The sequence below is a fragment of the Streptococcus caledonicus genome (assembly GCF_042656225.1).
GTDB lineage: Bacteria > Bacillota > Bacilli > Lactobacillales > Streptococcaceae > Streptococcus > Streptococcus caledonicus.
The window spans coordinates 1-55,548 of sequence record NZ_JBHSOJ010000033.1 but is presented as its reverse complement, the minus strand read 5'-3'; the positions used below and the strand labels follow the sequence as shown (position 1 = coordinate 55,548).

The following is a 55,548-nucleotide window of genomic DNA, read 5'->3' as shown; positions in this document are numbered from 1 at the left end:
TGTTTCTTTTGCCCAGTCACACCAAGATTTGATTGATCAATCAGACATAATCATTTTAGGAATTAAACCTCAGCTCTTTGAGGCTGTCTTGTCACCACTAACCTTTAAACAACCTGTCATCTCAATGGCAGCTGGTATCACACTAGATCGTTTGGGACAATTAACAAATCCAGAGCTTCCCCTCATTCGTATCATGCCTAATATCAATGCTCAGTTACTTGCAAGTACCACAGCCATCTCTACTAATGACAAAGTAACCCCAGATTTACTTGATTTAACTAAGGAAATCTGCAATAGTTTTGGAACTACCTTTGAGATTGCAGAGAAAGATTTTGATACCTTTACAGCCTTAGCAGGGTCTAGCCCTGCCTACATCGCCTTATTTATTGAAGCTTTGGCGAAAGCAGGAGTTAAAAACGGTTTCCCAAAATCGTTAGCTCTGAACATCGTTGCTCAAACAGTTCAATCAACAGCTCAGACTATCTGGTCTGGCCCAGACAGTCCTCATGAGTTGATTGACAAGATTTGTAGCCCAGGCGGAACAACAATCGCTGGGCTGATGGAATTAGAACGTTTGGGTCTGACCCATGCTACCAGCTCTGCTATTGACAAAACCATCGAAAAAGCAAAAAACTTGTAGAACATTGACGTCTACAAGTTTTTTTATTACTAGAAACGAGACGGATTCACCATACCGTTAGCGATTATAGTTAAACTATTTAATCTGCAACAACAGAATCAAAAATCCTATGCTATTGTGTAAAAAATGTAACAGCATACTATATTCTAGCCGTTTGCTGAAATAAGCGACTGCTGATAGTACAAGCCCCATCCCAATATATTGAACCGCTGTGCCGACAGTATTAGGTACGTGAGCAAGTCCAAACAAAATCGCTCCAACGATATAACCTAACCAACGCCAGTTTGTTGAAAACATGCGAGGAATAAGTCCTCGACAAATCGTTTCTTCCATGATTGGAGCACCCAGTACAATCATTGTGAACATCAAAATAGCAGGAAGTTGAGTTATCAACTCTTCAATTGCTGCTTGGTTAGTCGCTAGAATCTCATCCCCCATTGCTAAGGAAATGATAACTCCAATCATACTAACAGCATATATCGCTACTTCCCCTCCAAAGAGAAATAGAGCAAGTTTTTTCCAGTTTAAGTTTTCTTTAGGCTTAATTAAATTTAATTTAAGTGCCAAGAAAAATACGCCAACAATAGCAAGAAAATAAATTACTAAACTCATTGTCAACTGTAGCCCTGTTAAAGGAGCATTTCCATTATCTTTCAAAAAAAGTAGAGCTGGTAGCTGAACTAACTGACTGGTACCATAAGTCATAATCGCTAGCAGACCATATACAAGTCCCCTGAGTACATGTTTTTTCATTATCATTTTCCTTTTTCTTGAATTGTTGATATAGTACAACTTTATCGTTGTTTTGTCAATTTATTTTTTGAGATGCTTCTTCTTGGCAAAATAGAAAACAAGCACAACTGACACCACTAACCATAATATTAAGAACCAAAAACTTTTATCTGATAGAGGGTACTCTGCTCCTTGTAAATTCCATTTCGTATAAGCACCCATGTGTGTATAGGTAATCCATTTTCCCATATCTTCATTCATCATAGCCATCATTGGTAAAAGCATCGTTGCCATCATTACAGGCATTGCTGAAATAGTAGCTCTTGCCTGTGTATCACAGACTAAAGCTACTGCTAGATAGAGCAAAATAGTTACCAGAGAGGTTAAAATAGAAACTGCTAGATAGTTTACCCAATTTGACAAGTCAATGTTTAATGCAAAAGGCAGAGCTACTAGATAAACGACAACAGTCGCAAACGGAATAAAGAGACTAGCTATCACATATTCCCAAACTTTAACACCTGATAATATCAGGGTACGCTGATTATTTTTTTCAGCTTCCTCTGCTATTAAAGTTGGTAAAACATATCCAATCATCGCTGAAATCATAGGTAATACCATCCCAAAAATCATATCATGACTGTTTGGCATATCCTTAAACATAAAAGAATAAAGAGCGATAAAGCCTGCAGGCATTAGTAGCATGACTGCTGTTTGTTTATTAGCAAGGAGAATTTCTTTACGGCTCCAAATAAGAGCTGATAGGCATTTAAACATTTAAGGCACCTCCTGTCAATGTGATGAAGACATCTTCTAAAGTTGGTTCACATGAGTGAATTGTTTCAATCGTTGATGTTTCTAAAGTAGATAAAGTATCATAAGTAACTTCCTTTGTACTGCCATCTTGATAAGCAACGACAACTTTTTTGTCAGTATAATATTTCTTAATAAGGTTTGATGGGGTACCTGTTTCTACTAGTTTTCCTTGGTGAAGGAGTGCTAAATGGTCACAAAGTAGCGTTGCTTCATGCATGTCATGAGTTGTTAAAAAGATAGTTGTTCCTTTCGCTTTTAAATCCAACAACAACTCGTGAATAACACGTGAGGTTGAGGGATCAAGTCCGCTAGTTGGTTCGTCTAGGAAAAGGACCTTAGGTTGATTGATGAGCGCACGCGCTAATAGCATGCGTTGCTTCATCCCTGTTGACAATTTCTCAGCTGGCTTATCCTTGGCTTCATAAATTCCTACTGCTTTAAGCAAACCGTCGACACCTTTATTGCTCACGCCGAAAAGTTTAGCGTAAACCTGCATATTTTTATAAAGCGTCAGCTTTTCATAGAAGCCACTGGTGTCACTGACAATGCCAATTGTTGCCAAGTCTTCTGATGTCAAATCCTGCGCAGCTTTTCCAAAAACCTCTGCCGAACCTTCTGTCGCTAGTAATTGTCCAGTTAAGATATTGATGGTCGTGGTCTTTCCTGACCCTGATGGCCCAAGAAAACCAAAAATCTGACCTTCCCCAATCTCAAACGAAATCTTATCCAAAGCCACCTGCGAGCCAAAATGTTTTGTTAAGTTTGATACTTTAATCACCATGTTTATTTCCCCTTCATCTCTCTTATTGATGTATCCAGTATACGGTAGATAACTCCTTTTTGATTATCTTTGTCCTGAAATGTCATTTTTTCACCCTGAATGACCAGATTAGATCATCACTATTACAGTAATTTGTCTAAACCAGCCTTAATCACTGTTTGTCCTAACAAAGTGGTAAATAATAGAACAACTAGCAATACGTGATAGTCTAATGTTATCTGCCAAAAAGCAAATAGCACCAGAAGGCCCATGACAAATAACACTAACAAAGCATAGGTTAGTTGCGCTGCTAAATTTCTAATATGACGACTTCTCTCATCATAATAGAAAATGTAATAGCGATTAAAGGATTTCTCGTTTCTGGCTAAGAAAAATACTCGTAAACTGACTGTTAAGACTCCAATAGCTAAACCTATCAAAAATCCTAGTGTGTAAGAGCTTAATGATAAGTAAAAAAGTGATAGGAATATAAGTAAGCTAAGTACCATTCCAATTTTTGCTTTTATAGTCAATTCTTTTTTAAAATGCTCTTTGGACTGTTGTTTTCCAAAGTTTTGTAAGATATCATTTAATAGTTTTAACATGATTAACTCTTTCCTAATTTGTTTGACGTAACTGTTTCATGGCTACTTGTCCCATGAAATAAACAAGACCCGCTACTATCATCATTCCAATACGCTGAATGAAGGTATAGCCACTTATAGCATAGCTTGCCCCAAAAACAATTCCCATCATTATAATAATTTCTTTAAGTAATTTTTTCATGATTATGCCTTCTCTTTTTATCTATTTGTTTTCCAAGACAAATAATAGTCATTGCTACTATCGTTCCCAGTAATAACACTTTTCCAATCCCTAGAATACTCTCACCTGAAGAATACAAACTCAAAATTATTATTCCAACAGGTAACCACTCTTCACTCTTTTTCATCATCGCTTCCTCCTAATCTTCAAATATAAAAACGTCTTCGATTGTTTTACCAAAAAATTTGGCTATTTTATAGGCCAGCTCTAGTGAAGCATTATAGCGCCCTTTTTCAAGGGAGATGATTGTTTGTCTGGTAACTTCCAACTCATCTGCCAACTCTGCCTGACTGAGCTTTTGTGCTTTTCTTAGCTCTTGAATTTTAGTTTCCATAATAATCACACCTTAAGGTTCTAAGCATACCAATCCCTCGTTTACACCTAAATGTTCCTTTCTTTTTATTTATCAAAGTTGACGCGAATAATAATATTTAATCGCATGAAATAATCCAGACATAACTAAGCCAACTCCAAGTATAGCTAGTGCAATAATCCTCTTTGTCCTGCAGTTAGTTCATCATATACATAACCAAAAACAGTTCGAGAAAGAAAGATTCCGCCAACCATTAAAACTTGCATCATTTTCGATAAGCTAAATGCTCAACCTGAGTATTACGTTCATCATTCTTTTTAATAAGGTATCTCTTACGATAGGCTTTATCTCATAGTAAACGAGTATTTTTATAACCATCTACCAGCACTAATAAAACTGTCATTACCATAAATAAAATCCAGTCATTGCTTTGAATAGCTTGCCACAGAAAAAATCCTAATAAAACTGGTATTGCAAATAGAGTTTGCTTAGCATCTGATAGAATCTTTTTTTCTGTTAGTTTTTTCATCTTGATTATCTCCTTTTTGTCAAGTTCGCTTTACAAAAAAAGTATAGCTTGCTTTACATAAAATGTCAAGCGTGTTTTACAAAAAATGTAAAAAGTTTTGATATTTTATACTCTGCTATTTTTCCACACAAGAAAAAAACCACCGAAGTAGTTTTTAAGTTAGTCTTTTATTAGAGCATTAACCAAGCTAGTTACAAGGAATAGAATAATAAAAATCATGGTAATAGTCGCACTGGCTGGTGTTTCCCAATAATACGATAGAAATATCCCTGACACCATGCCGATAAAACCAACGATAATGCCCATAACGATGACTGATCGGAAATTATTTCCTAATCGCATGGCAATGGAAGCTGGAAGCACCATGATTGTCGAAACTAGAAGCGCTCCTGCTGCTGGAATGGTAAGCGAAATCGCAACCCCTGTTACCACGTTAAAAAGCGTAGACATAAGGCGAACAGGCAAGCCATCCACAAAGGCTGTGTCCTCGTCAAAGGTTAAGACATACATGGGACGGATAAAGAAAGCCGTCAGCAAGAGTACGATTCCAGCAATCACAAAGAGGGCAATCACCTGTTCTTGACTAATTGTGATAATAGAACCAAAAAGATACTGCTCAAGGCTAACTCCTGAGGAAGAGTCTGATTTACTCATTAAAATCAAGGACAAAGCCAAGCCCATTGACATCAAAATGGCAGTTGAAATCTCCATATAATGGCGGTAGACTGTTCGTAAATACTCTAAAATAACTGCTGCTATCGAGACCACAAGAATGGTGGTCCAAGTCGGGTTAACACCGCTAATCACTCCTAGTGCTACACCTGTCAAAGAAACGTGACTGAGGGTGTCAGACATCAAACTTTGCCGACGCAAAATTAAAAAGGTTCCTAAAATCGGTGCAAAAATAGAAATAGCAACCACTGCCCATAGAGCTCGTTGCATAAAGTCATAGGCTAAAATATCAGTGAGCATGTATTCCTCCTTCCTCATCTGCTTCATGTACATTAAAACAACGCCAAGGGAGGTCATGATTTCTCACCAAATGGATATTTCGGTCAGTATAATCTTTAACTTCTTCTGGATCATGAGTAATCATAAGGACCGATTTTCCATGCTTATGAGCTGAGTGGTGCATCAGTTCATAAAAAGTCTGGGCCGTTCCAGAATCCATACCTGTTGTTGGCTCATCAAGTACGAAAATATCTGGATCGCTGGCGAACATGCGCGCAATGACAACACGTTGTTTCTGACCACCAGACAGGGCTCCCAACCGTTTATGACGATTTTCCCACATGCCAACAGCCTCAAGACTGGCCTTAATGTGCTCTTCATCATGTTTGGTCAGATGCCGAAACCAACCTTGTCTTGGATAGCGCCCTGAACGTACAAATTCATAAACCGTACTTGGAAAGCCTGCATTAAAACTAGCAATCTGTTGTGGTAAATAGGCAATACGAAGTTTTTTCCCATCTTTATTGACCTTAGAAATCGTCACTTGCCCCTTCTTAGGTTTTAAAACGCCTAACGTAGCCTTGATTAAGGTCGACTTTGCAGCCCCATTTTCACCTGTTAGAGTCACAAATTCACCACTATCTAAATAATAGCCGACTTCATTTAGAACAGGCTCTCCATCGTATTGAAACGACAGATTTTCAACGGTAATATAGCGCATCTAGTCCTCCAATCTCTTAGAAAATATCGTAATAAAACGACTAATAATCAATTGCTCTTCCTCAGAAAAATCCTCTAAAAGACCATTATAAACTGAAATTGTCTTGTCATGGTGGTGGCTATGCTCTTCCGCAATCGGAGTGGCATCAGCGGTCAATGTCAAATGTAGACTACGCCCATCTTCTTCTTTTTTAGTTGTTTCCAGCATTCCTTTTCCGACTAGACTTTTAACGGCCTTAGTCACCGCTGCTTGGCTAACATTGAGCCTCTTAGCCAGATCAGAACTTGTCAAATTTTCTTGAGATAACAGCATAAGGATATGTTCTTGCGTATTGGTCAATTTTACATGACTTTCACAAGAACCAATGAGTAATTCATGTTGATTTTCTGCTTTTAAGAGAATGCGATTGATTAGGGCATCTAATTGGTGTGCTAATTCTGTCATCTTAAACCTCCAAGGTGAAATCATATTTTTAGATTCTTTTTCATTGGCAAAGCCTTATCGCTTCATTAACTGGTTAATTATACCACAATAAAAAGACAGGAGCAAGATTTACCCCTGCAAAATGCGAACTTTGTAGACTTCTTTACAAAATCCTTTCATGCTATTAACAATGCGGTCAGCACGCTTTTCTGTTGGACAAAGGGCAAAAACGGTGGGCCCAGAACCTGTCATCAGTGTGACATCAGCGCCACATTTAAGCATGCGATCCTTGATTTTTTGGATAAAAGGCTTACGCGCTATGGTCACATCTTCCAAAGAATTCCCCATATAGCTTATCATACCTTCATAGTCTTTAGCCAGCAGCGCTTTTTTCAATGACGAAATATCAACCCTCGAAATGGTTTCTAAATCAACTTTAGGAAAGACTGTTCGTGTTGAAATGCCGAAATGAGGCTTGACAAGAACAACCCAAGAAGAAAGTGAAGTTTCAAGGCGTTCCACAATCTCTCCCTTACCTGTCACCAAAGAGCAACCCGCTTCAAGACAATAAGGAACATCACTTCCAATTTGAAAACCTATCTCAATCATCTCTTCCTTACTCATCTCAAGATGCCATAGTTTATTTAGACCTCGAATAGTTGCTGCAGCATCGCTAGACCCCCCTCCAAGACCGGCACAGATTGGAATTGATTTTTGAAGCGTAATGTCAACTCCTTTTGTAATGCTATATTTTTCTTTTAAAAGCAGAGCTGCTTTATAAACATCATTTTTTTCATCAAGGGGCATTTTATGATTATCAGAGCTCATCTTAATCTCATCACTCTCAAGCAATTTTAAAGTGATGTAATCATTTAGGTCAACGCTCACCATAATCATGGATAGTTCATGATAACCATCTGGATGTTTCCCAGCAATGTCCAATCCAAGATTAATCTTGGCTGGTGCTTTTTCAATAACTTCCATCTTCGTCCCCTTTCAAATGATTTTTAATCATTATACCATAAAATAAAAGACAAAAAGAGGGATTTGCTCCCTCATCATTTAGAACTTATCTTCACATTTTTTTGACTATCGGCCTTATGTGTAGAGATACTAAAAATGTCAACTTGTGAATACAGTTTCTGAGACTTCATTCCATTCTATATCAATGTCTAATCCAAAATGATCGGAAAGAATCGGGGTCGCTTTACCGTCAAAAATAACTTTTGAGGAAACAACATTTAACGTTTTACTGACAAAGGCATGGTCAACTTTTAGAGCTTGCTGATTACCTTCCCAACCATCAATATTTGCTAAAATCGTATAATTGCCTAAAACATGGCTTGCTACCTGATGACTATCAACTACATTTAAGGAACTATTGACAATCATGCTATACCCTTCTTGGTCTGTAGGGTTGTTAAAGTCTCCCATAAGAACGATTGGGTAAGAATGTGATTGTAAATGGTCTTCAAGAATTTGCCATTCTCCTTCAAAACCTTTACCAAACCACGATAAATGAAGGCTTGCTACCGTAAGTGCTCTACCAGTGACCTCTGTCGTCGCCAAAAGAATTCTCCTTGTATGGTAATCCGTATCATCGTCAACATCCGAAACCAAAAGTTCCTGAACTTCAATTGGCGTTTTACTAAGTAAGGCAACCCCCTCATGATAACGGTCATAACCAATATGATTATAAGCCCAAGACCAGTAGTAACGTTTCCCTTTTTGTGCCAATTTTCCCGTCAAAAGGTAAGCATAATGATCCTCATGTAAAACTGGCGCAGAAGGCAAGGCTTGATAATCCGCTGGCGCTACTACACGTGAAGTCGTCATCAACTGGTTAATTTCTTGAAGACAGACAATGTCATAATCTTCCTGTAAAATATGCTCCACCAATTGTTCCAATTTCTTTTCTGGATGATCTTCCATCCAAGAATGGGTGTTTAAGGTTAATAATTTCATGAGTTCTCCTTTAGTCGTTATCAACTCTACTGTATTTGTTAATAATGGAAAAAGCTGAGCAGGTAATCACTCAGCTATTTCATAATCACGTTTATTTTTCAGTTGTCGGAATGGTCACACCTGAATCTAGAATATCTTGAATATCAGATTTTAAAATATCAGCTTTTGGTCCGTAAACCGCTTGGACACCATTATCCTTCAAGAAGAGACCTAGGGCACCAACTTTTTTCCAAGCTTCTTCATCCGCAACCTGAGACGCATCTTGAACAGTAACACGAAGACGTGTCATACATGCATCAACGTCGACAATGTTGCCACGACCACCAAGAAGATTGATGATTTGCACACTTTGTGAATTTTTATTAACTGTAGCTGATTCTTCATCTTGTGAAGCCTCTTCGTTTTCATAGTTACCAAGACGACCTGCAGTTGCAAGTTTCATTTTACGAATCATGATATCGGAAATGAAATACATTACCACTGCAAAAAGAAGTGATACCCAAACAAAGTTAATCAAGTCACCACCCAAACCCGCTTTAATCGCCATTGGTGTACGTGTTAAAAGTTCAATGTTACCAAATGAGTGAACACGAAGGTTCACAAGGTCGGCAAATGCAAACGCGGCACCTTGAACAAAGGCATAAACAACGTAAAGTGGCATAGCAACGAACATGAACATGAATTCAAGTGGTTCAGTAACACCAGTCAAGAATACAGCTGCCGCTGCTGAGATAAACATCATTTTATATTGTTTTTTCTTATCGGCATCAACGTTTTTGTACATAGCAAGAGCCACACCCATAAGTGTACCAGTCGCACCAATCATTTGACCAACTTTAAAGCGAGCTGGAGTAAATGCTGTAAACAAATCACTATAAGCAACCGTATCACCAGCGTCTTTAAAATTAATAAGATCTGTTACCCAAGCCAACCAGAGTGGGTCTTGTCCAAATACCTGAGTACCGTTAGCAGCACCGCTTAAAACATCATAGGTACCACCAAGAGCTGTGTAGTTCATTGGAATGGTCAACATGTGATGTAAGCCAAATGGTAAAAGAAGACGTTCTAAGGTACCATAAACAAACGGGGCAAAGAATGGTGCAGATTCCTTGGAAGTCGCAATCCACATACCAAAACCATTGATTCCTGATTGGATAACAGGCCAGATAAAGGCAAGAGCGATAGCTGTTAATACTGAGCGCCAAATAACAATAAATGGTACGAAACGTTTACCGTTAAAGAAAGAGAGCACATCAGGTAGCTTACGGTAGTTGTAGTATTTATTAAAAGCTGTCGCACCCACAAAACCTGAAATGATACCGACAAAGACACCCGTGTTAAGTGCTGGCGCTTCAAGAACACTGGTAAAATAGTTAGCTACTGCCATTTTAGTCCCAAGGAAGCTCGTCACAACTGCTTCTGAATCAGATAACATAGCACTAGAAATGCCATAAATCGCCCCAGTAATACGGTTAATCAAGACAAAGGCAAGACCAGCAGCAAATGCACCTCCAGCACGTTCTTTAGCCCAGCTTCCACCAATGGCTAAAGCAAAGAGCAAGTGAAGGTTACCGATAATTGCCCAACCAATCTGTGCAACAACATTACCAACTGTTGCTAAAACAGCATTACCTGGTGCAATAAGGGGAATTGAGTTCCCGATACTGACCATCAAGCCAGCAGCAGGCATAACAGCGATAACAACCATTAAACACTTACCGAACTTTTGCCAAAATTCAAAACCGAATTTTTCTTTTAAGTTTTTCATAAGTCCTCCTATGCTAACGTTTGCATTACGGTGCAAACGTTTGCGTTGTTTTGATAAGCTTATTATAGCACACTTTTTTATTTTGTAAAGCGTTTTCTAAAAATATTTCACAGAAGTTAAGCTCATCAACTCTTAATTCTTTCCTTACTTAAAACTGACAAAAAAAGCCTAATTAGAAGATTTAATTAGACTTTTGAAGAGTTGCGTTCTATGATTTCGTGTGCGACAATGAGGTGGTCTTTGCTTTCGTTTGGACTGACCAACTGCTTAGCTGCAAGTTCTCCTAATTGGTATGGAAAAATATCCACTGAGGTTAGAGAGGGACTAGCGAGCTCTGTCATCATTGAATTATTGAAACTTATCATAGCATAGTCACTCGGTGATTTGTCAATGCGGAATAAAAAGCGTTGTAAGCGAAGAGCCAACATATCATCAATGCTAACAAATCCTGTAACGGTTTCTTTGGCTAAATAGTGTGACAACTGTTCTTGATTAGTGTCATCTTCTTGCCTTGGAAGATGGAGTAATTTAGGTGACAGCCCTGCTTCTTCCATCGCTAATTGATAGCCTTCAAAACGGTTTGCTTGTACTAGCTCTGCCATATCTGTATAGGTATAAACGAGGTCTTTATAGCCTTTTTCAATCAGAAAACGGGTCGCATCTTCTCCTGCTCTGCGATTGTCATTATCCACGAAGGTGATCCATGAAGGAACCTTGCTATAGGGTTGACCGACAACGACACAGGGGATTTTCTCTTTTTGAACCGCTTCAAAAACAGGGTCATCTTTTTTAGCGTATAGGAAAATGAGACGGCGGATGTTTCCACTACGGATGAGCGTTTCAACATTTTTAAGTAATTCTGCTTCACTACGCCCTGTTGCTAGACTAACCATGAAATTATAATCTGTACAGACACTACTAATACCTTGAATAATTTGCATGAAAAAAGGGTTGTTACCAAGCGATTCTTGATTTTCGCGCACTGGCAAGACAATTCCTACCATATTAGAATCACGTTTTACGAGATTTTGAGCTGAGTAGTTTGGAGAGTAGTTTAACTCCTCCATTGCTTTTCTAACTTTTACCTTGGTAGCTTCACTAATCATGTTGTTATTATGGAGTACACGTGAGGCCGTAGAGGCAGAAACTCCTGCTAGCTTTGCGACGTCTTTGATAGTTGCCATATCATCATTTCTTTCTTTCATATTCATTCCTAATAGCCTTAGGATAGCATTTTCTAAAAAACTGTCAACTTAAAAACTTAAAGTACGGTGCTATCTTAAAAAGTATAGATAATAAAAGTCAAAAAACATCTCACACTAAATGATTTTCAGCGATATTTTTGGTAAAATAGCTGTGCGATTTCCCATTTTCTATGTTAGACTAGAAAATAAGAACCAATGAAAGGCATCCAGATGATTAACGTTGAAGAGATTCTCTCACGCATGAATCCTAATCAAAAAGTCAACTACGATAAAGTCATGCAACAAATGGTCAAAAAATGGCAGGCAGAAAACACCCGACCAAGTGTCCTCATGCATGTTTGCTGCGCGCCATGTAGTACTTATACTTTAGAGTACATCACCCAATTTTGTGATGTGACGATTTATTTTGCCAATTCCAACATTCATCCCAAAATCGAATACGAACGCCGAAGCTATGTCACACAAAAATTTGTCAATGATTTTAATAGCAATGCTGGTCAACAGGTGCAATTTTTAGCTGCCCCTTATGAACCAAACGAATTTTTCCGAAAAGTTCACGGTCTTGAGGATGAGCCAGAAGGCGGTGACCGTTGTAAGGTCTGCTACGATTACCGCTTAGACAAAACTGCAGCCAAGGCTGTCGAGCTAGGTTTTGACTACTTTGGCAGTGCGCTGACCATCAGTCCACATAAAAACTCCCAGACCATCAATGCCGTCGGTCTGGAAGTGCAAAAAATCTACGACACCCAGTATTTGCCAAGTGATTTCAAGAAAAACCAAGGCTACAAACGATCCGTGGAAATGTGTGCTGAATATGACATCTACCGCCAATGCTACTGCGGCTGTGTCTTTGGTGCCCAAGCCCAAGGCATTGACCTCATACAAGTCAAAAAAGATGGCAAAGCCTTCATGACAGGTAAAGACCTTGAACGTGACTACTCCCATATCCGATTTGTCGTGAGCGGGAAGGAAATTTGATAAGATATAAAACAAGATAATTCAAGTTACTTCAATGTCACACTATACACCTCTCTAATATTTTTGTCGGGAGGACGATTGCCCATTTCACCATCCATGAGAAAGCAAGACTATGACACCTATTATTGTTTACCCCAAACGCTACCTAACCTTTCTCTACCTCATCGGCTCACTTAGTTTTATATTAGCAGCGACTACCATTTGGGTGATGAATCCCTCTGAAATACCTATATTACTGCGCTCGATCACACTACCATCAGGAGTGTTCTTTACAGTGTGCCGTTATTTTTTTCAAACGCCTTATTTTCCCAAGACCCTTATTAATTGTTAACGATGATGGCATTTTAGACCAATCAGCAGCCATTAGAGTTACCCAAACTATTCCTTGGAAAGATATCAAGGATATCCAGTTAACCTATTACTTTACCCAAACCTTTATCTCAGCCTATCTCTTCAATGAAGAAAAGTATCTGAACCGCATAAATAGCTGGGCAAAGAAAGCATACCTGACAAACCGTAAGTTAGGATTTCCATTAGTCAACATCATCCTAAACACTAGCAATCAAAAAACTGAAAACATTCTGGCTACCATTGAACAAAACTATGGCGAACGGTATTAAAAATTATGAAAGACAGGTCACTCGGCCTGCCTTTGTTTCTTATTTCGCCATCTCCAAGGCATAACTCACTGCCGACAAAGCATAGAGTGGCGCGGTTTCTGTTCGCATGATGCGAGGACCTAAACCAACTTTGATACCACCAGCTTGTTCAAAGGCTTCGATTTCTTTTGGTGAGATACCACCTTCTGGACCGAAGATAAAGAGAAGTTTGTCCCCTTCTTTCACCGCCTTTAATTCACGCGCCAAGGCTGATAATTCACCTGCTTTAGCCGTTTCTTCGTAGGCAATGAAAGTTTTGTCAAAAGCTGATAGCTGTGCTAAAAAATCTGCCTTTTTCTCAAACAAAGTGACGTTTGGGACACGATTGCGTTTACTCTGCTCTGCGGCGCCGAGGGCAATTTTCGCCAGCTTTTCTTCTTTCTTAGCTAATTTTTTGCCATCCCACTTGACCACAGACCAGTCGGCAGGATAAGCCCAGATAGCACTAACACCTAGTTCTGTTGCTTTTTGTGTGACCAAATCTAGCTTGTCTCCCTTTGGAAAGCCTGAGGCGATGGTCACTTGGACTGGCATTTCCACATTGTCAGCTAACTCTTTTACCAATTCAAATTGATGGGCGGCGCTGTCTGACACTTTCGCCAAGTGCTTCACGCCATCTTCAAAGACCAAAACCACCTCATCACCGTCAGTCAAACGCATGACGTGAAACATGTGCTTGATAGTATCCTTATCAGCGATGGTTACTAGCTTCTCTGCTTTGCCATTTACAAAATACTGCTGCATCTAGCCTCCAATCACGCCCGACATATCGTCGGTTTTCTTAAAGACCACACAGTTCCACTCGCCCTGAATCATATGCGTTTCGAGGAAAAAGCCTGCGCTGTAAGCCGCTTCGAGGACCATATCCAGTTTTTCGGCAATAATTCCAGACATGATGAGATAGCCCTCATCCTTGACCAAACGGTACGCATCATCGGTCAAATGAATCAGAATATCCGCCAAAATGTTGGCAACGATGACATCAGCTTCTTGCGTCACACCTTTCAGAAGATCTCCTGCTGCCACATGGATATTCTCCATCCCTGGGTTCATGTCAATATTCTCCTGAGCCACGCGCACCGCCACATCATCAAGGTCATAGGCGAAAATCTCCTTGGCGCCAAGAAGCGAGCTGGCAATGGAAAGAACGCCTGAACCCGTTCCCACATCAATCACCGTCTCCCCACCACGAAGCACCTGCGAAAGAGCAAAAAGGCTCATCTTGGTTGTTGGGTGAGTCCCCGTACCAAATGCCATTCCGGGATCTAGCTTAATAATTTTCTCTCCATCTGTCGCCTCATAGTCCGTCCAAGACGGCACAATGGTCAAGTCACGCGTGATACGAGCAGGCTCATAGTATTTCTTCCAATTCTCTGCCCAATCTTCCTCAGCCAAATCCTGACTGTCAATGCGGACAGCCCCTGTCGCCACACCGTAATCAGGCAACTCCGCAAGACCAGCCTCAATCTCAGCCTTGACCGCCTCCAAATCCATAGTATCAGGATAGTAAGCCGTCACCGCAATCATCTCAGATTGCTCCACCTCAGGATACAGCTCGCCAAAACGATCCTCTTGACCAATATAATCCGCCGAGTCACTAATCGCAACCCCCTGACTCCCTGTCTCAATCAATAAATTTGAAACAGCTTCCTCTGCCTCACGATGGACAGTAATGGTTAATTCTTTCCAGTTGTTCATCATTAAAATACCAAGCCCGTAAAACACAACGTCAAAATAGGAAAGACTCCGACGATGCTTGCATCTAGGAGAACTTTATCTTTTTGACACAGTGTTTAGGGCGGGTTCAGTTAGATAAACTAACTAAACCATTTCCTTTCTGTTCGTTTTATTTAAAACAAATTACTACATTCTATGTTTTCCAAAGCGTTTTTGAAATGCGGCACTAATAAATTCAATTCATCAAAACCTAACCAGGTGCAGCTATCATGTTCTTCAGATAACGTTAAAGATGATAAGTTTTCTACTTCTACCAAGTATATAAGTCCCGCTACTTGAAAGTCACCTGTCTTCTTCATATAATTCCATGTGGTCAAAATTTTTTTAGGAGCAACAACTAAATTGGTTTCTTCTTTCATCTCACGAATTAGCGTTTCTTCAATTGTTTCACCAAATTCCATTCGACCACCTGGTATTTCCAATAATGGAGAGGCTTGTTTTGTTTTATGTACTGCCAAAAACTTTCCTTCATCATTTAGTACTAGCGCTTTTATTCCAAAAAATAATTGAGTCATTTTTCTCTCCTTACTTAGCTCCCCTTTACCTAAACACCTCAACCCAATTGCGCTTTTGATACAGCACTCGCAATACAGCGATTGCTTTGTCATTGACGATGTAAAAGACGAGATAGTTCCCAGCAAGTGTCATCCGTAGCGTATGGTCCTTAGAAAATTGTCTCCCTATTCGTTCTGTCACATCAATACCAAGGTCTGGCACTTCTAAAAACTGCTCCATTGCTAAACGAATGTTGGTCATGGTGGTTTCGGCAGCCTGAGGTGCTAAAAAACGCTTCAAAATATAGTGGTAAATCTCATCTAAATCAGCCTCTGCTTCGGGCATAATCCGCAACTCACGAACCATATTTTGAAAATACCTCATCAACAGACTTCCCTTTGCCATCAAGGTAGCTGGTATAGCCCTTTTGAATTTCAGAGAACAGTTCATCTACAATGCAATCTTTTTTTGACTTTTCATTGTCTAATAGCATAGCAGGGACACGCTCTTGTTCAACGACAGTCTGTAACAGATTATTAAACAAGGTCGTCATATCTAAGTTTTCATAACCAACAATTTCTTTTGCACGTTGCAATAAATCTGCATCCGTCCGAAAACTAAACTGAGAATTCTTTTGAATCGTAGCCATTCTTTCTCCTTTGTATATTTTGTATATACATTTTAACACATTCGCCACTATTCAGCAATTTAAAGCCCTATGAGACTCACCTTCATAGAACTACGAATTCTTTATTTTTTGCCTCTAATACTCATCCAAAATCAAAATTAGCATTTTAGAACCTCTAATACTTTTGATGGACTACCGAACGAAGTGAAGCTAAAATGTTTCTTTCGCTATAGTGGTATTCATATCGAGAGTTTACTATCGATATGAACGGATTTTTGGGAGAACTACAGAAATTGAAAGTCAATTTCGTAGTAGTTCCCCCGCAAGGATGATTAGGTTGGACGCTGTCGAGGAGTCGACAAGTACAGCCAATCATCTACTGCGAAAAACAGGCTCAAAAAGTAGCAATGAAACTCCGTAGGAGGTTGCTTGCGTCCGTACCTTTTTAGAAAGAAGCAAAAAAAGTAATTTTTGATTTTTGTTAAGTATAAGGACATCATAAAATCAAATGTCAACAACCAAAATAAAAGCATAAAATCAGCTATTTTATTACTAATACTGATTCTATGCTTTTTATGTTCTATTTAGGTTATCAAGCAATGTTTCAGAGAAAAGCGACCGTCTTTAATTTCTCTGTTCTAAATAATCCTTCAATCGTGCTTTGAGACTATCATAAACTTGATCATCGTTTAAAAATCCTTCAATCGGCATCATCTTCCAGCCCTGTCCCTCATCTCCAAAGACAATTTGATTAATGTCTGCTTGGCTAATCATTCCGACCATAAAGACAGAGTCTTTTGTTGGATCAATCATACCTGGATATTGTTTAACCCAGCGAATGCTTTCTTTAGAAAGCGTAATCCCTAACTCTTCATACGTCTCACGTTGGACACATTCAAAGGGCGTTTCATTATCCTCACGACCGCCTCCAGCTAGATCCCAAGTATTTGGATAGGGGATGGTTGGAATATCATCACGCAAAATACTGAGAATATTGTCCCCATTTAGTAGGGCAATTTTCGCTCCCGAAAAGGGAAATCTTTCATCTAATAGATCCATGTTTTCCTTCCATTATTCTTGACAATAGCTGAGCGGTACTGCTAAATACGGTCATAATAGTATTTTTGAGCTTCTTAAGCTTTCCCGCTTCTGTCCATGTTCCAGAAATCAGTCACAGCACCTTTAGCTGCTGATGACACGGTATGAGCATACTTACCGAGAACCCCACGGCTATAAAGTGGTGGGATAACAGTCGTTTTCTTACGCTCTGCTATTTCGTCATCAGAAACATGCATGGTGATTTCTTTGGTATCTTGGTCAACGGTAACAAGGTCTCCTGTACGCAAATAGGCAATCGGACCGCCATCCTGCGCCTCTGGGGCAATGTGTCCGACAACGAGACCGTAAGTACCACCTGAGAAACGACCATCCGTCAGAAGGGCAACCTTATCGCCTTGACCTTTACCAACAATCATAGATGATAGTGACAGCATTTCAGGCATACCTGGGCCACCTTTTGGACCAACGTAACGCACAACTACCACATCACCGTCAACAATCTCATCGGTAAGAACCGCTTCAATAGCAGCTTCCTCCGAGTCAAAGACCTTAGCTGGACCCGTGTGGTTACGAACCTTAACCCCTGATACCTTAGCCACAGCTCCATCTGGTGCCAAGTTTCCTTTAAGGATGATCAATGGGCCATCGGCACGTTTTGGATTCTCAAGTGGCATGATAACTTTTTGACCAGGTGTCAAGTCATCAAAGGCTTCCAAGTTCTCTGCGACTGTTTTACCAGTACATGTGATGCGGTCGCCATGCAAGAAACCATGTTTCAACAAGTATTTCATGACGGCTGGCACGCCTCCAACCTCATAGAGGTCTTGGAAAACGTATTGACCAGATGGTTTCAAATCGGCCAAATGAGGCACTTTTGCTTGAAGCGCATCAAAGTCTTCTAAGGTCAAATCAACATTAGCCGCGTGAGCGATTGCCAACAGGTGAAGGGTGGCATTGGTTGACCCACCGAGCGCCATAGTTACTGTAATGGCATCTTCAAAGGCTTCGCGCGTCAAAATATCAGACGGCTTCAGACCTAACTCAAGCATACGGACAACGGCACGACCTGCTTCTTCAATGTCAGCTTTTTTCTCTGCTGATTCCGCTGGGTGAGATGATGACCCTGGCAAGCTCATTCCCATGACTTCGATAGCTGTTGCCATGGTATTTGCCGTGTACATACCGCCACAGCCACCAGGCCCAGGGCAGGCATTACATTCCAAAGCCTTCACTTCTTCGGCAGTCATGTCGCCGTGGTTCCATTTCCCGATACCTTCAAAAACAGATACAAGGTCGATGTCCTTGCCATTCAGATTACCTGGAGCAATGGTACCACCGTAGGCAAAAATAGCAGGAATATCCATATTAGCAATAGCAATCATGGAACCAGGCATATTTTTATCACAGCCACCGATAGCGACAAAGGCATCCACATTGTGCCCACCCATCGCAGCCTCAATGGAATCCGCAATGATGTCACGAGAAGTTAGTGAAAAACGCATCCCAGGCGTCCCCATGGCAATTCCGTCAGCTACAGTAATGGTTCCGAACTGAACAGGCCATGCCCCAGCATCCTTGACCCCTTCCTTAGCTAATTTCCCAAAGTCATGCAAGTGAATATTACACGGCGTATTCTCAGCCCAAGTCGAGATAACCCCAACAATCGGCTGCTTAAAATTCTCATCCGTCATCCCTGTCGCACGCAACATGGCACGGTTTGGCGACTTGACCATACTATCGTAAATCGCAGAGCGATGACGCGGGTTAGTTAGATTATTTTCAGTCATATCACTATCCTCTTACCTTGATTTTTATCTATTTTACCATAATTCTAAAAATTTGGTTGAATTTTCTGTCAATTTATTGTTTAGGTCTTAAATGGATGGAGAAAAACTTCGTGATAAGTTGTCCCATGATTCAGATTCTGCCGAATTTATCATATAAAGTTGGCAGGTTAAAAGAGTAATAACCCGAATATTAATAAAACTAGTCATTTTTTAGCTAATCCAAATAGCATTCCCAATAAAAACACATCCCTCCGCTTCACTTTTTCTCTTATTTCATCCCTACCATCCAAAGGCATCTGTTGGTGCTTGAAGATATTGGAGCCATTTCTTATCCTGCAAACGACAAAGTGTAATAGACAAACCAGCCATATCAAGACTGGTAACTAAGCGTCCTGTTTTGGTAAAGACGATTTCTAATTCATCCAGTGCCAAAAACTCTAATACATCATTTGTAAAGATTAATTCTTCCATTTTAGAAGTTGCACCAAGATTATTGATCACCAAAATAAATGACTCCCTATCTTGCCACTTTAACTTCATTTTGAGCTTATTAATCAATTCATTAGCTAATATTTCCGAAGATTGAAATGGAACTGTGCGATAACCAGGTTCGCCATGAATGCCAATCCCAAATGAAATGTTTCCTGGTTCTAATTGAAACATTGGATGGTTGTCACCCAAAATTGTGGCAGGTTTAGTCGCAAATCCTAGTGTTGCCATTGCCGTCGCCACTTCCAATCCAAGTCTTTCCAATTCTTCTAAACTTGCCCCTTCATAAGCAGCCTGTCCAATGATTTTATGAAGTAAAACAGTCCCCGCTACGCCCCGATGTCGTAATTTAAAATTAGAGGTCTCTACTGAAATATCATCATGTGATATGACATACTTCACCGGGATACCTTCCGAGCGCGCTTGATAAATCGCTTGGGAAAATTCGCGCAAATCAGCTTCAAAATTTTTGATGATGACAAACACACCTTTTCCACGATTCAAAAAACGAATGACCTTTAAAATATCATTAGCGCACGGTGGCACAAAAATCGGTCCACTGATGGCAGCCGTCAACATACCTTTTCCTACATAACCAAAGTGAGCTGGTTCATGTCCACTACCACCACCTGATAGTATCGGAATCTGATTTTCCGACACTTCACGATAGTAGACTGCTGCTAAATCCTCAATTTGCTTTAAATGAGCATTAACCTGAGTAATCGCTTCAATACTTTCTAATACAAAATCCATTCCCTTGTTACATACTTGTACCATAAACTTTATTCCTAATAATTTTTCAATGATGCCGTAATCAGTTGCACAATAGCTTGGCTCTCTAATCGACCTAAGGATAGCCGACTCGTTAAAAAACGTTTAATCACATTAGCCAATGCCAAGCTATGATAGATCAGAAATAATTCCCGCTCTGCTTGGCTATCAAAATCTCTAAACTGATAATCTTCCACTAATTTATCAATCAACTGTCGGCAGTACCCTTCAAAATATGATGAAAAATCATTCTGATCTGCAATTTCAAATAATTTTCCATAAAATTCTCTATTTCTATGGCAGAAGTCCAACAGCTCTGTCAACAATTGCATCCCTGAAATATAATCTAAATTGTCTGTGACTTGTTCACGTAATTCTGTCTGAAAAATCCATTCCATCAATTCGTATTTATCCACAAAATGACTATAGAAAGTTTGACGCCGAATGCCTGCTTCTTCCATTATAACACTGACAGAAATTTTATCAAAAGGCTGTATCACAAATAATTTTTTAAAAGCTTTCGCAATTCGCTTTTTTGTAATCAATGAGGAGACCATCTTTTCCTCCCGTGAAATACTAAGTGTCTTCTATAAGCTAGTCTACCACGTTTCCATACAATTAGAAAGTATTGTAAGGCGGACAGTTTCGCCATTTTGTCCCTTCCGGAAAAGGCTTTCAAACTTTATAATGAAATAGAAAAAACGAAAAGGAGTTACACTCATGAAAAAAATTATCAACAAACCAACAGACGTTCTTCCTGAAATGCTTGACGGACTTGCCTTTGTCCACAGTGACTTAGTCCATCGTGTAGAAGGTTTCGACATTATTGCACGCAATGCTGAAAAAACAGGGAAAGTCGGTGTTATCTCTGGTGGAGGAAGCGGTCACGAACCTTCCCATGCTGGTTTTGTCGGTGACGGCATGCTTTCTGCCGCTGTCTGCGGTGCTGTCTTTACCTCACCAACTCCTGACCAAGTATTGGAAGCTATCAAGGAAGCTGACGAAGGCGCTGGGGTCTTCATGGTCATCAAAAATTATTCGGGTGATGTCATGAACTTTGAGATGGCGCAAGATTTGGCAGAGATGGAAGGTATTCAAGTAGCCAGTGTTATCGTAGACGATGATATCGCCGTTGAAGACAGTCTCTACACTCAAGGAAAACGTGGGGTAGCAGGTACTATTTTTGTTCACAAGATTCTTGGAGAAATGGCACGTGCTGGTAAATCACTTGAAGAAATCAAAGCCGTTGCGGATGAATTGGTACCAAACATTCATACCGTAGGGCTTGCCCTTAGCGGTGCTACAGTCCCTGAAGTTGGCAAACCTGGCTTCGTTCTCGAAGAAGATGAAATCGAATTTGGTATCGGTATTCACGGCGAACCAGGTTATCGCAAAGAAAAAATGCAACCTTCTAAAGCGTTAGCTAAAGAGTTAGTTGAGAAATTAACTGATTCCTTCGATGCCAAATCAGGAGACAAATTCGGTATCCTCATCAATGGTATGGGGGCTACACCACTTATGGAACAATATGTCTTTGCCAACGATGTAGCGGAGCTCTTAGATCAAAAAGGCTTAGCCATCACTTACAAAAAATTAGGAAACTACATGACTTCTATTGACATGGCCGGTTTGTCATTGACCTTAATTAAACTGGAAAACGAGGACTGGCGTGCTGCCCTTGAAAGCCCAGTTACAACTATCGCTTGGGGATAAGGAGAAGAAAATGGATGTAACAACTGCACAAGCTTGGATGACTGCCTTTCATGCAAAAATCCAAGAACACAAAGATTATTTATCCGAACTCGATACGCCAATCGGTGACGGCGATCACGGGGGCAATATGGCGCGTGGCATGTCCGCCGTCATGGAAAATTTGGAAGCCAATGAATTTGCTAGCGCAGCAGATGTCCTTAAAATGGTCTCCATGCAACTTTTGAGCAAAGTCGGTGGTGCCTCTGGTCCTCTCTACGGCTCAGCTTTTATGGGTATGACAAAGGCAGAGCAGGCTGGCGCCGATTTAGCAGACACCGTTGCTGCTGGCCTTGACATGATTCAAAAGCGAGGGAAAGCGGAACGCAATGAAAAAACAATGGTGGACGTCTGGTCGGGTGTTGTGATTGCCTTGAAGGAAGGAACCCTATCTGAAGAAATCATTGATGAGTTAGTTGAGGCCACAAAAGAGATGAAAGCTACAAAAGGGCGAGCTTCTTATGTCGGCGAACGCTCAATTGGACATATTGACCCAGGTTCCTTCTCATCTGGCTTGCTCTTCAAATCTTTACTTGAAGTCGGAGGTGTCTAAATGTCAGATATTGGAATTGTGGTCGTTTCTCATTCAAAACATATTGCCCAAGGCGTAATAGACTTGATTTCAGAGGTAGCAAGAGACATTTCTATCACCTACGTCGGTGGGACTGAAGACGGCGGTATCGGAACTTCATTTGACCAAGTACAGGCGGTAGTGGAACAGAATGACAAAGATACTTTGCTCGCATTCTTCGATCTCGGATCAGCCAAAATGAATTTAGAATTAGTCGCTGATTTCTCAGAGAAAACTATCATCATCAACTCCGTACCGATTGTAGAAGGAACTTATACCGCTGCTGCACTCTTGCAGGCTGGCGCTGATCTAGATAGTATTCAAACACAATTATCGGATTTAACAATCAATAAATAAAGGAGACTACTCATGACTCAATTTTTAGGTGAATTTATCGGAACCTTCATTTTGGTTCTCCTTGGAAATGGTGTCGTTGCCGGAAATATCCTCAGCAAAACCAAAGAGGAAGGAACAGGCTGGACTGCCATCGTCTTTGGATGGGGTATTGCCTGTTCAGTAGCGGTCTATATTTCAGGGCTTTTTAGTCCTGCTCATCTGAACCCTGCTGTCACACTAGCCATGGCTTCCATCGGGGCTCTCTCTTGGAACTTAGTTGTCCCATTCATTCTTGCTCAGATGCTGGGAGCCATGCTGGCTGCTGTTGTTCTATGGTTACATTATTTCCCACATTGGAAAGAAACCAAGGATCAAGGATTGATTCTTGCGAGCTTCTCAACAGGACCGGCTATCCGCCATACAGCTTCAAACTTCCTTGGTGAAGCACTTGGAACAGCTATACTTGTGATGACCATCCTTGCCATTGGTCCAAATAAAGTTGCTGCTGGCTTAGGTCCAATTATTGTCGGATTAGTCATCTTTGCTGTCGGCTTCTCACTTGGCCCAACAACAGGCTATGCCATCAACCCAGCGCGTGACCTTGGTCCACGTATCATGCACGCCCTCCTTCCAATCGAAAATAAAGGAGATTCTGACTGGTCTTATGCCTGGATTCCAGTAGCTGGACCAATCGTCGGTGGCATCATCGGAGCCATTTGCTACAATATTGCCCTAGGTCTACTATAAGATACAGAATCATGATAAAAGAGCTGTCGCATGACAGCTCTTTTGGTATGTTTAAGAAATCACTGATTTTTCATAATCTCATTCATATAACCAGCTGTAATAATACCAGCAGGTAAAGCAACAATGGCAATTCCTAGTACGGACGAGACCATTGTAATTAATTTTCCCAATGTTGATACAGCAAAGATATCCCCATAGCCAACTGTAGTAAGAGAAATTGTTGCCCAATATAATGCATCAAAAAAAGTATCAAATGTTGTCGGTTCAACAGTAAACATTAACAAGGCCGTGAAAAGAATGTAGCCCGTTGCTAGCACTATGACTAATAACAGAGCCTCTCTCTGTTCCTTCATCACATTGGTCAAAATCGCAATATTTTTTGAATAGCGTATCACTTTAAAGACTCGCAGCAGTCTTCCCATACGTGCAATCTTTAAGAGTTTCAATCCACTGTTCATCATAAAGAAAGTGGGTAAAATACAAAGCAAATCCACAATTGCCATGATTGTTAGTGGATAAAGAACAAACGATGCCTTTCCCTTTCCTAGCTTGAAGTCAGCCGTTACCCATCGCAAGATGTAATCCATACAAAATACAGCAGTTGTGACATATTCAAATACTGTAAACATTAATAAGTGTTCTTTAAACATCAACGGCACAATACTAAGAAATATCGTTACCAACATCAAAAGATTGTAAGATTTCGAAATCAGACTATCCGATTTATTTTCTAAAATGCTAAATACATTTTCTCTCATTCAATCCCCCTCATCGGCACCCGCCCCCAGGTCTGCTCTGCAATTCTCATGTCTCCCAGCTGGTAGATGGCATCTGCTTGCTGCGTGAGGGCGTCCCATGGTTCTGCGCCAATCCGAGCGACGATTTCCACAAACTTTTTCACCGTTTTGAGGTGCTCGCGCCCTTTGTCGGTAAATCCGAGGACATGGACGGCTTCTGGCAACGGTTTTTCCACAGCATTGACCAAGATATAGGTCAATAATCGTCGCACGCGCGCCTTGGTATAGCGCTTGGTCGCAACAGCGTCCACAAGGTCTTCTACCGTCGCTACGCTCCGAATGGCAGAGCGGATACGACTGGCCAGTTCTGCATTGACTTGGAAAACCTGGGTTAAATCTGGATTCGTCAAAATCTGATATTTCAACAATTGGAAATAGTTCTCCCAAGACACCTGTGGAGAACTGAGTATCAAGTCGCTACTTGGCACTGACTTTTCCACAAAGGCTTGGTCTGAAAAGTGTTTTCGGATGGCTGTCGCAGAGGCAATGTCGACCTTTTCTTCCGAATGAAAACCTGCTCCGATACGCTGAATAGGCTGTAATCGTATATTCTTTCCAGCGCAAGCTTTGGCGTAAGCTAAACCAAGAATATGATTTGGGGTATCTCCTGAAAAGTCAATCCCAGCAAAGGTTTCCCACATTTTTTGCGTTTTCTGTGGATAAGTCATGGAATTTGGTAGCGTTTGGAGAAAAGCCTCCATCTGCTCCGCCTTTTCCCCATAAATAGCCGAAAACCGCTGGTAATCAAGGTCTTCCTCCGTGCCAAATGCCAGCGTGTCGATGCCGAGGCGATGCAAGAGGTCAACTGCGCCTCGGGCGAAATGGTCGGCGGACTGGACGGAGACCAGGAAGGGGAGCTCCACCACTAGGTCAGCCCCATGCGCCAGAGCCATCTGCGCCCGTGTCCACTTGTCAATGAGCGCAGGCTCGCCACGTTGCATGAAATTCCCACTCATGGCAACAATCTTGACACCCTTAGCCTGCTCCAGCAGGTATTTGTGCCCATTATGGAAAGGGTTAAATTCGGCGATGATGCCTGTTGTGGTCATAGGTGGCTCCTTTCAAATGGTATATCAATATTCTCCTATCTCTCCAGTAGAAGTTCACAACTTAATCTTTAAAGATGGAACTCCTTCTGGTAGTAACGTTTCTAATAAAATCGCTGTATTACTTTCAATATTTCGATTAGTTCCAATTTTTATACCAACTAATTTTTGTTTCTTATATTTTAAACTATAGAAGTCTAATTTTTTAATATCTATTTCCACAGGGTAAATTAAAAATTTTTCAATCCCCTGATCCGTATGCTTATAATTATCTATGAAACGAAATTTATTATAATAATCACTTTCATTTTTTCTAGTAACATCTTCTATTTTTACATTACTTGAATAACCTCTTTGGATAGAAACTCTGAGTATCACTCCTAGAAAAGTCAATATTTGTAAAATTCATAAAAAACAATCTATACACTGTGTCCAATCCATGTTCCCTCCTACTTCTGACACACAAAGAACCATCTCTTGCTTGTCTCTGTTGGTTCTTTATCTTCAAAGTCGGCATAGACTTTGAAGGATTTGAAGCCTGCTTGTTCCAAGAGGATGTCGTAGGTCAATATATCGTAGGTCCGTTCTTCATGAATCTCATCGTAGCGGGTGAAGCGACCATCTTCGTCCTGAAGGAAGAAGGTCAACTCATGCACAACAGAGTGGGGCGCTTCGTCCTCGTAAGTGTCCCAAACCATGGCAAAGTCATCCGCATTTTCATGGTAGGAGTAACCTGGAAAGACCTCGTCCGTCTGATCGGTCGAGTGCACATCAAAGATAAAAGTACCACCCTCATTGAGATGCGCGTAAACCTCTTTAAAGGTATCGCCAACTTCCACTTCATCCTGCAAATAGCAGAGCGAATCCGAGTAGCAAGTGACAAAATCAAACGTTCCTAGCTCAGACAAGTCCATCATGTTCCCCTGCTGAAAAGCGATGTCTATCTTTGCCGTTGCCGCTCGTTTTTCTGCAATATTCAGCATCTCTTGGCTGAGGTCAAATCCTGTCACCTCAAAGCCTGCCTGCGCAAAACGAACTGACTGAATCCCAGTCCCGCAAGCCAATTCTAAGAGTTTTTTCTTGTCTTTGGCTTTTGGCAAATGGCGGAGCGAAAAGTCTGTCCACAAATCATAAAGTGAGTCGTCCATGATGGCATCGTAAACCGATGCGAATTTTTCGTAATTTTTTTCCATAATCTTTTTTCTTTTTGATTGTTGCACTTAAGTAGTACGGACGTAAGCGAACCTCCGGTTCCATTACTAAACTTCAAGCCAAAGTCTTGAAGTTTCCGACGACCTAAAACCATAAGGTCTCTTACTACGGCGGACAATATCCTAACAGGCGACCTTCGGTCGCTAATACTTTCTATAATAGTTGTTCATAAGAGAGTGGGATAGAAGTCATGATTTCGAAGTCTTGACTTCCCTTCGCTAGTTTATTTCTAAGCTCAGGCTGAAACTGTCCACCGGACAGTTTCACTTCCACATCCTCACAGCTCCAAAGGTCTGGGAGACCTTTGGAGGTTGGAAATAAAATGAACGAAGTTCATTACATTCGTATAGGATGACCGCTAACGGTTACGCAGCAAGGGATTAGGACCTCCAATCACCCACTGCGTAAAACTATCTCTACACTAAAATTTGAGAGGCTGGGATATTTTTGTCCCAACCTCCTATTCTTTATGCAAGGTACGCTGACACGTCCACAAGTGGGGCTTCGTGCCAGAGTTTTTCAAGGTTGTAGTGGGCACGTTCTTCTTCTGAGAAGATGTGAACGATGACGTCATTCAAGTCAAGGAGCACCCAGCCGTTTTCACCTTCAACGTGGCTGGCATCGCCACCAGCTTCTTTGACTTTTTCACGGATGTTTTCCGCAATTGCTTCTAATTGACGGCTGTTCATCGCTGACAAGATGACAAAGTAGTCTGTCAAGCTAGTCAAACCTTCTAAGTCGAGTGCGACAATGTCCTCGGCACGCTTTTCATCAGCGGCACGGACAACAAGTTCTAAAAGTTCATTTTTATTCAAATTTATTTCTCCATTAGTTTAAATACTTCACAAAAGCATTATAAGTTTCAAGTGTTTGTGGGTAAATCGGCTGCGCCTTGCTTGCCAAATGTGCGATGGTTCTAGCGGTTTCAAAAGCGACAGCCTTGTCCAAATCCTCTTGAGCGATTTGACGAGCCTCATCAACACCAGGAAAATCACGACTTGGTTCAATATAGTCAGCAACATAAAGCACCTTATCAAGCAAAGACATGTCCTCCGCACCAATGGTATGGCGTTCTATGGCTACAAGAATCTCCTCATCTTCAAGGTTAAATTCTTGGCTAATGATAAAAGAACCAACCACACCATGCCAGATATTATTACCCCATTTTTTCAGTTCAGGGGCTAAACCACAGTCATCAATGACACTTAAAAAATCCTCATCTGGACGCTCTTTGGCGTAGTCGTGCAGGAGTGCCGCTAGGCTAGCTTTGGTTTCATCTGCTCCGTAGCTCTTAGCCAATGCCACAGCAGACTCCTCTACACCAAGTACATGTTTAAACCGTTTTTCGCTCATGGCGCTTTGCACTTTTTCCAAAATAGCAGAGCGAGAAAGTCCGGTATAGCTTTCATAGGTCATTTGTAGAGCCCTGCCTTTTTGATGTAATCAAGCACGGGAGCTGGCGTCATAAAGTTGGGTGTGCGGCCTTTTTGGATGAAATCGCGGATGTTGCTTGAGCTGATGTCCATGAGTGGTACGTCAACCCAAATGACAGGGTAAGATGTCCCAGCTTTGTATTTCGGACGTTGCACACCGACAAATTGAACCAGTTCCACCAACTCGTCAATGCGGTGCCACTTAGGAAGGTACTCAACCATGTCTGCACCAATAATGAAGTAATAATCGGTGTCAGGGTTTGCCTCTGTTAGTTGCTTCATGGTATCGTAGGTGTAGCTTTTTCCTTTACGCTCGATCTCAACGGTTTCAATATCCAAGCCTTCCATGCCATTGATAGCCAGAAGAAGCATGTTTAGGCGATGTTTCTCATCAATGGTTTCTTTCTTATCCACATGCGGCGGTTCATATTCAGGCATGAGATAAACGGCATCCAGCCCCAATTGCTGGCGCACTTGATCAGCAACAATCAAATGGGCGTTGTGGACGGGGTTAAAATTACCGCCCAAAATACCAACTTGTTTACGATTCTTATCCTTGACCTCAGTCTCTAACTCAACCTTGGTAAAGGGAGTGAGTAATTCTATTGCCATAGGCTTTCCTTCATTTTCTAACTTTTCATTATCCGTGTTTAATCGCTTTGACTTTTGGAGACAGTTTGCGATTTTCTTTTTTAGCTGATTCTTTAAACAAAATCAAGATGCGTCCAATTTTAAGGACAGTATCACATCCGATTTCATCTTCCAAGATTTCAGCCACTTCATGGATGTCCTCATCCGTATTTTGTAGAAGAGTGATTTTAATCAGTTCACGCGCATCCAAGGCGTTACGAACACTGGTTTTGATTTGGTCGTTAAGACCATTTTTCCCGATTTGGATAATCGGTTTTAAGCTGTGTGCTTCTGATTTTAGAAAAGCACGTTGTTTTGATGTTAGCATGTTTTATTTCCTTTTTTTAATTTTTACAGATAAATAAACCGTATTCCTTAGGAATTATGAGCTTACCATTCTGCATCTGTTTAGCAAGCGTTTCTGCAACCTGCTGACGTTGATGACTTTCTAATTCAAAAACTTCCGGAAGTGAATAAAGATAATCCACAATATCATTGATCACAGTCACTTCTAGGCTATCAATGTAATTTCTTTGTTCAACCTGTGAAAAAAAGTTCTTTAATGATTGCTCCCCATTTTGAAGCGTGAAGCTATTAGGAGTATCGTTTGTTTTCCCAATGGCTTCTATCCATTTACCTAAGGTCTGTGACAATCCATTTTCACCGAATGTCGCTGTCAACAAGCGCCCATTAGGTTTTAACACTCGCTTAATTTCCTTAAGGCCATCTTGTAAATTTTCTAAGTGGAACAAGACCATATTAGCAGAAATCACATCAAAAGAATGGTCTTCAAATGGAAGTTCTGTCAAATCAGATACAACATAGCTAATGTTATCCTGTTTAGGTAAATTTGACCGACTTGCTTCTATCATTCCTTCTGAAAAATCGACTAAGGTTAGCTCATAATGTTTAGGGAGTTTGTGAAAATTATCCTTCCACATAATAGATGTTCCACAACCTAAATCTAGAATTTGCTCACCTTCTTGAAATTCGTACTGATCAAAAATCCAATTGTTAAAGCCGTACTTATTGGTTGAATAACATCGATGGATATCAATTCGAATATTCAGATTATCTGATTTTTGATATTGGGAAGTCAACTGTTCTTTTGAAGCCATTATTTCCTCCAATGTTTTAAATCAACGCCTTTCTCAAGACGACTCCAACACCTTCTGGTGCCCAGGCAGCAACGACTGTTGGCTGGTCTGCTTTGCCATTGACCCGAATCCAACCAAGCCCTGAATACACGATGTCCATCTTATCTTTGATGTTAAATTCGTGACGGACGAGTTTAGGAAAATCGGCAACTTCCTTGGTATTTGGCGGTGTTAGCAAGGTTCCTAAGTGCTTGTTGTAAAAAGCATCCGCTCCTTCAAGTTTGGTACGATGAAGGTTAAGATTGTTGTCAAAATAAGCTGTGAAGCCCTGCTTTTCTCCTGAAACGAAATCAAAGCGACCAAGACCACCCAAGAAGAGGGTTTGTTCTGAGTTCAGTTGATAAGTTTTAGGCTTGATTTCCTTTTTAGGACTGACATACCTGAGGTTTTTAGCCGTCAAATAATGTGCCATTTGGTGGCGATGGATAATTCCCGGTGTATCAAAAATGTAGCTACCATCATCCAACGGAATTTCAATCTTATCTAGAGTTGTCCCTGGGAAGCGCGATGTGGTAATCACATTCTTGTCTCCAGTAATTTCTTTGATAATGGCATTGATAAGGGTTGATTTCCCAACGTTAGTCACACCAACCACATAGACATCACGCCCTTTACGCAAGTCATCAATGCGTTCAATTAGCTCTTTAATGACGTGATGGTTTTGAGCACTTGTCAAAATGACATCAACAGGTCTCAAGCCTTCTTCATGAGCACGCTCTGTTAACCACTGAGTGACCTTGCCATCTTTAACGGATTTTGGCAGGATGTCTTTTTTATTGCCGACCAAAAGCACATCATTTCCAGATACAAAGCGTGACAGTCCTGGAATGACTGAACCATTGAAGTCAAAAATATCAATCACATTGACAACAAGGGCATCACTGTCTCCAACTTCATGAAGTAAGGTTAAAAACTCATCATCTGTGATATGCACATCAACGATTTCATTATAATGACGCAGACGGAAACAGCGTTGACAGTATAGTTCACCTGTTTCTTCTGATTTTTCAATACTTGATTTTGGGGTATAACCCGCTTTTTCTTTATCTGTGGTTTGAATTCTCGCCCCACAACCAATACAAAATAATTCTTCCATTAAATTCCTTTTTTATAAGTGATTTTACCATATTTGGTTTCAATTTTTTTCAAAACACGACGCTCACGCCAACGATTAAATTTGGTATTCCATGCATCAGATTTAACTAATGGTTTCACTAAAATAGACTTAATCCCAGCTCGGTGACTGGCACGAATATCCGTCATGAGCTGATCACCAACCATAACAACCTCATCACGATCAAAGCCATAACGCTTGATAGCCATATTAATCCCACGTGTGAAAGGTTTCATTGCACGACTGACAAAATCCACGCCAAAAGGCTCTACCGCACGCTCTACACGGCTATATTTATTATTCGAGACCACAACGACAGGAATATCAGCCTCAGTCATATCATCAAGCCACTCACGCAGCTCTGGGGTACCATCTGGATTATTCCAAGCAATCAAGGTATTATCCAAGTCCACTAAAACAGCACGAATCCCATGCTCACGTAACATCTCAGGTTTCAAATCATAAACAGCCTCAACCACAAAGGTGGGCAAGTAGTCGTCTATACTCATGCTTTCTCCAATAATATTATAATCCTTATTATTATAGCATATTCCCATATTTTTTGGGAAGTTCATACTGGAGCTTTAGAAAATAGCAAAGCTATACACAAAAAAGAGCCCTCAGGCTCTTATAAACTATTATAAGTATTATTCCCATGTTTCATCAGAAGCAACTGTAGATTCAGAACTAGAACTTTCAAATCCATTTACTGTCGAATGTGTTTGTGGAGCATTCTCATCTGGATAATCCGTTTCAGGAGAATAGCCATAAAGCGTTTCGTAGAGAACCGCATTTGTTTTTTCTAAAGTCGAAAGCGTTGGCAAACCAAGCTCTGCTTTGATACGATTTTGAGTTTCAAGCAAGTGAGCTGTTGTCACAATTTGGTAAGAGCCACCATCTTCTAACGTCGCGTCTTCGCCATGTAATTGGTAATTTTCTAAAGTTTCTAAAGAATCACGATAGCCTAGCAAATGAGGAATTGTCTTCTCTGTTACTGAGATGTCAGTCTGCATATTATTACTCACTGCTTTTAAAACTTTTTTGTATGAACCAATACTATCAAACGCCAAAAGTTTTTTAACAATAAGACTAATCACTTCACGTTGACGCCGTTGACGACCATAGTCTCCCTCAGGATCTTGATAACGCATCCTAGAAAAAACCAATGCTTGGTCACCATTAACTTTATGAGTCCCAGGAGCAACCGTTGCAGTGTATTGAGGTTCTTGTTCCTCAATAGAGATATCAAAGTCAAATGGATTGGTTACCTTGATACCACCGACAGCATTAACTAAATCAACCAACCCTTGCATGTTAATCTGCATATAGTTGTCTATTTTTATATCTAACAGATTTTCCACAGTCATGATAGCCATTTGAGCTTCGCCAGAAGCATAAGCTGCATTTAGCTTAGCTTCAACACCATTCATGCCACTTTCTTTAGGACCGGTCAAGGTTGTTAAGATATCTCTTTCTAGGCTAGTCATCGTCGTTCTCTTAGTTTTTGGATTGACTGTGACAACAATCATAGAATCACTATTACCTGCCCAAGGGGCCATACGGTCCCCAGAACCTGTATCTACCCCCATTAATAGGATGGAAAAAGGCTCTGTATGCTCAATAGCCGTACTTTTCACCCCAGTATCTATTTCTTTAAACGTTTTTTTAAACTCTGAAGTTGAATAATGAAGAGCTGAAGTGAAATAAATAACCGCAGCAGCTATAGATGTGGCAATAATAGCCATCAACATTAATACAATTTTTTTTCCAAGTGTCATGTTTTTTTAATCTATCAGTTTTGCCATAGCATAAACATCAAGAAATTCTCCATTCTTAGTTTTAGCACCACGTTGTTTAGTGCCTTCAATCACAAAGCCAAATTTTTGGTAAAGACCTACTGCTTTATCATTGCGAACCTGTACTTCTAATTCTAAACGCCGAATAGCCGAAGTATGTTCTGCCCAGTCAATTAAGGCTTCCATGAGAAAACTGCCAATACCATAACTCTGATATGTCTTTTTCACAGCAATAAAAACTTCGCCGATGTGATTTGTCTTAGCAAACGTCCCTGCAGATACATTCAGGACCCCAACAACCTGACTTCCCAGTTTAGCTACGAAGCAAATAGCATTTTCTTTTTGCAACTGACTATCAATAAATATTTCCGCTTGCTCAGCTGACATAGCTGGACTATCACTATCACGGGTTAAAAAATCAGTTTCTTCTTGAACTAGCTTCAAGACCTCAGATAAACTTTTAGCATCCTCTAACTGCGCTTCACAAATGATTAGTTCCTGCTCAGCCATTTCCAAAAGCCTCCAAAAGCAACTGACTCCGAGAGCCATAAGCCTTCATTTCCAACTGTCTCCCATCACTCTTATGTGACAGTTTTACTTCTAAATAATCAGCTGGCAACTCGCTCAAGAGTTCTCCCCACTCAATAACACAGACACCATCGCCATAAAGGAAATCATCCAAATCAATAGAATCTGGGTCATCACCAATACGATAAACGTCTAAATGATATAAAGGCAAACGCCCTTCATACTCTCTAACAATCGTATAGGTAGGACTTTTTATCATCTGAGAAATTTCAAGTCCTTTAGCAATTCCTTTGGTGAAAGTCGTCTTACCTGCGCCAAGATCACCTGTCAGAATGAGCACCTGACCAGATTCAAGCAATCGTCCTAATTGCTCGCCAAAAGCAATCAATTCATTTTCATTATGAATATATAACATAATAATATTTTACCAAAAAGTTAGACAATCGTCCAAATTTTTCTAAAAAATAAAAAGACCCACTAAAGCGGGTCAATCATTATATTACAAAATAGCTAAAATAACAAAATTCAAGATAAAGAGTGCCGTTGCTCCCCAAAGAATTGGGTGAATCTCCTTAGACTTACCTGTTGACATTTTAACCAAGCAATAGAAAATAAAGGCTGCTGCAATACCGTAAGAGATAGAGTATGCAAGTGACATGAAGAAGGCTGCAAAGAAAGCTGGAAGGGCATCTTCAAATTTACTCCAATCAACATCTAAGAACGATGACACCATCATCACACCAACAATAATAAGCGCTGGTGCTGTTGCTGCTGCTGGAACAATTCCAACAATTGGCAAAAGTAAAATGGAAAGTAAGAAAAATGTTGCTGTCGAAACAGCTGTCAAACCAGTACGTCCACCTTCAGCAATACCCGCTGCTGATTCAACGTAAGTTGTGGTATTTGAAGTACCAAAGAGAGCACCAATTGAAGTTCCGATAGCATCCGCAAAGAGAGCACGGTCCATTTTTGAAGAAAATCCTGTTGAATTTTCAAGAGCAGCTTCATCTTCGGCTGAGAAAATACCTGTTTTACGTCCTGTACCAATAAATGTACCAAGCGTATCAAATGTGTCAGAAAGTGAAAAAGCAAAAATAGTCATCAAAACAAGCGGTAAACGTGAGCTATCATTAAAGAGGGAACTCATCCCATCAAATGCGGCAAGGAAAGTTGTTCCAAGTTCAGAAAAAGCAGATCCGATGTTGTTTGAAAAGCTAACAGCTGATACATCTACAACTCCCATTGGAATACCAAGAAGCGTTGTTACAATAATACCAATAAGAATAGCACCACGAATATTTTTAATAACCAATACAGCAGTTAAAAGAAGTCCGATAACTGCCAAAATAACAGAAGGATCTGTAAACGTTGAAATAGCAGGTACTACACCTCCATTAGCAGCAATCGCATTAACACCATTTGACAAGTCAGCCGCTGCTGGAGCTGCACCATTGATTGTCACGATGTTGCTACCAGAAAGTGAAAACTCAATAATATTGGCATTTTTAAAACCTAGATAAGCAACAAACACACCAATACCACCACCGATAGCATGCTGAAGACTCACCGGAATAGCTTTAATGATACTCTTACGAACCTTAGTTACCGTAATAAAAATATTGAACAGCCCACAAATGAAAACCATCGCTAACGCTTCTTGCCAAGTAAAACCTAGACCAAAAACAACAGTATAAGTAAAGAAGGCATTTAGTCCCATACCTGGTGCCAAAGCGTAAGGAACATTAGCAAAAAGTCCCATAATTAGAGTAGAGATTACCGTAGCAATAATCGTTGCCAAGAATACCGCTTGTGTCGGCATACCAGCTGCACCTAGGATAGATGGGTTTACAAATAAAATATAACTCATGGCAAAAAAGGTTGTCAATCCTGCCATGATTTCTGTAGAAACGGATGTTCCGTTCTCGTTTAATTTAAAAAATTTTTCCATTTGGACAATTTCTCCTTATGTATAAATAAAATTATCCGTAAATTACGAACGACTAATACAGTTTAACAAAATTTCGTTCACATTTCAACGTTTTTGACTCAAAAAAAATAAAAAGATTAGTGGACAGAAGTCACATTTTATAAAAATTATGTCACTTCAAATGCCTATTCCAATGTTTAGAATGTAACTTTTCACAAACCTGTTAGATTTCTTCAAACTGACTATAGCTACAAAATAAAAAGGCTGGAAATGTTTTCCAACCTTGCTATTTTAATGCTAATCACCAAGTAACAGTGCCAAAATCATTTGAATAGCAGCAAATCCTAATAAAAAAGTGACATCAATTGTTACTGCATTAGCCCATACTATCTGAGCAAAATTAAGAGGACTTGCAATAAAATCTAGCCAACCTACATTAGCTGTTCTCATAAAATGAATAGCAAAACCAGAGTAGACAGTTGCTATCACCATAATAGCTAACTCTGTGTAAACACCTAATTTAAGAACTTTCATCAAGGATTTCAAACTAACCGTTGCTGCGGCTAGTGCAAAAAGAAGACTCGCCAAATAAGTTAAAAAGCTTGGTAAATCTCCCGCTGTCCAAATATGTTCACCACTCCACGAAACTGAAGCAATACTAAATAATTGATAAAACGTGACGGGATAAAAATAAAACCATACAATAGCCGTAAAAAAGCGCACCATCCCATTTTGTGAGTTGATTCCTAAAAGTCCTAATTCCAGAGTGATAAAAGAAGTCAAGGTATTAAATAGCAATCCTTCAACACTAGGCTGAAAAACTAAAATACTAATCACTAAAAAAACAGCAATAATATGCCCAAAAATAACTTTATGCATGCGCCAATCCTATCCCTAAGAAGTTCACTAATCATTATAACACATTTTAGGATCGTTGCTAGAGTTTTAGGTTACTTTTTATTATTTTTAGTTCAAATAATGTTATAAAAATACTACCATTTATTCGCCAGCTATATTTTATTCTTTTTTCATCAAAGTAACATTTCACTTTTTTTTGTTTATTTTTCACAAAACTATTGATTTTTTTCTGAAAACGTTTTAGAATAGAAAGCGTTCTTGAATCTGTGTTACAAAAATGTAAGCGTTTGTCAAGAGACCTTGGCAGTAATTTACAAAAAAAGAACACAAAAAATTAATTTAAGGAGGAACTCAAGAATGGGTATCGGAATCGTTATCGCAAGCCATGGCGAATTCGCCGCTGGAATTCATCAATCAGGTTCGATGATCTTTGGTGAACAAGAAAAAGTTCAAGTTGTAACGTTTATGCCTAGTGAAGGTCCAGATGACCTCTACGCTAAATTTAACAATGCCATCGCTCAATTCGACACTGAAGATGAAGTGCTTGTACTTGCAGACCTTTGGAGTGGTTCACCATTCAACCAAGCGAGTCGTGTTGCTGGAGAAAATCCAGACCGCAAATTCGCTATCATCACTGGTCTTAACTTGCCAATGCTGATTCAAGCCTACACTGAGCGTATGATGGACGCTAACGCCGGTGTTGAGCAAGTTGCAGCAAACATTATTAAAGAATCTAAGGATGGTATCAAGGCACTTCCTGAAGAGCTCAATCCTGTTGAGGAAACAGCTGCTGCTCCAGTTGAAAAAGCGGCACCTCAAGGCGCTATCCCACCAGGAACTGTTATCGGCGACGGGAAACTTAAAATCAACCTTGCTCGTATCGACACTCGTCTCTTGCATGGTCAAGTTGCAACCGCATGGACACCAGCTTCTAAGGCTGATCGTATCATTGTGGCATCAGATGCTGTTGCTCAGGACGAACTTCGCAAAGGATTAATCAAACAAGCTGCACCAAACGGTGTGAACGCTAATGTTGTCCCAATCAAAAAACTAATTGAAGTTGCAAAAGATACTCGCTTTGGCGAAACTCATGCACTTATCCTATTCGAAACTGTCCAAGATGCTCTTCGTGCTGTTGAAGGAGGCGTTGAAATCAAAGAACTAAACGTTGGTTCAATGGCTCACTCAACAGGAAAAACTATGGTAAACAACGTCTTATCAATGGACAAAGACGATGTCGCTGCTTTTGAAAAGTTACGTGACCTCGGCGTTCAATTCGATGTTCGTAAAGTACCAAACGATTCTAAGAAAGATTTGTTTGACTTGATTAATAAAGCAAACGTACAATAGAAAGGAATACAACTATGTCAGATATTTCATTTATCTCTGCGATTTTGGTTGTTATCGTTGCCTTCTTTGCTGGTCTTGAAGGTATCCTCGACCAATTCCAATTCCATCAACCACTTGTTGCATGTACTCTTATCGGACTTGCAACTGGTCATCTTGAAGCAGGAATCATGCTTGGTGGTTCACTTCAAATGCTTGCCCTTGCTTGGGCTAATATTGGTGCTGCAGTAGCACCAGACGCTGCCCTTGCTTCTGTAGCTGCTGCTATTATCTTCATCAAAGGTGGAGACTACACAAACGTTGGAATTAACGTTGCAACAGCTGCTGCTATCCCACTTGCTGTAGCAGGTCTTTTCCTTACAATGATTGTTCGTACAATCTCAGTTGCCCTTGTTCACACAGCTGACAATGCTGCTAAAAAAGCTGACTTCGCCGCTGTTGAACGTGCACACTTGTTTGCACTTGTCCTTCAAGGTCTTCGTATTGCAATCCCTGCTGCTATGCTCCTTGCTGTCCCAGCGGATGTCGTGCGTAACGCTCTTGGCCTTATGCCTGACTGGCTAAACCATGGTATGCAAGTTGGTGGTGGTATGGTTGTTGCCGTAGGTTATGCTATGGTTATCAACATGATGGCAACTCGTGAAGTATGGCCATTCTTTGCACTTGGTTTTGCTTTCGCAGCACTTAGCGACCTTACCCTTATCGCTCTTGGTACAATCGGTGTAGCTTTTGCCTTTATCTACCTTAACCTTTCAAAACAAGGTGGCAACGGAGGCGGTGCTACTGGTTCTGGTGACCCAATTGGCGACATCCTTGAAGACTACTAGAAAGGGGATTTACTATGTCTGAAAAATTAACACTTTCATCTGCTGATCGTAAAAAGGTTTGGTGGCGTTCACAATTTCTACAAGGTTCATGGAACTATGAACGTATGCAAAACTTGGGATGGGCTTATGCTTTGATCCCAGCTATCAAAAAACTTTACACGAAAAAAGAAGATCAGGCCGCTGCGCTTGAACGTCACTTGGAATTCTTCAATACTCACCCATATGTTGCCGCTCCAATCATCGGTGTAACACTTGCCCTTGAAGAAGAAAGAGCAAATGGTACAGAAATTGAAGATGCTGCTATTCAAGGGGTTAAAATCGGTATGATGGGACCTCTTGCTGGTATTGGTGACCCAGTCTTCTGGTTTACAGTTCGTCCTATCCTTGGGGCCCTCGGAGCTTCATTAGCTACTGGCGGTGGTATCATGGGGCCACTAATCTTCTTCTTTGGTTGGAACATTATCCGTATGGCATTCTTGTGGTATACTCAAGAATTTGGCTATAAAGCTGGTTCTGAAATCACCAAAGATATGTCGGGTGGTATCTTGAAAGACATCACTAAAGGGGCTTCTATCCTTGGTATGTTTATTCTTGCAGTTCTTGTTGAACGTTGGGTATCAATTAACTTTACCGTTAATCTCCCAGGTAAACAATTATCAGAAGGAGCTTATGTTGTCTTCCCTGAAGGTACCGTAAAAGGTGCTGAGCTGAAAGGCATTCTTGGAAATGCCCTAAGCGGCATGAGCTTGGATCAAGTTCAAGTACCAACTCTTCAAGACCAATTGAATTCATTGATTCCAGGGTTAATGGGATTACTCTTAACTTTCGTATGTATGAACTTACTTAAGAGAAAAGTATCTCCAATCACTATCATCCTTGCACTCTTTGGCGTTGGTATTCTTGCAAGTTACTTCGGAATCATGTAAGATAAGACCTTATTCATAAACGAAACTCTCTATACACAACGAGGCAGGAAATCCCTAGCCTCGTTGTCTTTTCTAAAAAATGGTGTTCTTTTCCTTTAGTTCATCACTATCTTATCCCCCTCGAACATGTTATAATGACCTTAGCGATATCCTAATCTATTCAACCATTCTACAGCGGAACACATGATGAACACTAGGAAAAACTTGCAACCATTAACTCAAAAGCATCTTCAAGTTGACCTACTGGATGCTTTTAAGAGTATTCGTAAAGGAGACTAAAATGAACGAACCTCTATTTTTAACCTCACAAATGCATCCTAAAATTTGGGGCGGGACAAAGTTGCGGGATGTTTTTGGCTACACTATTCCTTCAGAAACAACTGGAGAATATTGGGCTATTTCTGCCCATCCAAATGGTGTTTCTATCGTTGCTAATGGAGAATTTGCTGGACAACCACTGGATAAACTCTACCGCGAACAGCCTCAACTCTTTGGCAATCCGAGTGACGATGTTTTTCCACTTTTGACTAAAATTCTTGATGCCAACGATTGGCTCAGCGTTCAAGTCCATCCAGACGATGCATACGGTTTAGAGCACGAAGGCGAACTTGGAAAAACAGAATGTTGGTACGTCATTGCATCAGACGAAGGTGCCGAAATCATCTATGGACACCAAGCCTCATCAAAGCAAAACCTTCAAGAACTGATTGAAAAAGGAGACTGGGATAATCTTTTAACTCGCGTCCCTGTCAAAGCTGGTGACTTTTTCTATGTTCCTAGCGGTACGATTCATGCCATCGGTAAAGGGATTATGATTCTTGAAACCCAACAGTCTAGCGACACGACCTACAGGGTTTACGATTTTGATCGCAAAGATGACCAAGGACAGACTCGAGAACTTCACTTGCAACAATCTATTGATGTGACTTATATTGGCCAACCTCAAAATAGCCATCCCGCAACTTTAAAAACTCGCGATTTAACCTCAACGTTACTGGTTTCTAATGAATTTTTCACTGTTTATCACTGGGTGGTCAATGGCAGAGCTGACATGCAACAAACTGCTCCCTATCTTCTCGTCAGTGTTTTAGATGGCAAGGGAGAGATTAGTTCCAATAACAATAGCTTTTCTCTAAAAAAAGGAGACCATTTTATTATTCCAAATGCAATCACAGAATGGACTTTCTCTGGGCAACTCGATCTTATCGCTAGTCATATTTCAGAAAAATAGGAGAACTTCATGGCACAATCTTTAAATAAAACAATCGACTTCCAAACAACCGGCGTGTCTTACTTCGGTATTGGTAGCAAGGTTGGTAAATTTCTAGTGGGCGATATTGCTTTAGAATTTTATCCCGATGTCAATGTAGAACAATATATCCAAATTCCGTGGGCAAATGTGCTACAAATTGGGGCAAACGTTACTGGTAAAAAAATCAGTCGTCACTTTGAAGTTTACACCGACAGTGGCAAGTTCTTATTCGCTTCCAAAGATTCGGGAAAAATTTTAAAAATCGCTCGCCAGCATATCGGCAATGAAAATGTCGTTAAACTTCCAACGCTCATCCAGCTCATCTGGAACAAAATTCGCCGTAAAAACTAAGAAAAATCAGGGAAAGGCAAAAAATGAACTTTCTCTGATTTTTTAGTCTTTTTTTGCTATAATAAGTCCCATGACTAAAAAAATTATTGCTATTGATTTGGATGGAACACTTTTAAGAAGTGATCACACCATCTCTGATTATACTGTTAACACTTTGCAAAAAGTTCAAGAGAAGGGACATCAGGTCATTATCTCTACAGGCCGCCCTTATCGCACTGCTTTTCCATATTATCAGCAGTTGGGGCTTCATACACCAATGATTAATTTCAACGGTTCTCTCACGCACATTCCTGAAAGCAAGTGGGCTTACGAGCACAGTGTAACGATTGACCGTCGTTACCTTTTAGAGCTTTTGGGAAAAGCTGAGCAGATTCAAGCAGACTTCATCGCCAGTGAGTACCGTAAGAATTTTTATATCACAACTGATTTTCCAGAGACCATTGAACCGCAACTGTTTGGAGTGTCTAAAATTACAGACAAGATGAAATTAGTGACCGAGAAAATCACTAAAAATCCTAATGCCATCTTATTCCAAACTAGAGTTGAAGATAAATATGCACTAGCTAGTGAGCTGCGCCAGCATTTTTCAGAAGAAATGGAAGTGGACTCTTGGGGGGGACCTCTCAATATCTTGGAATGCTCTCCTAAAGGCGTTAACAAAGCTTATGCCCTCAAGTATCTTTTGAATGCTTTAAACATTGATAAGAGCAAGCTCATTGCTTTTGGTGATGAGCATAACGATACTGAGATGCTTGCTTTTGCTAGCACAGGTTATGCTATGCAAAACGCTAATCCATTGCTCCTTGATTTTGCTGATGAGCAGATTTCTTGGACCAACAATGAGGATGGGGTTGCTAGAAAACTAGAGGAACTCTTTTTATCATAAGTGAATAGGACAGAAGTCATGATTTTAAAGTCTCAACTTCTTTTCACTATCTTATTTCCAAACTAAGGTTGAAACTGTCTAGTGGACTATCTAGGTGAACACTTATAACTAAAGAAGCGTCCCAATCAACCACTGCATCAAAGTAAGCCTACGTTAAAATTTAAGAGGCAGGGATACTTTTCTCCACCCTCTTTTTGATATAATTAAGAGAACTATAACACAACAATTATAGTGGATTGAATAAAGGTTAGGACATCATTAAGTAGCTTTGGCCTATTATTCAATCCACTATAAAACTAGATTAGGAGGAAATTGTGCCTGATAATTTAGCATTACGGATGCGACCACGAAATATTTCAGAAGTCATTGGGCAACAGCATTTGGTCGGGGAAGGTAAAATTATTCGTCGCATGGTTGACGCTAATATGTTGTCTTCGATGATTCTATACGGCCCTCCCGGTATCGGTAAGACATCCATTGCTTCTGCAATCGCAGGAACAACTAAATGGGCTTTTCGAACGTTTAATGCAACGGTTGATAGCAAAAAACGTCTCCAAGAAATCGCTGAGGAAGCTAAATTCTCTGGCGGTCTCGTTCTTCTGCTCGATGAGATTCACAGACTAGATAAAACCAAGCAAGATTTTCTATTACCGCTGTTAGAAAATGGCAATATCATTATGATTGGGGCAACGACAGAAAATCCCTTTTTCTCCGTCACTCCTGCCATTCGCTCGCGAGTACAAATTTTTGAGCTTGAACCATTGTCTAACGATGACATTAAGGTAGCAATCCAGTGTGCTATTTCAGACAAGGAAAGAGGCTTTGCCTTTGACATTAACCTTGACGAAGATGCTCTAGATTTTATCGCTACAGCTACCAACGGGGACCTTCGTTCTGCTTATAATTCACTTGATTTAGCGGTGATGTCCACTCAAGAAAATGAAGATGGTAGTCGCCATATTAGCTTAGACACTGTTGAAAATAGTTTACAACGAAGCTATATTACCATGGATAAAAACGGAGATGGGCATTATGACGTCTTATCTGCCCTGCAAAAATCCATCCGTGGGTCGGATGTCAATGCTGCGCTACACTATGCAGCTCGGCTCATTGAAGCTGGAGATTTACCAAGCCTAGCCAGGCGGCTAACTGTTATTGCCTACGAAGATATCGGCCTTGCCAACCCTGAAGCACAAATGCATACCGTAACCGCTTTAGAAGCAGCTCAAAAAATCGGATTCCCTGAAGCTCGCATCCTCATCGCCAATGTAGTCATTGATTTAGCCCTGTCACCTAAGTCCAACTCAGCCTATGCTGCCATGGATGCTGCCTTATCTGATTTGAGAAAATCAGGTAGCCTCCCAATTCCAAGACATCTCCGAGATGGGCACTATTCTGGCAGTAAAGAATTGGGAAATGCTGTGGATTATCTCTACCCACATGCCTATCCTGAAAAATGGGTGAAACAACAGTATCTGCCAGATAAACTATTGGGAGCTAACTATTTCCAAGCCAACGATACTGGAAAATACGAACGTGCTTTAGGAGTTAATAAAGACAGAATTGATAAATTGTCACGATAAATGAAGAGGTTGAGACAAAAATATCTCAACCTTCTCTTTTTGATAGCAATAACAGATTGGCGCAGTGGTTGATTGGAGGTCTATAACTGGACCCTTCTTTCATTTTCAAGTGTCCACCTAAAATAGTCCACTGGACTATTTTAGTACTACGCAATCGTTAGCGGCCATCCTAATCAACTGTGCGGAGGTGGGACGACAAAATCGAAATCGTCTTTTTTGACGATTTAACGATTTTTGTCCCACTCTCTTTTTATTATGAATTTGGGTCATCTAGTGAGCGACCGTGAAGGCCTTTCTCACGTTGGAGCTGACGTAATTTTTCAGGTGTCACATCATTCCCTTCTTCGTCAACAACTTTAATGCCTGCAATGTGGTGACGGACAGCACGACGATACCCTTCAATATATTCTTCACGAAGTTTCGCCTGCTCCACTTTTTCATCAGCGGTTAAACCAACTGATTTTTTCTTGCGAGCTAGCTCATTGATTCGGTCAATTTTGGCTTGTTCCATGCTTACTCCTTTCTTTTATACCTACGATAGTATCCATTTTCCTTCATTATCTGGTAAATAAGCTTCTTGCGGATTCAATGGGTTATAACATTTTCGAACCCTTTTAAGGTCTGGTAACTTAGATTTCATTTCGTATTCAGTAGGGATTGGACTTAGTTTATAGACTTTTCCTATACGATAGATAATAACGTCATAAACTTCATAGTACTTACCATACTGAATAAGAATAAATATTAACACGAGAATTTTTAAAGGGTAAAATCCTCGAAAAATAGCCGATTGTTTCGTGTGTACCATTTTTCTTGAATTTTTGCGCCTCACCGCTGGTCTAGCTTGTCCTTTCTCTCGCTTACAGGTTTTACGCACCCAACGAAAGATTAAAAAGAGGGCAAGAATAAGAGCAAAAATCTCTAAAGGGATAAGAATATAAGAAACTAGAAAATTTCTTAAATCATAGAAAACTTCTATCTTATGCCTTACTTGGTATTCAATCGGTTAAAGGCTGCAACAGAACTTGCTTTGGCAACAAGGCTATCCAAGAGGGCAAGGCGGTTATTTTTCAACGCTTCATCGTCTACCATAACCATTGTGTTATCAAAAAAAGCATCAATAACAGGGCTTAGGGCGAAGAGCTTATTCAATTTCTCAAAGGAGCTACCTGTCAATGTCAAGTTAACACTCGCCTCTGCCAAAGCTTTTTCAGAATCATTTTCAAATAGTTCTGCTGTCACACTTACACCTGCGCTAGCTTTTTCCGCCAAATTAAAGACACGAGAGAGGGACTCAACTGCTGCTTTGTAACCATCCGTTTGACTAGCTGCCACAAGGGCTTCTGCCGCTGCCAACATTTCGGGAACAACGAAAGTAGAACCAGCTAGTACCGCTTCCTTAATATCTTTTGGCGTTTTGCCCATCATCTTGTCCACACGCGCCTTGATAAAGTTGATAACCTCAGCTTTATTGTCATAGGTCAAGCTATCAAACGATAGGGCGTAAAGGCTGTCAACCAGCTCATCCATTGGAATAGTCCAACCAAAGGCATCCAAGATACGGACAATCCCTTGAGTCGCACGGCGAAGGGCATACGGGTCATTAGAACCACTCGGAATGAGCCCTACTGAGAAGAATGACAAGAGGGTGTCTAGCTTGTCAGCCAAGGAAAGCACCGCACCAACTTTTGTCCTAGGAAGCTCACCCTCGGCTGAATTTGGCAAGTAGTGCTCACGAATCGCTGCCGCAACAGCCTTGTCCTCACCTGCAAGAAGGGCGTATTTCTCACCCATAATCCCTTGAAGTTCGTCAAATTCACCAACCATACTTGTCAAGAGGTCAAACTTGTAGATTTGGCTCGCACGGTCAACCGCAGCTGTTTCTTCTGCTGACAGACCAGCTTGTTTGGCAAGTGACGCGGCAATGACTTGGGCACGGTTCATGTGCTCTGCAAGCGAACCAATTTTTTCATGGAAGGTCACGTTTGCCAATTTTGCCACAAGGTCAGCAATGTTGAGTTTTTGGTCCTCACGCCAGAAGAATTCCCCATCTTCCAAACGTGCCACAAGCACTTTTTCATTTCCTTTAACCACATTTTTAATGTGCTCAGCGTTACCATTACGCACCGAAATGAAGTTTGGCATGAGTTTTCCAGCCTGATCACGCACAACAAAATAACGTTGGTGGTTCTTCATTGAAGTGACCAAAACTTCCTCTGGAACATCGAGGTATTTGGCATCGAAGCTACCCATGAAGGCAGTTGGGTACTCGACAAGGTTCAAGACCTCATTCAACAAGTCTTCGTCAATCTCCACCTGAACATTTTGTTCCGTTTCAATCGCCTTAATTTGCCCTACAATCATGTCTTCGCGCTCTTTAGCATCTGCGATGACAAATTGACTGCGCAAATCAGCTTCGTAAGAATCTGCTGAGGCAATCTCAGTTTCTTGCCCCAAGAAACGGTGTCCACGGCTGACGCGTCCAGAATGGATATCCAAGAAGTCAAGCTCGAGTGCCTCATCATCCAAGAGAACTGTCAAGGTGTGGACAGGACGAATGTATTCAAAACTATTCTTAGCCCAGTGCATGCTGACTGGGAACGTCAAACTAGCAAGCACCTTAGGCACCCCTGCAAGAACTTCCTTGGCAGGTTTTCCTGCTTCATTTTTGGTCACATAGACATACTCTTCACCTTTGATTTCCTCAAAGCGGATATCTGCTGTTGTCAAACCTTTTCCGCGGACAAACCCTTCTGCTGCCTTGGTGAAATTCCCATTGCTATCCACGGCGATTTTCTTGGCAGGACCTTTGAAATCCTCTGTCAAATCTGTCTGCGCATCTGCTAAACCAAGTACACGCACTGCCAAGCGGCGTGGCGTTGAAAAGGTTTCAATGGCATCAAAACTCAAACGATTTTCCTTTAAAAAATCTGCCATTTTTTCACCTAATTGTTTTTCACTTGGGGTTACAACGTAGGCTGGAAGTTCTTCCAAGCCTAACTCAATAAGTAGATTTTTTGTCATAATTATTTCCTTTTTCTTTTTCTATTCGATTAGTTCTTCAATATCTATAAACCGAGGAGTAAACGAGGTTGCTGTAGGAAATCTTTCTATTTCACGTTTCGAAAAATACTTCTTTAGCTTCTCATTAACTTTATTCTTAGTAGACCGAGGAAGCAAAATAGTTATTTTCAAAACTTTTTCATTTTTTTCAGGAATAATGCTAATTTGCTCATCGTCATTTAATTCAAGAACAGCACCTAGACCTTTACCATACTGTTCCCAATTCTCAAAAGTAAGATCCGGGAAAGAATATTTAAATTTTAAACTTCTCCCTATGATTACTTTATCATGATTATCACTTGAATTTACAGGCATTTTACTCTCCCTCTTCTAACAACTTAACGCGTGTTTCTTCGTCCAAAAGTGGGAAGCCGAGTTTTTTGCGTTCTGCGACAAAGGTCTTAGCAACGACACGAGCAAGGTTACGAATCCGTGCAATGTAGCCTGCACGTTCCGTTACAGAAACAGCTCCACGCGCATCAAGCAGGTTGAAGGTATGGGAACATTTCAAGACATAGTCGTAGGCTGGGTGAACCAAGCCTTCTTCTAAAGCGCGCGCCGCTTCTTTTTCAAATTTCTCAAAGTTTTCAAGAAGCATGTCTTGGTTTGAAATCTCAAAGCTGTATTTTGAGTGCTCAAACTCTGGTTGCAAGAAGATTTCACCGTACTTAACCCCTGGTGCCCACTCAATGTCATAAACCGAATCCACTTCCTGAATGTATGACGCCAAACGTTCCAATCCGTAAGTGACTTCAGCCGTTACAGGGCTTGTTGCCAAACCACCGACTTGTTGGAAGTAAGTGAACTGAGTGATTTCCATCCCATCAAGCCATACTTCCCAACCAAGACCAGCTGAACCAGTTGATGGGTTTTCCCAGTTATCTTCAACGAAGCGAATATCGTGTTCTAACGGGTTGATTCCTAATTTTTCCAATGACTCAAGGTAAAGCTCTTGAATGTTTGATGGTGATGGTTTCATGACCACTTGGAATTGGTGGTGTTGGTACAAACGGTTTGGGTTCTCACCATAACGTCCATCCGCTGGACGACGACTTGGCTCCACATAAGCCGCATTCCAAGGCTCAGGACCAATGGCACGAAGGAACGTATAAGGTGACATCGTTCCTGCACCTTTTTCATTATCGTAAGCCTGCATCAACATACAGCCTTGGTCATTCCAGTATTGTTGTAGTGTGAGAATAATCTCTTGGAAAGTTAATTTTTTAGACATCATTTGCTCTCTTTCTTGGTAAGTGTATCTTGCGATGTTTCAGTTTCAAAACGATATTTTTTGAAACTGAAACAAGTGCATAGCCTAGGCAAATCGTTATAACGATTGCCGTTAGTTGCTTAAACCTTTAGATTTATTAGCAACTTTGGCTAGGTGGAAAGTAAGTTTTTTATTCATTGAATTCCTCCAATTATTTGAATTATTTTATGACTAGCTTTAGGATATGAAAAAGAACCACGCTCCCCACTCCCATGCCATCTGACATAGGGGCGTTGAAAACGCGGTTCCACCCTAATTTATTACTTCATTTATTTTGTTGTTAACTTGACACGTCAAGCGAAAGCGCCAATTACTCCTTGCCTCTACTCGGCTTCCACCACCCCGAACTCGCTAAAGAAACAATCAGAATAACCTTCTTTCTTAGGCATTATTATAGCAGAAAATAAAGCGGTTGTCTAATATTAACAGACTTCGAATCATTCCTGTAGTTGCTAATTTCAATGAGTGATTTCAGGATAGAAAAGTCAATTTTTTGAAAATACAATCAAATAACCCATATTATGCGCGATACAACTGTCCTTACACCCACAATTTCAATTACCTTTATATCTGAAAACGCCAAAACTTTGTGGCGATAATGTTGAAAAACGGATGTTCTTCTATAAGTTGATAAACTAAAACGTTAATATCATGTGGTGATTTTTATTTTTATAGTCTTCCAATCGCTTAATAGGACTGGGAGAAAGAACAATGGGAATGATTCGACTTTTAGAACTAAAGCTTGTCAACTAAATTCTTTTTATTGATGCGTACATTAACAAATAGATAAAATCCTGATAGTAACGCAAACAATATCACAATAATTGCAACGGGCATCAACTCAGGAGCATCGTAACTAGCTAACGCCATTAATGGAATAGCCAAAAGCGCATAAGGGATTAGCATTATTTAACCAGCTGCGACAGCTACTTGATTTTTATCAGGAAAATCAACAAACCAAGTAAATGGTAAAAATAAACGAATCCACTTTTTCTTTTCTGTTAATGATATTAGAGAGGTGGCAAATAAACTTAATATTCTATATCCTACCCAAGCTAAAAGATTATACCAAAGTAAAAAATACAACGCCAATAGAAAACCGATAATTACTTCAACAAGTCCTCGACTTTCGCCCGCTCTTCTTTTCGGAGCAAAGGCATTAGCTAGCAATACTCCGACACCTACCATAGGGATATGCTGTACATAGGTATCAAGTAAAGGTACATCATAGCCAATTTTGATATATTGCAATCCTTCTTGAATATATACATTATTTTCACTATCAATATAGGTCCCTTCTTTATATGGACTAAGTGTACCTACTGGTTGTTTAATATACTCATCTGCTGTTTTTCTAAAAGTCACTCCATCACCTACTATTCTTTCACAAACTTCGCCTGTTTCAATCTTGAATCATCCGTATCCAATGTTAACACATTCCCTTCAATGGTATAATCCACTGTTGAGCCATCATTTTCAGCTGTTAATGTTTTCCTATCTTGATCAACTGTTAACTTTTGACTATCTTTATCGTTACAATCATCTGACAAAGTCTCAAAAGTTAACGAACCTGTTTCACCATCAATCTCAGTAGTAACTTCCCAAGTTGCTTCACCTTCATCATATCTTCCATTAACGTGCGGAGCATCTACTTGATAGACATAGGTACCATTATCATTTTTAGCTCCGCAGGCTGTAAGAATACATACCCCAATCACACTCAAAATGACATATCTCAAGCATTTTGTTATCTTCACTTCATTCTCCTTAATGTACAATAGTATAATTTACCAGCATCGGAAGAACATAATACTCCTCCGCCCTATAATCTTTTAACTAACCTATTTTCCCCAAACCTACTCTCTGTCTAATATTTTTCTAAAAACTACTTTTTTCTCAACTTTTTTGTAAAATCTGTTGAAATTTGTAACATTTCCTTTATAATATATACTGTATTATTTTGTAATTTTTAGTAAGGAAGTTCTATGAAATCAAAAAGCGAATATTTTTATCTTTTTCTCAGCGTTATTGTCCTATCAGCATTGGCTGCTTTATACCTAGTATTTGGCCGAAATTTTGGGGCTTATCAAGCAAGCACCCAAACAGCTAATAGTCGTGAAATTTCAACGACTGAGGAAGAATTATCACCCGAAGAGAAACAATTAATGGAGTTAGAGAACGCTCTCTCCGATTTAGAAAATACACCAAGCAACGAAAAATTAGTGGCACTTCAAGATCAAGTTGCAAATATAGCAGATCAAACTAAGAAAGACGAGCTTCAAAAGCGGCTTGATACGGCAAGTACCGAATTGGCTAACCAAACAGCAGCTGAAACGGCTGTCGTAAATGCTGAAGGATATCGCATCCTTTATAATGTCGAAGTTGCACAGGCTGCTATTAATCTGTTAACGTCTGCGGAAAAAAAAGCGGAGCTCCAACAACGACTTGATGTTGTATCTACAGCCATTCAATCTACCTATAGTGAACAAACAACACTTGCAGTCTCTCAACAATAACCAAAAATAACCTTCAGACTTGTAATAAGATAGTCTATTACAAGTCTGAAGGTTTTTATTATCGTTTAGTTTGAAAATAATACCCCCTTTATCCCCATTACAATTTATACTCATTCAGAATCAAAATTAGCAGTTTAGTTAAAAATAAAAGTTTACGAACATATAAACTAAAAGACGTTTCTTTCACCATAGTGATATTCTTATCGGTGGAACGGATGGAATTTGATTATCTAGGGAAGGACTGTCAAATCCTATCACTGAGAAACAGGAGAGTTACCTTAGAAATGAGAGAGTTCAGAGTTTACGCTTGTTAAGAACAGCTTTTAGGAGCACTACCGAAATTGAAAATCAATGTCGTAGTAATTCCACCAAAAGGGGATGATTAGGTTGGACAATATCAAGGAGTCAACATGTAGAGCCAAGCATCTACTGCGATAAACAGGCTCAAATCTAGCAACGAGATCACCGTAGGAGATTTTGAGGCAGACTTTGTCAACTTTATTTCCCACTTCGAAAAAGACCCCTTTTGATTGTCCGCACTCTTAAGAACGGAACAAAAAGTAATTTTTGATTTTTGTTAAGTATTACCCGTGGTGCTAGTTGATTTTCAACGACAATAAAAAAACCAAAAGAACTATACTGTAAGTGACAAAACAAACAGGAGGTAGTCCTAATGAGCCACTTACAGTATACCGCTAAATCCCATCATTTCCAATGGAATATCAAACAATTATCCCAAATCAGTTCCCAATTTTATCGTAATTACTGCCCCGATTCGTTGAAACATCGTCGCAATATCGGTTTAGCGAAAGTTTCAGATGAGTCTCTTCTTGTTTTATTACTACTTCAAGCTGAGTTAGGCATTACCTCTCAACGCCATTTTTTATCTAGTGAATTTGTCAATTTTTCTTTGGTGCCAACTTACTAGAAAGAAGCCGATTTAACAGACGAACAAAACAATTGATTTGGTTGGTTCAACTCATTCGACAAGCCTTGAGTGGGGCAATCTCGCCAGATACTATTGTGATTATGGACAGTTTTCCATTGCCGCTTTGCCAGCCTATTCGCAATCATAGAGACAAGATTTTCAATGATTTCGCTGATATTGGGTATAATGTCGCTAAAAACCTTTGGTTCTATGGTTTTAAAGTCCATATGTTGGTCACTTTATCGGGGGTTATTCTCAACTATGTTGTGACACCAGACTCTGTTCACGACATTAAAGTCGTTGATGAACTCCTAGAAGACGGTAGGCAATCTGTAGTTCTTGCCGATTTAGGCTATCTCAGTCAAGAGCTAAAAGATAGCTTAGAACAGAAAGGCTATCACATATGGACACCTTTACGTCAAAACATAGTCGGTGCAGAACAGCATAATCACTGGCAGTTACTTGTCATGAGAAGAACGATCGAAACTCGCTTTTCTGAACTTTGTGCGCTATTTAATATTGAACACACGTTAACGAGAAGCATTAGGGGACTACAATTGAGAATCGAACAAATCATACTGGCTTATCATTTGAGATATTTTATTAACTAGCACCACGGGTTAAGTATTACTTCTATCACCTTATGGTTGTTTCACAATGTATTATTACTGGTATTTTTTGTAATTTTATGGGCCATAAAGATACTTTCAGACTGAGCTTAAAAATGAGAAAGCGAGTAAACTTAGACCTGTCAAGATGAAATAAAACTCCCAAGAAGGCTCTCAAACTTTTTTAGGAAAATCATTTTGACTTTTGACAAGTATAGAATCGCTATATCCATAGTAAAAAAGCATAAGGTCACTCTTCAACATGTGATATACTCCCCTTATAGTGGACAGTGAAAAAACAAAAATTCACTAGAAACTAAAAGGGGAGTTTTCGTATGTCAAAAAGAATTCCAAAATCAGTAGAAGAAAAACTAGAGATTGTTAACTTGTATCTAGAAAAAGGGAAATCCATTTCAAGCTTAATAAGGGAATATGGCGTTAGTGATACCACCATTAGGACTTGGGTTCGTAAATACCAACAGCTAGGTATAGCAGGACTAAGAGAAAGTAATACTTGGACGAGGAAGTCAATACACTTCACGGGAATACTGGATAGTAACGCCCCAATATCAGATGCCACACTCTAGGTAACGAATTGGTAAATGCATTGACAATGCGCCAATTGAGAGTTTCTTTGGTCACTTTAAGACGGAGTGTTATGATTTGAAGGCTTACAAGACATTTGAGGAATTAGTTTATGATATTGATGACTATATCTATTTTTACAATAACGAACGATTTCAAGAGAAGCACAACGGCCTTGCCCCTCTTGAATTGAGGGACAAGGCCGTTGCTTAATTTTTTATTATTTCATTGTCCACTTGACGGGGAACAGTTCAATGACGTTATACTTTTTGTGTATAAAATATTTATAATCATTAAGCAATTTCATATCCCATCAGAAGACCACCTTCTTCAGCATAGAATGAACAAAGTCCGGATGTTGGAACATCTTGAATGTCTGCGCCTGGGAACTTAGCATGAATCGCCTCTCTAATTTGCTGGCAAATTTTATCATTGTTATGATGGGCAATAATCGCTTTTCCACCTTGATAACCCGCTTTTAGCATTTCTTCAACTAAGGCAACAACCGCTCTTTTCTGTCCACGAGGTTTCTGAAGAAGCTCTAATTTCCCTTCGTCGCTAGCTTCACCAACCATACGGATATTGAGTAAGCCAACAACTTTTCCCAATAATTTACTTAATCGTCCATTTTTTACTAAATTATCAACTTTAGCAAGAGCGAATATCAATTTCGTTTTAGCCCGATAGGCTTTCATTCCTAAAACGACATCTTCAAATCCAAGACCTTTTTCAATGAGACTTTTAGCATGAAGGACCAAGAGATCAATTTCACCTCCTGCTGATAAAGTATCCACAATATGGATATTAACATTTGGATACTCTTCAAGAAACATTTCCTTGGCTACTCGAGCACTATTATAGCTCCCTGATAAGCCACCTGTAATTGTAAAAACTAGAATATTTTGTGCTCCCTCAAAAGCTCTTGCATAGGCATCTGGACTTGGACAAGCTGAACTTGCAGGTGCTGATGACGCATACATATTAGCCATCATTTGGTCAATATCAAGCCCGCTATCATCTACATAGACTTCAGATCCTATTTGAATTGTTAAAGGAACAGATACAAATTCTGTTCCGTTAGCAAGATTCTCTAATTCTCTAAAGTTACAGCCAGAATCAGCTACAATCTTCCACATCATCATTTCCCTCCAAGGAATGTATTTCAATTATCAAACTATGCTAATTATAGCACAGTTTCAAAATTTTTACCAGTATTACTTCTTCAAAGCATAGGTTTCAATCGCTCGTGCTACTCCCGCTTCATCACAGCTACTCGTTTCATATTTTGCTATTGATTTAACCGTTTCAGTAGCATTCCCCATAGCAACACTAACTCCCGCAAAAGCTAGCATTTCCAAATCATTATCTGCATCTCCTATCGCCATTACTTCCTCAGGAGAATAACCAAGATCCGCAGATAATTTCGCCAGTGCACTTGCCTTTGTAACTCCTTTAGGCATTGCTTCAAAAATATAGGATTGGCTACGCACCGTACTAAATGTTTTCGATAAAAGTTCTGCTTGCTCAGCCTGAAAAATATCCAAAACAGACTTTTCAGCAAGATACATCGCTTGAAAAATTGGTCTATTGTCAAAAACAGTTCCTAAATTGACAGGTTTTGCTTCCGTAAAAACTAATCCTGCATCGTAAGCAACAAGATCTGGAACAACATTTTCCAAAACCGTGTAATTAATCTGATCTGCAAAAGTTAAATAAACACCTGGGTAATCTGCACTAGCTTTTGCCAAAAGAGCCACATCCTCACGCAGAAGCTCTGAATACGAGTGTAAACTCCAGTCAGAAGTATGGTGAACCGAACAACCATTGTTTAAAATCGCATATTCATCATGACCTGCAAAATCCAATTGTTCAAAATATGGAATGACACCAGACTGCATACGACCTGTGCAAATAACAACCTTTATACCTGCTTCTGCTGCCTTTCGAATCGCAATAATGTTATCTTCAGGAATCTTTTTATTATGGTCAAGAAGAGTACCATCCATATCAATTGCAATAAGTTTAATCATATTCTATCCTTCGAACTTTCCTTTACAAATTCAAGCAACCAGGCCCAACTCCTATTTTAATCACATTTCAAAGTTACTCCCTTTCCATTCTATTATAGCATAGAATAGATAACGGTAAAGGAGAAATATTACCGTTGTCACAAGTAAGCATTAAGTAACCTTTTTATCCCTTTGGAACAATAAGAAACCTTTTTAACAGCTAGTCATCAGGGCTAAATGATATCAAACTATTTCGACCACTTAGCCTTTGGTAAATGCCAATTATGCTTAACCCCATAAACTCTCAAGCTAGTAATCACAACAACTAAAAAGTAATAAGCAAATTCACTGTGAATAATACGATAATGGATTAATACCGCTACTAAAATCGACCATCCTGCATAAATCTCACTACGAAGAACACCCGGTTTACGCCCTGCTAAAACATCACGGACAACACCACCACCTGTTCCCGTTAACACCGCTGCCACAATCACAGCACTCAGTGGTTGACCTAAATTTTCAGCATAAATTGCTCCCTGAATTGAAAAAGCCGCAAGGCCTATAGCATCTGTTAAAAGCCCTGCACGTTCCCAATGACGAGCTACTACATGTGGCATCAAAAAGAGAAGAAGTATGGCTACAAAAGCCACATTAAAACTTATCCCTTGACTCCAAAGTGCCGACATAGGGAGCCCTATCAGAAGATTTCGGATAGTTCCACCACCAAACGCTGTCATAAACCCTAGGACAAAAATCCCTAAGATATCAAACTCTTCCTCCATAGCCACAATAGCACCTGATAAAGCAAAAGCAACCGTTCCAATCAAACTTAAAATATTCCAAAATGTCCCGCCCAATGATATTACCAAAACTGTCTGAAATAAGAGTTTCTGCTCTGTATAAGACCGTTTTATATTCCTTCTAAAAAATAATTGATAACTGATTTGCTAGTGAGTTTACCTATTTAGAGGCCTAAAATATATTGACCATTTCATATACTAAATTATAGTAATGTCCTCTTTAGCTCTCTTAGTTTACCATGATTTTCTAAGAAAGAAAAGGGTTACACCATATCATAAAAATAGGGGAGGAAATTTCTTTAGACACTCCGCATTCAAAGAAATCTCTCCCACTTTTCAACACCTCATTTGTCAAATTAAGTTAGACATTTTCAAGTTAGTCAGAAAAACTTGATATGGTGTTTGATAGTTCAATGATTTCCTAGGAATTCTATTTCTTTTA

At 40.1% G+C, this 55,548-nt stretch carries 65 protein-coding genes and 3 pseudogenes (1 of these 68 only partly in view); 18 read left to right on the top strand and 50 right to left on the bottom strand.

The window, feature by feature from the left end:
* Window positions 1-640 carry the 3' portion of a pyrroline-5-carboxylate reductase gene (gene proC, locus ACFPQ3_RS11505; protein WP_156805924.1) on the top strand. Its footprint begins 131 nt before the window's first position, so the window shows 640 of its 771 coding nt (coding positions 132-771); the start codon falls outside the window, past its left edge; it ends in the stop codon at window positions 638-640.
* A gap of 75 nt (window positions 641-715) precedes the next feature.
* Here proC and ACFPQ3_RS11500 read toward each other — a convergent pair whose 3' ends face one another.
* The 15 genes and pseudogenes from ACFPQ3_RS11500 to ACFPQ3_RS11430 form a co-directional block, all read right to left on the bottom strand.
* Complete coding sequence (locus ACFPQ3_RS11500; protein WP_198039894.1) at window positions 716-1,393, bottom strand: CPBP family intramembrane glutamic endopeptidase; 678 nt, start codon at window positions 1,391-1,393, stop codon at window positions 716-718.
* A 60-nt stretch (window positions 1,394-1,453) separates the two neighbouring features.
* On the bottom strand, window positions 1,454-2,149 hold the full coding sequence (locus tag ACFPQ3_RS11495; protein ID WP_156805922.1) for an ABC transporter permease: 696 nt from the start codon (window positions 2,147-2,149) through the stop codon (window positions 1,454-1,456).
* Window positions 2,142-2,969 carry an ABC transporter ATP-binding protein gene (locus ACFPQ3_RS11490; protein WP_156805921.1) on the bottom strand — a complete coding sequence of 276 codons (828 nt, stop codon included), beginning with the start codon at window positions 2,967-2,969 and terminating at the stop codon, window positions 2,142-2,144. Before ACFPQ3_RS11490 ends, ACFPQ3_RS11495 begins: the two co-directional genes overlap by 8 nt.
* 122 nt (window positions 2,970-3,091) lie before the next feature.
* The gene (locus ACFPQ3_RS11485) at window positions 3,092-3,553 is read right to left on the bottom strand and encodes a hypothetical protein (RefSeq protein WP_156805920.1); all 462 of its coding nucleotides are present in this window, start codon (window positions 3,551-3,553) and stop codon (window positions 3,092-3,094) included.
* A gap of 13 nt (window positions 3,554-3,566) precedes the next feature.
* On the bottom strand, window positions 3,567-3,734 hold the full coding sequence (locus ACFPQ3_RS11480) for a hypothetical protein (RefSeq protein ID WP_156805919.1): 168 nt from the start codon (window positions 3,732-3,734) through the stop codon (window positions 3,567-3,569).
* On the bottom strand, window positions 3,718-3,903 hold the full coding sequence (locus tag ACFPQ3_RS11475) for a hypothetical protein (protein WP_156805918.1): 186 nt from the start codon (window positions 3,901-3,903) through the stop codon (window positions 3,718-3,720). The genes ACFPQ3_RS11480 and ACFPQ3_RS11475 overlap by 17 nt, the downstream gene beginning before the upstream one ends.
* Before the next feature lie 9 nt (window positions 3,904-3,912).
* The gene (locus ACFPQ3_RS11470; RefSeq protein WP_156805917.1) at window positions 3,913-4,107 is read right to left on the bottom strand and encodes a helix-turn-helix transcriptional regulator; all 195 of its coding nucleotides are present in this window, start codon (window positions 4,105-4,107) and stop codon (window positions 3,913-3,915) included.
* 328 nt (window positions 4,108-4,435) lie between these two features.
* Window positions 4,436-4,615 (bottom strand): hypothetical protein, encoded by a 180-nt coding sequence (locus ACFPQ3_RS11465; RefSeq protein WP_156805916.1) that lies wholly within the window; start codon window positions 4,613-4,615, stop codon window positions 4,436-4,438.
* Window positions 4,616-4,774: 159 nt separating this feature from the next.
* Window positions 4,775-5,587: a metal ABC transporter permease gene (locus ACFPQ3_RS11460; protein WP_156805915.1), complete on the bottom strand. Its 813-nt coding sequence runs from the start codon at window positions 5,585-5,587 to the stop codon at window positions 4,775-4,777.
* Entirely contained in the window at window positions 5,577-6,287 is a 711-nt protein-coding gene (locus ACFPQ3_RS11455; protein ID WP_156805914.1) for a metal ABC transporter ATP-binding protein, read from the bottom strand. Before ACFPQ3_RS11455 ends, ACFPQ3_RS11460 begins: the two co-directional genes overlap by 11 nt.
* Complete coding sequence (locus ACFPQ3_RS11450) at window positions 6,288-6,731, bottom strand: zinc-dependent MarR family transcriptional regulator (RefSeq protein ID WP_156805913.1); 444 nt, start codon at window positions 6,729-6,731, stop codon at window positions 6,288-6,290.
* Between the two features lie 108 nt (window positions 6,732-6,839).
* The gene (gene ispE, locus ACFPQ3_RS11445) at window positions 6,840-7,694 is read right to left on the bottom strand and encodes a 4-(cytidine 5'-diphospho)-2-C-methyl-D-erythritol kinase (RefSeq protein ID WP_156805912.1); all 855 of its coding nucleotides are present in this window, start codon (window positions 7,692-7,694) and stop codon (window positions 6,840-6,842) included.
* A 138-nt stretch (window positions 7,695-7,832) separates the two neighbouring features.
* Window positions 7,833-8,675, bottom strand: coding sequence for an endonuclease/exonuclease/phosphatase family protein (locus ACFPQ3_RS11440; RefSeq protein WP_156805911.1), 843 nt, complete (start codon window positions 8,673-8,675; stop codon window positions 7,833-7,835).
* Between the two features lie 106 nt (window positions 8,676-8,781).
* Window positions 8,782-10,443, bottom strand: a pseudogene (locus tag ACFPQ3_RS11435) (PTS transporter subunit IIBC); the annotation flags it as partial.
* 185 nt (window positions 10,444-10,628) lie between these two features.
* Window positions 10,629-11,627, bottom strand: coding sequence for a LacI family DNA-binding transcriptional regulator (locus tag ACFPQ3_RS11430; protein WP_156805980.1), 999 nt, complete (start codon window positions 11,625-11,627; stop codon window positions 10,629-10,631).
* 231 nt (window positions 11,628-11,858) lie between these two features.
* Between ACFPQ3_RS11430 and ACFPQ3_RS11425 the strand changes: the two genes are divergently transcribed.
* Both ACFPQ3_RS11425 and ACFPQ3_RS11420 read left to right on the top strand, forming a co-directional pair.
* Entirely contained in the window at window positions 11,859-12,626 is a 768-nt protein-coding gene (locus ACFPQ3_RS11425; RefSeq protein ID WP_156805910.1) for an epoxyqueuosine reductase QueH, read from the top strand.
* A gap of 212 nt (window positions 12,627-12,838) precedes the next feature.
* Window positions 12,839-13,246 (top strand): STM3941 family protein, encoded by a 408-nt coding sequence (locus tag ACFPQ3_RS11420; protein ID WP_380434554.1) that lies wholly within the window; start codon window positions 12,839-12,841, stop codon window positions 13,244-13,246.
* A gap of 39 nt (window positions 13,247-13,285) precedes the next feature.
* Here the strand turns inward: ACFPQ3_RS11420 and ACFPQ3_RS11415 are convergent, their stop codons facing one another.
* From ACFPQ3_RS11415 to dhaS, 9 genes are all read right to left on the bottom strand, one after another.
* Entirely contained in the window at window positions 13,286-14,029 is a 744-nt protein-coding gene (locus tag ACFPQ3_RS11415; RefSeq protein WP_156805909.1) for a 16S rRNA (uracil(1498)-N(3))-methyltransferase, read from the bottom strand.
* On the bottom strand, window positions 14,030-14,983 hold the full coding sequence (gene prmA, locus ACFPQ3_RS11410) for a 50S ribosomal protein L11 methyltransferase (RefSeq protein WP_156805979.1): 954 nt from the start codon (window positions 14,981-14,983) through the stop codon (window positions 14,030-14,032).
* Window positions 14,984-15,135: 152 nt separating this feature from the next.
* Window positions 15,136-15,537, bottom strand: coding sequence for an NUDIX domain-containing protein (locus tag ACFPQ3_RS11405; protein ID WP_162012426.1), 402 nt, complete (start codon window positions 15,535-15,537; stop codon window positions 15,136-15,138).
* 25 nt (window positions 15,538-15,562) lie between these two features.
* Window positions 15,563-15,901 (bottom strand): type II toxin-antitoxin system RelE/ParE family toxin, encoded by a 339-nt coding sequence (locus ACFPQ3_RS11400; RefSeq protein ID WP_232323199.1) that lies wholly within the window; start codon window positions 15,899-15,901, stop codon window positions 15,563-15,565.
* Window positions 15,873-16,166 (bottom strand): type II toxin-antitoxin system RelB/ParD family antitoxin, encoded by a 294-nt coding sequence (gene relB / locus ACFPQ3_RS11395; protein WP_156805907.1) that lies wholly within the window; start codon window positions 16,164-16,166, stop codon window positions 15,873-15,875. The genes ACFPQ3_RS11400 and relB overlap by 29 nt, the downstream gene beginning before the upstream one ends.
* Window positions 16,167-16,769: 603 nt before the next feature.
* The gene (locus ACFPQ3_RS11390) at window positions 16,770-17,204 is read right to left on the bottom strand and encodes an NUDIX hydrolase (protein WP_156805906.1); all 435 of its coding nucleotides are present in this window, start codon (window positions 17,202-17,204) and stop codon (window positions 16,770-16,772) included.
* A 74-nt stretch (window positions 17,205-17,278) separates the two neighbouring features.
* Window positions 17,279-18,991: a dihydroxy-acid dehydratase gene (gene ilvD / locus ACFPQ3_RS11385; protein WP_156805905.1), complete on the bottom strand. Its 1,713-nt coding sequence runs from the start codon at window positions 18,989-18,991 to the stop codon at window positions 17,279-17,281.
* A gap of 279 nt (window positions 18,992-19,270) precedes the next feature.
* A complete protein-coding gene (gene dhaQ / locus ACFPQ3_RS11380) occupies window positions 19,271-20,257 on the bottom strand; it encodes a DhaKLM operon coactivator DhaQ (RefSeq protein ID WP_156805904.1) in 987 nt (328 codons plus the stop codon).
* An 11-nt stretch (window positions 20,258-20,268) separates the two neighbouring features.
* Complete coding sequence (gene dhaS / locus ACFPQ3_RS11375; RefSeq protein WP_156805903.1) at window positions 20,269-20,808, bottom strand: dihydroxyacetone kinase transcriptional activator DhaS; 540 nt, start codon at window positions 20,806-20,808, stop codon at window positions 20,269-20,271.
* Between the two features lie 163 nt (window positions 20,809-20,971).
* Here dhaS and dhaK point away from each other — a divergent pair, with 163 nt between their 5' ends.
* Genes dhaK through ACFPQ3_RS11355 form a run of 4 tightly spaced genes read left to right on the top strand, consistent with a single transcriptional unit; the run spans window position 20,972 to window position 23,654 of the window.
* The gene (gene dhaK, locus ACFPQ3_RS11370) at window positions 20,972-21,964 is read left to right on the top strand and encodes a dihydroxyacetone kinase subunit DhaK (RefSeq protein ID WP_156805902.1); all 993 of its coding nucleotides are present in this window, start codon (window positions 20,972-20,974) and stop codon (window positions 21,962-21,964) included.
* Window positions 21,965-21,974: 10 nt separating this feature from the next.
* On the top strand, window positions 21,975-22,553 hold the full coding sequence (gene dhaL, locus ACFPQ3_RS11365) for a dihydroxyacetone kinase subunit DhaL (RefSeq protein WP_156805901.1): 579 nt from the start codon (window positions 21,975-21,977) through the stop codon (window positions 22,551-22,553).
* Window positions 22,554-22,928, top strand: a complete 375-nt coding sequence (dhaM, locus tag ACFPQ3_RS11360; RefSeq protein ID WP_156805900.1) for a dihydroxyacetone kinase phosphoryl donor subunit DhaM — start codon at window positions 22,554-22,556, stop codon at window positions 22,926-22,928. It abuts the gene before it with no gap.
* Between the two features lie 12 nt (window positions 22,929-22,940).
* Window positions 22,941-23,654: an MIP/aquaporin family protein gene (locus ACFPQ3_RS11355; RefSeq protein WP_156805899.1), complete on the top strand. Its 714-nt coding sequence runs from the start codon at window positions 22,941-22,943 to the stop codon at window positions 23,652-23,654.
* Between the two features lie 59 nt (window positions 23,655-23,713).
* On the opposite strand, the gene ACFPQ3_RS11350 is transcribed toward ACFPQ3_RS11355, so the two are convergent.
* From ACFPQ3_RS11350 to ACFPQ3_RS11275, 16 genes are all read right to left on the bottom strand, one after another.
* Complete coding sequence (locus ACFPQ3_RS11350) at window positions 23,714-24,412, bottom strand: ion transporter (protein ID WP_156805898.1); 699 nt, start codon at window positions 24,410-24,412, stop codon at window positions 23,714-23,716.
* Window positions 24,409-25,500, bottom strand: coding sequence for a nucleotidyltransferase (locus tag ACFPQ3_RS11345; RefSeq protein ID WP_156805897.1), 1,092 nt, complete (start codon window positions 25,498-25,500; stop codon window positions 24,409-24,411). Before ACFPQ3_RS11345 ends, ACFPQ3_RS11350 begins: the two co-directional genes overlap by 4 nt.
* 54 nt (window positions 25,501-25,554) lie before the next feature.
* Window positions 25,555-25,890, bottom strand: coding sequence for a hypothetical protein (locus tag ACFPQ3_RS11340; protein ID WP_156805896.1), 336 nt, complete (start codon window positions 25,888-25,890; stop codon window positions 25,555-25,557).
* A 56-nt stretch (window positions 25,891-25,946) separates the two neighbouring features.
* Entirely contained in the window at window positions 25,947-26,690 is a 744-nt protein-coding gene (locus tag ACFPQ3_RS11335; protein ID WP_156805895.1) for a class I SAM-dependent DNA methyltransferase, read from the bottom strand.
* Window positions 26,691-27,176: 486 nt separating this feature from the next.
* Entirely contained in the window at window positions 27,177-27,524 is a 348-nt protein-coding gene (gene rsfS, locus ACFPQ3_RS11330; RefSeq protein WP_156805894.1) for a ribosome silencing factor, read from the bottom strand.
* A 13-nt stretch (window positions 27,525-27,537) separates the two neighbouring features.
* The gene (gene yqeK, locus ACFPQ3_RS11325) at window positions 27,538-28,125 is read right to left on the bottom strand and encodes a bis(5'-nucleosyl)-tetraphosphatase (symmetrical) YqeK (protein WP_156805893.1); all 588 of its coding nucleotides are present in this window, start codon (window positions 28,123-28,125) and stop codon (window positions 27,538-27,540) included.
* Window positions 28,122-28,754: a nicotinate-nucleotide adenylyltransferase gene (locus ACFPQ3_RS11320; protein ID WP_156805892.1), complete on the bottom strand. Its 633-nt coding sequence runs from the start codon at window positions 28,752-28,754 to the stop codon at window positions 28,122-28,124. The genes yqeK and ACFPQ3_RS11320 overlap by 4 nt, the downstream gene beginning before the upstream one ends.
* 28 nt (window positions 28,755-28,782) lie before the next feature.
* A complete protein-coding gene (gene yhbY, locus ACFPQ3_RS11315) occupies window positions 28,783-29,100 on the bottom strand; it encodes a ribosome assembly RNA-binding protein YhbY (protein WP_156805891.1) in 318 nt (105 codons plus the stop codon).
* Between the two features lie 16 nt (window positions 29,101-29,116).
* Window positions 29,117-29,890 carry a class I SAM-dependent methyltransferase gene (locus tag ACFPQ3_RS11310; protein WP_156805890.1) on the bottom strand — a complete coding sequence of 258 codons (774 nt, stop codon included), beginning with the start codon at window positions 29,888-29,890 and terminating at the stop codon, window positions 29,117-29,119.
* Between the two features lie 16 nt (window positions 29,891-29,906).
* Window positions 29,907-31,025, bottom strand: coding sequence for a ribosome biogenesis GTPase YqeH (yqeH, locus tag ACFPQ3_RS11305; RefSeq protein ID WP_156805889.1), 1,119 nt, complete (start codon window positions 31,023-31,025; stop codon window positions 29,907-29,909).
* On the bottom strand, window positions 31,025-31,552 hold the full coding sequence (locus ACFPQ3_RS11300; RefSeq protein WP_156805888.1) for a YqeG family HAD IIIA-type phosphatase: 528 nt from the start codon (window positions 31,550-31,552) through the stop codon (window positions 31,025-31,027). The genes yqeH and ACFPQ3_RS11300 overlap by 1 nt, the downstream gene beginning before the upstream one ends.
* Before the next feature lie 138 nt (window positions 31,553-31,690).
* The gene (gene lytR / locus ACFPQ3_RS11295) at window positions 31,691-32,821 is read right to left on the bottom strand and encodes a glycopolymer--peptidoglycan transferase LytR (RefSeq protein ID WP_156805887.1); all 1,131 of its coding nucleotides are present in this window, start codon (window positions 32,819-32,821) and stop codon (window positions 31,691-31,693) included.
* Window positions 32,822-32,827: 6 nt separating this feature from the next.
* Window positions 32,828-33,349 carry a GNAT family N-acetyltransferase gene (locus tag ACFPQ3_RS11290; protein ID WP_156805886.1) on the bottom strand — a complete coding sequence of 174 codons (522 nt, stop codon included), beginning with the start codon at window positions 33,347-33,349 and terminating at the stop codon, window positions 32,828-32,830.
* Complete coding sequence (gene tsaE, locus ACFPQ3_RS11285) at window positions 33,342-33,782, bottom strand: tRNA (adenosine(37)-N6)-threonylcarbamoyltransferase complex ATPase subunit type 1 TsaE (protein WP_156805885.1); 441 nt, start codon at window positions 33,780-33,782, stop codon at window positions 33,342-33,344. The genes ACFPQ3_RS11290 and tsaE overlap by 8 nt, the downstream gene beginning before the upstream one ends.
* An 84-nt stretch (window positions 33,783-33,866) precedes the next feature.
* The gene (locus tag ACFPQ3_RS11280) at window positions 33,867-35,315 is read right to left on the bottom strand and encodes an NCS2 family permease (RefSeq protein ID WP_156805884.1); all 1,449 of its coding nucleotides are present in this window, start codon (window positions 35,313-35,315) and stop codon (window positions 33,867-33,869) included.
* Window positions 35,316-35,591: 276 nt separating this feature from the next.
* Window positions 35,592-36,173, bottom strand: coding sequence for a DUF1361 domain-containing protein (locus ACFPQ3_RS11275; protein ID WP_156805883.1), 582 nt, complete (start codon window positions 36,171-36,173; stop codon window positions 35,592-35,594).
* A gap of 336 nt (window positions 36,174-36,509) precedes the next feature.
* On the opposite strand from ACFPQ3_RS11275, the gene ACFPQ3_RS11270 reads away from it, so the two are divergent.
* From ACFPQ3_RS11270 to ACFPQ3_RS11240, 7 genes are all read left to right on the top strand, one after another.
* Window positions 36,510-37,502: a mannose/fructose/sorbose PTS transporter subunit IIA gene (locus ACFPQ3_RS11270; protein ID WP_156805882.1), complete on the top strand. Its 993-nt coding sequence runs from the start codon at window positions 36,510-36,512 to the stop codon at window positions 37,500-37,502.
* 14 nt (window positions 37,503-37,516) lie between these two features.
* A complete protein-coding gene (locus tag ACFPQ3_RS11265) occupies window positions 37,517-38,326 on the top strand; it encodes a PTS mannose/fructose/sorbose transporter subunit IIC (RefSeq protein WP_156805881.1) in 810 nt (269 codons plus the stop codon).
* A 14-nt stretch (window positions 38,327-38,340) separates the two neighbouring features.
* Window positions 38,341-39,252: a PTS system mannose/fructose/sorbose family transporter subunit IID gene (locus ACFPQ3_RS11260; RefSeq protein ID WP_156805880.1), complete on the top strand. Its 912-nt coding sequence runs from the start codon at window positions 38,341-38,343 to the stop codon at window positions 39,250-39,252.
* A gap of 280 nt (window positions 39,253-39,532) precedes the next feature.
* On the top strand, window positions 39,533-40,483 hold the full coding sequence (manA, locus tag ACFPQ3_RS11255; RefSeq protein ID WP_156805879.1) for a mannose-6-phosphate isomerase, class I: 951 nt from the start codon (window positions 39,533-39,535) through the stop codon (window positions 40,481-40,483).
* Between the two features lie 9 nt (window positions 40,484-40,492).
* Window positions 40,493-40,855, top strand: a complete 363-nt coding sequence (locus ACFPQ3_RS11250; RefSeq protein WP_156805878.1) for a DUF956 family protein — start codon at window positions 40,493-40,495, stop codon at window positions 40,853-40,855.
* Window positions 40,856-40,925: 70 nt separating this feature from the next.
* Window positions 40,926-41,741 (top strand): Cof-type HAD-IIB family hydrolase, encoded by an 816-nt coding sequence (locus ACFPQ3_RS11245; RefSeq protein WP_156805877.1) that lies wholly within the window; start codon window positions 40,926-40,928, stop codon window positions 41,739-41,741.
* 314 nt (window positions 41,742-42,055) lie between these two features.
* Entirely contained in the window at window positions 42,056-43,324 is a 1,269-nt protein-coding gene (locus ACFPQ3_RS11240; protein ID WP_156805876.1) for a replication-associated recombination protein A, read from the top strand.
* Between the two features lie 253 nt (window positions 43,325-43,577).
* On the opposite strand, the gene ACFPQ3_RS11235 is transcribed toward ACFPQ3_RS11240, so the two are convergent.
* The 7 genes from ACFPQ3_RS11235 to ACFPQ3_RS11205 all read right to left on the bottom strand — a co-directional run bounded on the left by ACFPQ3_RS11235 (window position 43,578) and on the right by ACFPQ3_RS11205 (window position 49,414).
* Window positions 43,578-43,835, bottom strand: coding sequence for a DUF896 family protein (locus ACFPQ3_RS11235; RefSeq protein ID WP_156805875.1), 258 nt, complete (start codon window positions 43,833-43,835; stop codon window positions 43,578-43,580).
* A 21-nt stretch (window positions 43,836-43,856) separates the two neighbouring features.
* A complete protein-coding gene (locus ACFPQ3_RS11230) occupies window positions 43,857-44,132 on the bottom strand; it encodes a hypothetical protein (RefSeq protein WP_156805874.1) in 276 nt (91 codons plus the stop codon).
* Window positions 44,133-44,311: 179 nt separating this feature from the next.
* On the bottom strand, window positions 44,312-46,348 hold the full coding sequence (gene glyS / locus ACFPQ3_RS11225; protein ID WP_156805873.1) for a glycine--tRNA ligase subunit beta: 2,037 nt from the start codon (window positions 46,346-46,348) through the stop codon (window positions 44,312-44,314).
* A 21-nt stretch (window positions 46,349-46,369) separates the two neighbouring features.
* Window positions 46,370-46,702 carry a hypothetical protein gene (locus ACFPQ3_RS11220; protein WP_156805872.1) on the bottom strand — a complete coding sequence of 111 codons (333 nt, stop codon included), beginning with the start codon at window positions 46,700-46,702 and terminating at the stop codon, window positions 46,370-46,372.
* Between the two features lies 1 nt (window position 46,703).
* Window positions 46,704-47,618, bottom strand: a complete 915-nt coding sequence (gene glyQ, locus ACFPQ3_RS11215) for a glycine--tRNA ligase subunit alpha (protein ID WP_156805871.1) — start codon at window positions 47,616-47,618, stop codon at window positions 46,704-46,706.
* 948 nt (window positions 47,619-48,566) lie between these two features.
* Window positions 48,567-49,022, bottom strand: coding sequence for a hypothetical protein (locus ACFPQ3_RS11210; protein WP_156805870.1), 456 nt, complete (start codon window positions 49,020-49,022; stop codon window positions 48,567-48,569).
* An 11-nt stretch (window positions 49,023-49,033) separates the two neighbouring features.
* The gene (locus ACFPQ3_RS11205; RefSeq protein WP_232323198.1) at window positions 49,034-49,414 is read right to left on the bottom strand and encodes a hypothetical protein; all 381 of its coding nucleotides are present in this window, start codon (window positions 49,412-49,414) and stop codon (window positions 49,034-49,036) included.
* A gap of 228 nt (window positions 49,415-49,642) precedes the next feature.
* On the opposite strand from ACFPQ3_RS11205, the gene ACFPQ3_RS11200 reads away from it, so the two are divergent.
* The 4 genes and pseudogenes from ACFPQ3_RS11200 to ACFPQ3_RS11185 form a co-directional block, all read left to right on the top strand.
* The gene (locus ACFPQ3_RS11200; RefSeq protein ID WP_156805869.1) at window positions 49,643-50,173 is read left to right on the top strand and encodes a hypothetical protein; all 531 of its coding nucleotides are present in this window, start codon (window positions 49,643-49,645) and stop codon (window positions 50,171-50,173) included.
* Between the two features lie 673 nt (window positions 50,174-50,846).
* A pseudogene (locus ACFPQ3_RS11195) lies at window positions 50,847-51,712 on the top strand (IS982 family transposase).
* A gap of 332 nt (window positions 51,713-52,044) precedes the next feature.
* Complete coding sequence (locus ACFPQ3_RS11190) at window positions 52,045-52,296, top strand: helix-turn-helix domain-containing protein (protein ID WP_156805868.1); 252 nt, start codon at window positions 52,045-52,047, stop codon at window positions 52,294-52,296.
* Window positions 52,229-52,507 (top strand): annotated as a pseudogene (locus ACFPQ3_RS11185) (transposase); the annotation flags it as partial. The gene ACFPQ3_RS11190 and the pseudogene ACFPQ3_RS11185, both read left to right, overlap by 68 nt.
* 80 nt (window positions 52,508-52,587) lie before the next feature.
* Here ACFPQ3_RS11185 and ACFPQ3_RS11180 read toward each other — a convergent pair.
* The 3 genes from ACFPQ3_RS11180 to ACFPQ3_RS11170 form a co-directional block, all read right to left on the bottom strand.
* Window positions 52,588-53,433, bottom strand: coding sequence for a DegV family protein (locus ACFPQ3_RS11180; protein ID WP_156805867.1), 846 nt, complete (start codon window positions 53,431-53,433; stop codon window positions 52,588-52,590).
* Window positions 53,434-53,508: 75 nt separating this feature from the next.
* Window positions 53,509-54,324: a Cof-type HAD-IIB family hydrolase gene (locus tag ACFPQ3_RS11175; protein ID WP_156805866.1), complete on the bottom strand. Its 816-nt coding sequence runs from the start codon at window positions 54,322-54,324 to the stop codon at window positions 53,509-53,511.
* A 227-nt stretch (window positions 54,325-54,551) separates the two neighbouring features.
* On the bottom strand, window positions 54,552-55,169 hold the full coding sequence (locus ACFPQ3_RS11170; RefSeq protein ID WP_238385940.1) for a trimeric intracellular cation channel family protein: 618 nt from the start codon (window positions 55,167-55,169) through the stop codon (window positions 54,552-54,554).
* Window positions 55,170-55,548 lie beyond the last annotated feature (379 nt).

What these genes read in the sequence shown, in the direction of transcription:
- ACFPQ3_RS11475 (WP_156805918.1), bottom strand. Translation starts at nt 3,903, where the DNA reads ATGATGAAAAAGAGTGAAGAGTGGTTACCTGTTGGAATAATAATTTTG.
- ACFPQ3_RS11320 (WP_156805892.1), bottom strand. Translation starts at nt 28,754, where the DNA reads ATGGCAATAGAATTACTCACTCCCTTTACCAAGGTTGAGTTAGAGACT.
- ACFPQ3_RS11500 (WP_198039894.1), bottom strand. Translation starts at nt 1,393, where the DNA reads ATGAAAAAACATGTACTCAGGGGACTTGTATATGGTCTGCTAGCGATT.
- dhaL (WP_156805901.1), top strand. Translation starts at nt 21,975, where the DNA reads ATGGATGTAACAACTGCACAAGCTTGGATGACTGCCTTTCATGCAAAA.
- ACFPQ3_RS11450 (WP_156805913.1), bottom strand. Translation starts at nt 6,731, where the DNA reads ATGACAGAATTAGCACACCAATTAGATGCCCTAATCAATCGCATTCTC.
- prmA (WP_156805979.1), bottom strand. Translation starts at nt 14,983, where the DNA reads ATGAACAACTGGAAAGAATTAACCATTACTGTCCATCGTGAGGCAGAG.
- ACFPQ3_RS11440 (WP_156805911.1), bottom strand. Translation starts at nt 8,675, where the DNA reads ATGAAATTATTAACCTTAAACACCCATTCTTGGATGGAAGATCATCCA.
- ACFPQ3_RS11200 (WP_156805869.1), top strand. Translation starts at nt 49,643, where the DNA reads ATGAAATCAAAAAGCGAATATTTTTATCTTTTTCTCAGCGTTATTGTC.
- yqeH (WP_156805889.1), bottom strand. Translation starts at nt 31,025, where the DNA reads ATGGAAGAATTATTTTGTATTGGTTGTGGGGCGAGAATTCAAACCACA.
- glyS (WP_156805873.1), bottom strand. Translation starts at nt 46,348, where the DNA reads ATGACAAAAAATCTACTTATTGAGTTAGGCTTGGAAGAACTTCCAGCC.
- ACFPQ3_RS11310 (WP_156805890.1), bottom strand. Translation starts at nt 29,890, where the DNA reads ATGGCTTCAAAAGAACAGTTGACTTCCCAATATCAAAAATCAGATAAT.
- dhaM (WP_156805900.1), top strand. Translation starts at nt 22,554, where the DNA reads ATGTCAGATATTGGAATTGTGGTCGTTTCTCATTCAAAACATATTGCC.
- ACFPQ3_RS11250 (WP_156805878.1), top strand. Translation starts at nt 40,493, where the DNA reads ATGGCACAATCTTTAAATAAAACAATCGACTTCCAAACAACCGGCGTG.
- dhaK (WP_156805902.1), top strand. Translation starts at nt 20,972, where the DNA reads ATGAAAAAAATTATCAACAAACCAACAGACGTTCTTCCTGAAATGCTT.
- ACFPQ3_RS11270 (WP_156805882.1), top strand. Translation starts at nt 36,510, where the DNA reads ATGGGTATCGGAATCGTTATCGCAAGCCATGGCGAATTCGCCGCTGGA.
- ACFPQ3_RS11265 (WP_156805881.1), top strand. Translation starts at nt 37,517, where the DNA reads ATGTCAGATATTTCATTTATCTCTGCGATTTTGGTTGTTATCGTTGCC.
- ACFPQ3_RS11300 (WP_156805888.1), bottom strand. Translation starts at nt 31,552, where the DNA reads ATGAGTATAGACGACTACTTGCCCACCTTTGTGGTTGAGGCTGTTTAT.
- ACFPQ3_RS11290 (WP_156805886.1), bottom strand. Translation starts at nt 33,349, where the DNA reads ATGGCTGAGCAGGAACTAATCATTTGTGAAGCGCAGTTAGAGGATGCT.
- ACFPQ3_RS11180 (WP_156805867.1), bottom strand. Translation starts at nt 53,433, where the DNA reads ATGATGTGGAAGATTGTAGCTGATTCTGGCTGTAACTTTAGAGAATTA.
- ACFPQ3_RS11190 (WP_156805868.1), top strand. Translation starts at nt 52,045, where the DNA reads ATGTCAAAAAGAATTCCAAAATCAGTAGAAGAAAAACTAGAGATTGTT.
- ACFPQ3_RS11390 (WP_156805906.1), bottom strand. Translation starts at nt 17,204, where the DNA reads ATGGATCTATTAGATGAAAGATTTCCCTTTTCGGGAGCGAAAATTGCC.
- dhaS (WP_156805903.1), bottom strand. Translation starts at nt 20,808, where the DNA reads ATGGTCTCCTCATTGATTACAAAAAAGCGAATTGCGAAAGCTTTTAAA.
- ACFPQ3_RS11245 (WP_156805877.1), top strand. Translation starts at nt 40,926, where the DNA reads ATGACTAAAAAAATTATTGCTATTGATTTGGATGGAACACTTTTAAGA.
- ACFPQ3_RS11280 (WP_156805884.1), bottom strand. Translation starts at nt 35,315, where the DNA reads ATGGAAAAATTTTTTAAATTAAACGAGAACGGAACATCCGTTTCTACA.
- yhbY (WP_156805891.1), bottom strand. Translation starts at nt 29,100, where the DNA reads ATGCTAACATCAAAACAACGTGCTTTTCTAAAATCAGAAGCACACAGC.
- ACFPQ3_RS11465 (WP_156805916.1), bottom strand. Translation starts at nt 4,615, where the DNA reads ATGAAAAAACTAACAGAAAAAAAGATTCTATCAGATGCTAAGCAAACT.
- ACFPQ3_RS11460 (WP_156805915.1), bottom strand. Translation starts at nt 5,587, where the DNA reads ATGCTCACTGATATTTTAGCCTATGACTTTATGCAACGAGCTCTATGG.
- ACFPQ3_RS11220 (WP_156805872.1), bottom strand. Translation starts at nt 46,702, where the DNA reads ATGCCTGTAAATTCAAGTGATAATCATGATAAAGTAATCATAGGGAGA.
- ilvD (WP_156805905.1), bottom strand. Translation starts at nt 18,991, where the DNA reads ATGACTGAAAATAATCTAACTAACCCGCGTCATCGCTCTGCGATTTAC.
- glyQ (WP_156805871.1), bottom strand. Translation starts at nt 47,618, where the DNA reads ATGTCTAAAAAATTAACTTTCCAAGAGATTATTCTCACACTACAACAA.
- ACFPQ3_RS11480 (WP_156805919.1), bottom strand. Translation starts at nt 3,734, where the DNA reads ATGAAAAAATTACTTAAAGAAATTATTATAATGATGGGAATTGTTTTT.
- ACFPQ3_RS11175 (WP_156805866.1), bottom strand. Translation starts at nt 54,324, where the DNA reads ATGATTAAACTTATTGCAATTGATATGGATGGTACTCTTCTTGACCAT.
- dhaQ (WP_156805904.1), bottom strand. Translation starts at nt 20,257, where the DNA reads ATGGTACAAGTATGTAACAAGGGAATGGATTTTGTATTAGAAAGTATT.
- ACFPQ3_RS11430 (WP_156805980.1), bottom strand. Translation starts at nt 11,627, where the DNA reads ATGGCAACTATCAAAGACGTCGCAAAGCTAGCAGGAGTTTCTGCCTCT.
- ACFPQ3_RS11490 (WP_156805921.1), bottom strand. Translation starts at nt 2,969, where the DNA reads ATGGTGATTAAAGTATCAAACTTAACAAAACATTTTGGCTCGCAGGTG.
- tsaE (WP_156805885.1), bottom strand. Translation starts at nt 33,782, where the DNA reads ATGTTATATATTCATAATGAAAATGAATTGATTGCTTTTGGCGAGCAA.
- yqeK (WP_156805893.1), bottom strand. Translation starts at nt 28,125, where the DNA reads ATGACCTATGAAAGCTATACCGGACTTTCTCGCTCTGCTATTTTGGAA.
- ACFPQ3_RS11405 (WP_162012426.1), bottom strand. Translation starts at nt 15,537, where the DNA reads ATGACTCAATTATTTTTTGGAATAAAAGCGCTAGTACTAAATGATGAA.
- ACFPQ3_RS11470 (WP_156805917.1), bottom strand. Translation starts at nt 4,107, where the DNA reads ATGGAAACTAAAATTCAAGAGCTAAGAAAAGCACAAAAGCTCAGTCAG.
- ACFPQ3_RS11400 (WP_232323199.1), bottom strand. Translation starts at nt 15,901, where the DNA reads ATGAGGTATTTTCAAAATATGGTTCGTGAGTTGCGGATTATGCCCGAA.
- relB (WP_156805907.1), bottom strand. Translation starts at nt 16,166, where the DNA reads ATGGCTACGATTCAAAAGAATTCTCAGTTTAGTTTTCGGACGGATGCA.
- ACFPQ3_RS11230 (WP_156805874.1), bottom strand. Translation starts at nt 44,132, where the DNA reads ATGGTACACACGAAACAATCGGCTATTTTTCGAGGATTTTACCCTTTA.
- ACFPQ3_RS11355 (WP_156805899.1), top strand. Translation starts at nt 22,941, where the DNA reads ATGACTCAATTTTTAGGTGAATTTATCGGAACCTTCATTTTGGTTCTC.
- ACFPQ3_RS11350 (WP_156805898.1), bottom strand. Translation starts at nt 24,412, where the DNA reads ATGAGAGAAAATGTATTTAGCATTTTAGAAAATAAATCGGATAGTCTG.
- ACFPQ3_RS11425 (WP_156805910.1), top strand. Translation starts at nt 11,859, where the DNA reads ATGATTAACGTTGAAGAGATTCTCTCACGCATGAATCCTAATCAAAAA.
- ACFPQ3_RS11415 (WP_156805909.1), bottom strand. Translation starts at nt 14,029, where the DNA reads ATGCAGCAGTATTTTGTAAATGGCAAAGCAGAGAAGCTAGTAACCATC.
- lytR (WP_156805887.1), bottom strand. Translation starts at nt 32,821, where the DNA reads ATGACACTTGGAAAAAAAATTGTATTAATGTTGATGGCTATTATTGCC.
- ispE (WP_156805912.1), bottom strand. Translation starts at nt 7,694, where the DNA reads ATGGAAGTTATTGAAAAAGCACCAGCCAAGATTAATCTTGGATTGGAC.
- ACFPQ3_RS11260 (WP_156805880.1), top strand. Translation starts at nt 38,341, where the DNA reads ATGTCTGAAAAATTAACACTTTCATCTGCTGATCGTAAAAAGGTTTGG.
- ACFPQ3_RS11495 (WP_156805922.1), bottom strand. Translation starts at nt 2,149, where the DNA reads ATGTTTAAATGCCTATCAGCTCTTATTTGGAGCCGTAAAGAAATTCTC.
- ACFPQ3_RS11485 (WP_156805920.1), bottom strand. Translation starts at nt 3,553, where the DNA reads ATGTTAAAACTATTAAATGATATCTTACAAAACTTTGGAAAACAACAG.
- ACFPQ3_RS11345 (WP_156805897.1), bottom strand. Translation starts at nt 25,500, where the DNA reads ATGACCACAACAGGCATCATCGCCGAATTTAACCCTTTCCATAATGGG.
- ACFPQ3_RS11455 (WP_156805914.1), bottom strand. Translation starts at nt 6,287, where the DNA reads ATGCGCTATATTACCGTTGAAAATCTGTCGTTTCAATACGATGGAGAG.
- ACFPQ3_RS11275 (WP_156805883.1), bottom strand. Translation starts at nt 36,173, where the DNA reads ATGCATAAAGTTATTTTTGGGCATATTATTGCTGTTTTTTTAGTGATT.
- manA (WP_156805879.1), top strand. Translation starts at nt 39,533, where the DNA reads ATGAACGAACCTCTATTTTTAACCTCACAAATGCATCCTAAAATTTGG.
- ACFPQ3_RS11235 (WP_156805875.1), bottom strand. Translation starts at nt 43,835, where the DNA reads ATGGAACAAGCCAAAATTGACCGAATCAATGAGCTAGCTCGCAAGAAA.
- ACFPQ3_RS11335 (WP_156805895.1), bottom strand. Translation starts at nt 26,690, where the DNA reads ATGGAAAAAAATTACGAAAAATTCGCATCGGTTTACGATGCCATCATG.